Annotated in this window: 63 protein-coding genes and 2 pseudogenes (1 of these 65 cut by a window edge); 57 read left to right on the forward strand and 8 right to left on the reverse strand. The window is 38.9% G+C overall.

Annotation, left to right across the window (positions count from 1 at the left end; all coding sequences use genetic code 11):
- The 7 genes from thrC to QM923_RS07020 all read left to right on the forward strand — a co-directional run.
- A protein-coding gene (gene thrC, locus QM923_RS06990; RefSeq protein WP_414291358.1) for a threonine synthase crosses the window boundary here: on the forward strand, positions 1 to 104 show its 3' end. Its footprint begins 1381 nt before the window's first position; only the last 104 of its 1485 coding nucleotides appear in the window; its start codon lies beyond the left edge, outside the window; its stop codon occupies positions 102 to 104.
- Between the two features lie 60 nt (positions 105 to 164).
- Positions 165 to 1445: an MATE family efflux transporter gene (locus QM923_RS06995; protein WP_414291359.1), complete on the forward strand. Its 1281-nt coding sequence runs from the start codon at positions 165 to 167 to the stop codon at positions 1443 to 1445.
- Between the two features lie 3 nt (positions 1446 to 1448).
- Positions 1449 to 2063, forward strand: coding sequence for an HAD family hydrolase (locus QM923_RS07000; RefSeq protein WP_414291360.1), 615 nt, complete (start codon positions 1449 to 1451; stop codon positions 2061 to 2063).
- A gap of 166 nt (positions 2064 to 2229) precedes the next feature.
- Positions 2230 to 3363, forward strand: a complete 1134-nt coding sequence (locus QM923_RS07005) for a LysM peptidoglycan-binding domain-containing protein (RefSeq protein ID WP_414291361.1) — start codon at positions 2230 to 2232, stop codon at positions 3361 to 3363.
- A gap of 149 nt (positions 3364 to 3512) precedes the next feature.
- On the forward strand, positions 3513 to 4376 hold the full coding sequence (locus tag QM923_RS07010) for a DUF2262 domain-containing protein (RefSeq protein ID WP_414291362.1): 864 nt from the start codon (positions 3513 to 3515) through the stop codon (positions 4374 to 4376).
- Positions 4377 to 4533: 157 nt separating this feature from the next.
- A complete protein-coding gene (locus QM923_RS07015; protein WP_414291363.1) occupies positions 4534 to 4959 on the forward strand; it encodes a MarR family winged helix-turn-helix transcriptional regulator in 426 nt (141 codons plus the stop codon).
- 10 nt (positions 4960 to 4969) lie between these two features.
- Positions 4970 to 5332: a DUF1304 domain-containing protein gene (locus QM923_RS07020; protein WP_414291364.1), complete on the forward strand. Its 363-nt coding sequence runs from the start codon at positions 4970 to 4972 to the stop codon at positions 5330 to 5332.
- 47 nt (positions 5333 to 5379) lie between these two features.
- Here QM923_RS07020 and QM923_RS07025 read toward each other — a convergent pair whose 3' ends face one another.
- Positions 5380 to 6237, reverse strand: coding sequence for a DUF975 family protein (locus QM923_RS07025; protein ID WP_414291365.1), 858 nt, complete (start codon positions 6235 to 6237; stop codon positions 5380 to 5382).
- 116 nt (positions 6238 to 6353) lie between these two features.
- Between QM923_RS07025 and tgt the strand changes: the two genes are divergently transcribed.
- From tgt to QM923_RS07040, 3 genes are all read left to right on the forward strand, one after another.
- Positions 6354 to 7496, forward strand: a complete 1143-nt coding sequence (gene tgt, locus QM923_RS07030) for a tRNA guanosine(34) transglycosylase Tgt (RefSeq protein ID WP_004250663.1) — start codon at positions 6354 to 6356, stop codon at positions 7494 to 7496.
- A gap of 134 nt (positions 7497 to 7630) precedes the next feature.
- Complete coding sequence (locus QM923_RS07035; protein ID WP_414291366.1) at positions 7631 to 9448, forward strand: acyltransferase family protein; 1818 nt, start codon at positions 7631 to 7633, stop codon at positions 9446 to 9448.
- Positions 9449 to 9564: 116 nt separating this feature from the next.
- Entirely contained in the window at positions 9565 to 9906 is a 342-nt protein-coding gene (locus QM923_RS07040) for a metal-sulfur cluster assembly factor (RefSeq protein ID WP_006155627.1), read from the forward strand.
- A 58-nt stretch (positions 9907 to 9964) separates the two neighbouring features.
- Here the strand turns inward: QM923_RS07040 and ilvD are convergent, their stop codons facing one another.
- Positions 9965 to 11668: a dihydroxy-acid dehydratase gene (ilvD, locus tag QM923_RS07045; protein WP_414291367.1), complete on the reverse strand. Its 1704-nt coding sequence runs from the start codon at positions 11666 to 11668 to the stop codon at positions 9965 to 9967.
- 216 nt (positions 11669 to 11884) lie between these two features.
- Here ilvD and rpmF point away from each other — a divergent pair, with 216 nt between their 5' ends.
- Both rpmF and rpmG read left to right on the forward strand, forming a co-directional pair.
- Positions 11885 to 12067 (forward strand): 50S ribosomal protein L32, encoded by a 183-nt coding sequence (gene rpmF, locus QM923_RS07050; protein ID WP_000290417.1) that lies wholly within the window; start codon positions 11885 to 11887, stop codon positions 12065 to 12067.
- Positions 12068 to 12082: 15 nt separating this feature from the next.
- A complete protein-coding gene (gene rpmG, locus QM923_RS07055; protein ID WP_001265622.1) occupies positions 12083 to 12232 on the forward strand; it encodes a 50S ribosomal protein L33 in 150 nt (49 codons plus the stop codon).
- A 90-nt stretch (positions 12233 to 12322) separates the two neighbouring features.
- Here rpmG and QM923_RS07060 read toward each other — a convergent pair whose 3' ends face one another.
- On the reverse strand, positions 12323 to 12496 hold the full coding sequence (locus tag QM923_RS07060) for a FanG protein (RefSeq protein WP_414291368.1): 174 nt from the start codon (positions 12494 to 12496) through the stop codon (positions 12323 to 12325).
- A 28-nt stretch (positions 12497 to 12524) separates the two neighbouring features.
- Here QM923_RS07060 and QM923_RS07065 point away from each other — a divergent pair, with 28 nt between their 5' ends.
- The 13 genes and pseudogenes from QM923_RS07065 (at position 12525) to QM923_RS07125 (ending at position 21403) form a co-directional block, all read left to right on the forward strand.
- Positions 12525 to 13139, forward strand: a complete 615-nt coding sequence (locus tag QM923_RS07065) for a CadD family cadmium resistance transporter (protein WP_414291369.1) — start codon at positions 12525 to 12527, stop codon at positions 13137 to 13139.
- An 11-nt stretch (positions 13140 to 13150) separates the two neighbouring features.
- The gene (cadX, locus tag QM923_RS07070) at positions 13151 to 13489 is read left to right on the forward strand and encodes a Cd(II)/Zn(II)-sensing metalloregulatory transcriptional regulator CadX (protein ID WP_017285454.1); all 339 of its coding nucleotides are present in this window, start codon (positions 13151 to 13153) and stop codon (positions 13487 to 13489) included.
- Between the two features lie 452 nt (positions 13490 to 13941).
- Positions 13942 to 14180, forward strand: a pseudogene (locus tag QM923_RS07075) (GlsB/YeaQ/YmgE family stress response membrane protein).
- Between the two features lie 86 nt (positions 14181 to 14266).
- Positions 14267 to 14830: an alkaline shock response membrane anchor protein AmaP gene (amaP, locus tag QM923_RS07080; protein ID WP_414291370.1), complete on the forward strand. Its 564-nt coding sequence runs from the start codon at positions 14267 to 14269 to the stop codon at positions 14828 to 14830.
- 11 nt (positions 14831 to 14841) lie between these two features.
- Entirely contained in the window at positions 14842 to 15012 is a 171-nt protein-coding gene (locus tag QM923_RS07085) for a DUF2273 domain-containing protein (protein WP_004250679.1), read from the forward strand.
- Between the two features lie 11 nt (positions 15013 to 15023).
- On the forward strand, positions 15024 to 15653 hold the full coding sequence (locus tag QM923_RS07090) for an Asp23/Gls24 family envelope stress response protein (protein ID WP_414291371.1): 630 nt from the start codon (positions 15024 to 15026) through the stop codon (positions 15651 to 15653).
- 36 nt (positions 15654 to 15689) lie between these two features.
- Positions 15690 to 15896 (forward strand): CsbD family protein, encoded by a 207-nt coding sequence (locus QM923_RS07095; RefSeq protein ID WP_004250682.1) that lies wholly within the window; start codon positions 15690 to 15692, stop codon positions 15894 to 15896.
- Between the two features lie 521 nt (positions 15897 to 16417).
- On the forward strand, positions 16418 to 17050 hold the full coding sequence (locus tag QM923_RS07100) for a YesL family protein (RefSeq protein WP_414291372.1): 633 nt from the start codon (positions 16418 to 16420) through the stop codon (positions 17048 to 17050).
- The gene (locus QM923_RS07105; RefSeq protein ID WP_414291373.1) at positions 17028 to 18701 is read left to right on the forward strand and encodes a sensor histidine kinase; all 1674 of its coding nucleotides are present in this window, start codon (positions 17028 to 17030) and stop codon (positions 18699 to 18701) included. The genes QM923_RS07100 and QM923_RS07105 overlap by 23 nt, the downstream gene beginning before the upstream one ends.
- Before the next feature lie 2 nt (positions 18702 to 18703).
- Positions 18704 to 19990: a response regulator transcription factor gene (locus QM923_RS07110; protein WP_414291374.1), complete on the forward strand. Its 1287-nt coding sequence runs from the start codon at positions 18704 to 18706 to the stop codon at positions 19988 to 19990.
- A 61-nt stretch (positions 19991 to 20051) separates the two neighbouring features.
- On the forward strand, positions 20052 to 20582 hold the full coding sequence (locus QM923_RS07115; RefSeq protein WP_414291375.1) for an ABC transporter permease: 531 nt from the start codon (positions 20052 to 20054) through the stop codon (positions 20580 to 20582).
- A 75-nt stretch (positions 20583 to 20657) separates the two neighbouring features.
- The gene (gene nrdI / locus QM923_RS07120) at positions 20658 to 21125 is read left to right on the forward strand and encodes a class Ib ribonucleoside-diphosphate reductase assembly flavoprotein NrdI (RefSeq protein ID WP_006149350.1); all 468 of its coding nucleotides are present in this window, start codon (positions 20658 to 20660) and stop codon (positions 21123 to 21125) included.
- 68 nt (positions 21126 to 21193) lie between these two features.
- The gene (locus tag QM923_RS07125; protein WP_004250709.1) at positions 21194 to 21403 is read left to right on the forward strand and encodes a hypothetical protein; all 210 of its coding nucleotides are present in this window, start codon (positions 21194 to 21196) and stop codon (positions 21401 to 21403) included.
- A 34-nt stretch (positions 21404 to 21437) separates the two neighbouring features.
- Here the strand turns inward: QM923_RS07125 and QM923_RS07130 are convergent, their stop codons facing one another.
- Both QM923_RS07130 and argS read right to left on the reverse strand, forming a co-directional pair.
- Complete coding sequence (locus QM923_RS07130) at positions 21438 to 21686, reverse strand: hypothetical protein (protein ID WP_024054288.1); 249 nt, start codon at positions 21684 to 21686, stop codon at positions 21438 to 21440.
- Between the two features lie 154 nt (positions 21687 to 21840).
- Complete coding sequence (argS, locus tag QM923_RS07135; protein WP_414291376.1) at positions 21841 to 23532, reverse strand: arginine--tRNA ligase; 1692 nt, start codon at positions 23530 to 23532, stop codon at positions 21841 to 21843.
- 153 nt (positions 23533 to 23685) lie between these two features.
- Here argS and argR point away from each other — a divergent pair, with 153 nt between their 5' ends.
- Positions 23686 to 24132, forward strand: coding sequence for an arginine repressor (gene argR, locus QM923_RS07140; RefSeq protein ID WP_004250715.1), 447 nt, complete (start codon positions 23686 to 23688; stop codon positions 24130 to 24132).
- A 46-nt stretch (positions 24133 to 24178) separates the two neighbouring features.
- Positions 24179 to 26713, forward strand: a complete 2535-nt coding sequence (gene mutS, locus QM923_RS07145; RefSeq protein WP_414291377.1) for a DNA mismatch repair protein MutS — start codon at positions 24179 to 24181, stop codon at positions 26711 to 26713.
- Between the two features lie 39 nt (positions 26714 to 26752).
- Here the strand turns inward: mutS and QM923_RS07150 are convergent, their stop codons facing one another.
- Together QM923_RS07150 and QM923_RS07155 are read right to left on the reverse strand one after the other, a co-directional pair.
- Positions 26753 to 27211: a DUF3021 domain-containing protein gene (locus tag QM923_RS07150; RefSeq protein ID WP_049495281.1), complete on the reverse strand. Its 459-nt coding sequence runs from the start codon at positions 27209 to 27211 to the stop codon at positions 26753 to 26755.
- Entirely contained in the window at positions 27208 to 27648 is a 441-nt protein-coding gene (locus tag QM923_RS07155; RefSeq protein WP_414291378.1) for a LytTR family DNA-binding domain-containing protein, read from the reverse strand. The genes QM923_RS07150 and QM923_RS07155 overlap by 4 nt, the downstream gene beginning before the upstream one ends.
- A 342-nt stretch (positions 27649 to 27990) precedes the next feature.
- Between QM923_RS07155 and rpsL the strand changes: the two genes are divergently transcribed.
- The 20 genes and pseudogenes from rpsL (at position 27991) to QM923_RS07255 (ending at position 50083) form a co-directional block, all read left to right on the forward strand.
- Entirely contained in the window at positions 27991 to 28404 is a 414-nt protein-coding gene (rpsL, locus tag QM923_RS07160) for a 30S ribosomal protein S12 (protein WP_001142332.1), read from the forward strand.
- A gap of 19 nt (positions 28405 to 28423) precedes the next feature.
- On the forward strand, positions 28424 to 28894 hold the full coding sequence (rpsG, locus tag QM923_RS07165) for a 30S ribosomal protein S7 (RefSeq protein WP_004250722.1): 471 nt from the start codon (positions 28424 to 28426) through the stop codon (positions 28892 to 28894).
- 320 nt (positions 28895 to 29214) lie between these two features.
- The gene (fusA, locus tag QM923_RS07170) at positions 29215 to 31296 is read left to right on the forward strand and encodes an elongation factor G (protein ID WP_049495285.1); all 2082 of its coding nucleotides are present in this window, start codon (positions 29215 to 29217) and stop codon (positions 31294 to 31296) included.
- Between the two features lie 113 nt (positions 31297 to 31409).
- Entirely contained in the window at positions 31410 to 35804 is a 4395-nt protein-coding gene (locus tag QM923_RS07175) for a PolC-type DNA polymerase III (RefSeq protein WP_414291379.1), read from the forward strand.
- A 259-nt stretch (positions 35805 to 36063) separates the two neighbouring features.
- Positions 36064 to 37344, forward strand: coding sequence for an ABC-three component system protein (locus QM923_RS07180; protein WP_414291380.1), 1281 nt, complete (start codon positions 36064 to 36066; stop codon positions 37342 to 37344).
- Positions 37337 to 38050, forward strand: a complete 714-nt coding sequence (locus QM923_RS07185) for an ABC-three component system middle component 1 (protein WP_414291381.1) — start codon at positions 37337 to 37339, stop codon at positions 38048 to 38050. Before QM923_RS07180 ends, QM923_RS07185 begins: the two co-directional genes overlap by 8 nt.
- A gap of 4 nt (positions 38051 to 38054) precedes the next feature.
- On the forward strand, positions 38055 to 40706 hold the full coding sequence (locus QM923_RS07190; protein ID WP_414291382.1) for an AAA family ATPase: 2652 nt from the start codon (positions 38055 to 38057) through the stop codon (positions 40704 to 40706).
- Positions 40707 to 40869: 163 nt separating this feature from the next.
- Positions 40870 to 42111, forward strand: coding sequence for an aminopeptidase (locus QM923_RS07195; protein ID WP_036756665.1), 1242 nt, complete (start codon positions 40870 to 40872; stop codon positions 42109 to 42111).
- Positions 42112 to 42120: 9 nt separating this feature from the next.
- A complete protein-coding gene (locus QM923_RS07200; protein WP_061863446.1) occupies positions 42121 to 42351 on the forward strand; it encodes a GlsB/YeaQ/YmgE family stress response membrane protein in 231 nt (76 codons plus the stop codon).
- Positions 42352 to 42492: 141 nt separating this feature from the next.
- Positions 42493 to 43401 (forward strand): LysR family transcriptional regulator, encoded by a 909-nt coding sequence (locus tag QM923_RS07205; protein WP_045613425.1) that lies wholly within the window; start codon positions 42493 to 42495, stop codon positions 43399 to 43401.
- A 28-nt stretch (positions 43402 to 43429) separates the two neighbouring features.
- Positions 43430 to 44467, forward strand: coding sequence for a tRNA preQ1(34) S-adenosylmethionine ribosyltransferase-isomerase QueA (queA, locus tag QM923_RS07210; RefSeq protein ID WP_414291383.1), 1038 nt, complete (start codon positions 43430 to 43432; stop codon positions 44465 to 44467).
- A gap of 186 nt (positions 44468 to 44653) precedes the next feature.
- The gene (locus QM923_RS07215; protein ID WP_414291384.1) at positions 44654 to 45217 is read left to right on the forward strand and encodes an ABC transporter substrate-binding protein; all 564 of its coding nucleotides are present in this window, start codon (positions 44654 to 44656) and stop codon (positions 45215 to 45217) included.
- A gap of 74 nt (positions 45218 to 45291) precedes the next feature.
- Positions 45292 to 45846 carry a fimbrial protein gene (locus QM923_RS07220; RefSeq protein WP_414291385.1) on the forward strand — a complete coding sequence of 185 codons (555 nt, stop codon included), beginning with the start codon at positions 45292 to 45294 and terminating at the stop codon, positions 45844 to 45846.
- 239 nt (positions 45847 to 46085) lie between these two features.
- Positions 46086 to 46634, forward strand: coding sequence for a hypothetical protein (locus tag QM923_RS07225; RefSeq protein ID WP_414291386.1), 549 nt, complete (start codon positions 46086 to 46088; stop codon positions 46632 to 46634).
- 54 nt (positions 46635 to 46688) lie between these two features.
- Positions 46689 to 46784, forward strand: a pseudogene (locus tag QM923_RS07230) (beta-carotene 15,15'-monooxygenase); the annotation flags it as partial.
- 6 nt (positions 46785 to 46790) lie between these two features.
- A complete protein-coding gene (locus tag QM923_RS07235) occupies positions 46791 to 47744 on the forward strand; it encodes a hypothetical protein (RefSeq protein ID WP_414291387.1) in 954 nt (317 codons plus the stop codon).
- Between the two features lie 57 nt (positions 47745 to 47801).
- The gene (locus QM923_RS07240) at positions 47802 to 48335 is read left to right on the forward strand and encodes a thiol-disulfide isomerase (protein ID WP_414291388.1); all 534 of its coding nucleotides are present in this window, start codon (positions 47802 to 47804) and stop codon (positions 48333 to 48335) included.
- 126 nt (positions 48336 to 48461) lie between these two features.
- Complete coding sequence (locus QM923_RS07245; protein ID WP_414291389.1) at positions 48462 to 48917, forward strand: DUF4274 domain-containing protein; 456 nt, start codon at positions 48462 to 48464, stop codon at positions 48915 to 48917.
- A 31-nt stretch (positions 48918 to 48948) separates the two neighbouring features.
- A complete protein-coding gene (locus QM923_RS07250; protein ID WP_414291390.1) occupies positions 48949 to 49572 on the forward strand; it encodes a hypothetical protein in 624 nt (207 codons plus the stop codon).
- Between the two features lie 34 nt (positions 49573 to 49606).
- Positions 49607 to 50083 carry a hypothetical protein gene (locus QM923_RS07255; RefSeq protein ID WP_414291391.1) on the forward strand — a complete coding sequence of 159 codons (477 nt, stop codon included), beginning with the start codon at positions 49607 to 49609 and terminating at the stop codon, positions 50081 to 50083.
- Between the two features lie 36 nt (positions 50084 to 50119).
- On the opposite strand, the gene QM923_RS07260 is transcribed toward QM923_RS07255, so the two are convergent.
- Positions 50120 to 50653, reverse strand: a complete 534-nt coding sequence (locus tag QM923_RS07260; protein WP_414291392.1) for a hypothetical protein — start codon at positions 50651 to 50653, stop codon at positions 50120 to 50122.
- Between the two features lie 219 nt (positions 50654 to 50872).
- Here QM923_RS07260 and QM923_RS07265 point away from each other — a divergent pair, with 219 nt between their 5' ends.
- From QM923_RS07265 to QM923_RS07310, 10 genes are all read left to right on the forward strand, one after another.
- Complete coding sequence (locus QM923_RS07265; protein WP_414291393.1) at positions 50873 to 51571, forward strand: hypothetical protein; 699 nt, start codon at positions 50873 to 50875, stop codon at positions 51569 to 51571.
- Positions 51572 to 51647: 76 nt separating this feature from the next.
- Positions 51648 to 52307, forward strand: a complete 660-nt coding sequence (locus tag QM923_RS07270; protein WP_414291394.1) for a hypothetical protein — start codon at positions 51648 to 51650, stop codon at positions 52305 to 52307.
- 13 nt (positions 52308 to 52320) lie between these two features.
- Complete coding sequence (locus QM923_RS07275) at positions 52321 to 52884, forward strand: hypothetical protein (RefSeq protein WP_414291395.1); 564 nt, start codon at positions 52321 to 52323, stop codon at positions 52882 to 52884.
- Between the two features lie 297 nt (positions 52885 to 53181).
- On the forward strand, positions 53182 to 53472 hold the full coding sequence (locus tag QM923_RS07280; protein WP_414291396.1) for a WXG100 family type VII secretion target: 291 nt from the start codon (positions 53182 to 53184) through the stop codon (positions 53470 to 53472).
- An 82-nt stretch (positions 53473 to 53554) separates the two neighbouring features.
- Positions 53555 to 53974 (forward strand): DUF5082 domain-containing protein, encoded by a 420-nt coding sequence (locus QM923_RS07285; RefSeq protein WP_414291397.1) that lies wholly within the window; start codon positions 53555 to 53557, stop codon positions 53972 to 53974.
- Between the two features lie 15 nt (positions 53975 to 53989).
- Positions 53990 to 54253, forward strand: a complete 264-nt coding sequence (locus QM923_RS07290) for a hypothetical protein (RefSeq protein ID WP_414291398.1) — start codon at positions 53990 to 53992, stop codon at positions 54251 to 54253.
- A 22-nt stretch (positions 54254 to 54275) separates the two neighbouring features.
- Positions 54276 to 54920: a hypothetical protein gene (locus QM923_RS07295; RefSeq protein ID WP_414291399.1), complete on the forward strand. Its 645-nt coding sequence runs from the start codon at positions 54276 to 54278 to the stop codon at positions 54918 to 54920.
- Between the two features lie 12 nt (positions 54921 to 54932).
- Complete coding sequence (locus tag QM923_RS07300) at positions 54933 to 56552, forward strand: T7SS effector LXG polymorphic toxin (protein ID WP_414291400.1); 1620 nt, start codon at positions 54933 to 54935, stop codon at positions 56550 to 56552.
- 118 nt (positions 56553 to 56670) lie between these two features.
- Positions 56671 to 57147: a hypothetical protein gene (locus tag QM923_RS07305; protein WP_414291401.1), complete on the forward strand. Its 477-nt coding sequence runs from the start codon at positions 56671 to 56673 to the stop codon at positions 57145 to 57147.
- Entirely contained in the window at positions 57140 to 57547 is a 408-nt protein-coding gene (locus QM923_RS07310; protein ID WP_414291402.1) for a glycosyltransferase, read from the forward strand. Before QM923_RS07305 ends, QM923_RS07310 begins: the two co-directional genes overlap by 8 nt.
- The last annotated feature ends 124 nt before the right edge of the window (positions 57548 to 57671 follow it).

Genomic DNA, 57671 nt, shown 5'->3' on the forward strand with positions numbered 1-57671 from the left:
TGCCACCAGCAGTTGATGGCCTCGAAACAGCTCCAGTTCGTCACAAGACAACTGTTGCAGCAGCAGATATGCAGGCAGCAGTAGAATCTTATTTAGGACTTTAAAAGAGAGGAAGTAAACTCGGTTGGGAAACTAACTGAGTTTCTTTTCATCAGGAGGAAGGATTGTTTAAGAAAAATAAGGATATTCTCAACATAGCTTTACCTGCCATGGGTGAAAATTTCTTGCAAATGCTCATGGGGATGGTAGATAGCTACTTGGTAGCTAATCTGGGGTTGATCGCCATTTCGGGTGTGTCTGTAGCTGGAAATATTATCACCATTTATCAGGCTATTTTTATTGCCTTAGGAGCAGCAATTTCTAGTGTGATATCAAAAAGTTTGGGACAGAAAGATCAGTCTAGACTAGCCTATCATGTGACAGAAGCTCTCAAGATTACCTTGCTATTGAGTTTAATTTTAGGTGGCTTGTCCATCTTTGCAGGTCAAGAGATGATTAGTCTTTTGGGTACTGAACAGGCTGTGGCTGAAAGTGGTGGCTTATACCTATCATTGGTGGGTGGATCAATTGTTCTCCTGGGCTTAATGACTAGTTTAGGGGCCTTGATTCGCGCTACCCACAATCCTCGACTGCCGCTTTATGTTAGTTTTTTATCCAATGCTTTAAATATTGTTTTTTCAAGTGTCGCCATTTTTATCCTTGATATGGGGATAGCTGGTGTAGCTTGGGGGACCATTCTATCTCGTTTGATCGGGGTTGTAATTTTGTGGTCACAATTAAAACTTCCATATATGAGACCGAAGTTTGGACTAGATAAAGACCTGCTGACTTTGGCTTTACCTGCAGCGGGAGAACGTCTCATGATGAGGGCAGGTGATGTAGTCATAATTGCCTTGGTTGTTTCCTTTGGGACGGAGGCAGTCGCGGGAAATGCTATCGGTGAAGTCTTGACTCAGTTCAACTACATGCCTGCTTTTGGTGTTGCAACAGCAACAGTCATGCAGGTAGCTCGAGCAGTAGGGGAGAATGATTGGGCAAGGGTGGACAGACTAAGTAAGCAAACTTTTTGGTTGTCTTTCTTTCTCATGTTGCCTTTAACACTTAGTATCTATGCTCTCGGGACACCACTAAGCTATCTCTACACCAGCGATCCTGTGGCTATCAAAGCCAGTGTTTTAGTGACTCTTTTTTCACTTTTAGGGACTCCTATGACAACGGGAACGGTCATTTATACAGCTGTCTGGCAAGGTTTGGGAAATGCCCGACTTCCCTTTTATGCGACAAGTATTGGAATGTGGTGCATCCGTATTGGGACTGGTTACCTGATGGGAATTGTTCTTGGATGGGGTTTGCCTGGTATTTGGGCAGGAACGCTTTTGGATAATGGTTTCCGTTGGATTTTCCTACGCTATCGTTACAAATCTTATATGACATTGAAAGGATAAAAAATGCAAGAAACGGCTTTTATTTGGGATTTAGACGGGACCTTATTGGACTCCTATGAAGCTATTTTGTCAGGAATTGAGGAGACCTATGCACAGTTTTCCATTCCTTTTGACAAGGAAAAAGTTCGAGCTTTTATCTTGAAATACTCTGTCCAGGATTTACTAGTGCAAGTGGTAGAAGAAAGAGGCTTGGATGTTGATAAGCTCAATCAAGTCCGTGCTCAGAGCTTGGCTGAAAAGAATGCCCAGGTCATCTTGATGCCGGGGGGGCGCGAGGTTTTAGCCTGGGCAAATCAGCAAGGAATTCAGCAATTTGTCTACACTCACAAAGGCGATAATGCCTTGACTATTTTACGAGATTTGGGCTTGGATGTTTATTTCACAGAAATTTTGACAAGCCAGAGCGGTTTTGCTCGTAAACCAAGTCCAGAAGCAGCGACCTACCTTATCAGCAAATACCATTTAAAACCAGAGCGCACCTTTTATATAGGGGACCGGACCTTAGATATTGATTTTGCTCAAAACAGTGGCATTCAGAGTATCAATTTCCTTGGAACTCCGGTGGATTGCAATCATCAGATTTCTTGTTTAGCGGATATTCCTTCTCTCTCTTTATGAAAGAGAATATGTCAACTTTGTGACAAAATTCATACGAACTATTTCAATTAATGTGCTTTGTTACAGAGACTAGACAGTTTTATTAAATAGCCCCCAAAGGGCTTTTTTTCTTTTTTCTTTATGTTATGATAGAAAGGTACTACATTTGAAAAGGAGTTTGAATAGTATGAAGAAACGAATTATTTTAGCATCAACAGTAGCTCTATCACTTGCCCCTACCTTGGCAACTCAAGCAGAAGAAATTGTATGGTCACCACGTACAGTTGAGCAAATTCAAAACGATGTTGCTAAAAGCGAAAATAAAACAAGTTACACAATTAAGTACGGAGATACCCTAAGCACGATTGCAGAGGCTTTGGGAGTAGACTTAAATGTCCTTGCAAATTTGAACAAAATCACAAATATTGATTTGATTTTCCCAGAAACTGTACTGACTACAACTGTGAACGAAAATGAAGAAGTAACAGAGGTTGAGGTTTATACACCTCAAGAAGTTGGTCCTGATGTAGCAAGTGCAACAGCAGATTTAACAACAAATCGAGTAACAGTAGATGAACAAACTGTTCAAGTCGAAGATTTGACACAACCAGTTGAAGAAACAACGACTACTGTTGAGGAGACAACTACAACAGAAGCAACAACTGAAGCTGTGGCACCTGTCGTTGAAGAAACAACTACGGTCGCTGAACCAACAACTACAGTTGAGGAAACAACTACGGTTGCTGAACCAACAACTACAGTTGAGGAAACAACTACGGTCGCAGAACCAACTACAACAGTTGAAGAAACAACGACTACTGTTGAGGAGACAACTACAACAGAAGCAACAACTGAGGCTGTAACAGAAGCTCAATCAGCTCCAGCAACTTACCAAGCTGAACCAAGTCAAGGTGCATCAGCAACTTATACAGCGCCAGCGGCTCCTGATTATGCAACTATTGCAGCTACAAAATCTGAAAATGCAGGTCTACAACCACAAACAGCTGCCTTCAAAGAGGAAGTTGCCAAGTTATACGGTATCACATCATTTAGTGGTTATCGTCCAGGAGATCCAGGTGACCACGGAAAAGGTCTAGCAATTGACTTCATGGTTCCAGTTAGCTCAGCTCTTGGCGACCAGGTTGCTGAGTATGCTATTCAGAATATGGCTAGCCGTGGAATCAACTACATCATCTGGAAACAACGTTTCTACGCACCATACGATAGCAAATACGGACCAGCCTACACTTGGAATCCAATGCCAGATCGTGGTAGCGTAACAGAAAACCACTATGACCACGTTCACGTATCAATGAATTAAGAATAATAAGAAGCTATACATTTAAAAGTGTAGCTTCTTTTTGTGTAAAATAGTATTGATAAGTGAAATAAAATATAAAGTATGTTAAAATGTAAGCGAATACAAAACCATACTAACGCTTTTAAGCATAGAGAGAAAGGATGAAGTGAATGACAAATCGATTAAAAACTCCATTTGAGAAAACAAGAGATGATTTTGAACAGGAATTTACTGGAGAAATTGTGGAACTCTTGATTTTTACCCTCCAAAATGTAACTGGGGCTGCTTCTTTAAAAGATGGTTGTAAAATACCGTCCGTTCATTTTAAAGCTAGTGTCAATGTTGAAACTCAGGACTTCTCTGAACGTGAGGGACGTTTGGAATGGGTTTTGACTCCTGAGGAATTTGAAGAAAAGAGATGGGGCTTTAGTTTTGAACCCTACAAAATTCAACATATCAAATGCCAAAAACGCCCCTTCATGGAGCTAGAGCCATATATGTCAGAAGTAGCTAATAACTGCTACCACTTGCTGGAATACCTAGATGACCAATCCTCAGACTCTAGGTTAGAGACCTTGATTGAAACCTATCAAAAACCGGTCATCATTCGAGACGATATTGGTGAATTCACCTTAAACAGAGCTTATTCTTGGTTTGAAGGCTTCATCACTTACGAGGGTGGTAAGATTCATACTATCTTTGCTGCGAGTGCAGATGAAAGTCTCCCTCCAAGTTCTTTTGATGATCTAAAGAAATTTATGAGAACTTTCCAAGTTCAAGATACTCGGATTAAAGACTATATTGTCAAAGAACTGTGGGAAACAGCTCAAGACTGGATAGATTCAGATGAAAATGATGTGGAGTTAACAGAAGAGTATTTTACCAACTCACTTTCCTTGAGTGAACTATCGATCAACGAAGATGGAGAATTGACCCTCTACTATGATGATCGTGAAGAAATTTTTGCAGGCCATGCCATCGAAGTTGTCATAGACAAAGATGGAGAAATCCTTCGAGCAGATTTGGTAGGTTAGTGCTGGATTTTATCTAGAATATAAAAAACATAGCCTTTTGGGATTGAAACCAAGAGGCTATGTTTTTGATTGAGCAAAATAGTTGCGTTTTTAATCTGCCTGTACTATACTTGACAAGTCAATAGTTGACAAATCAAATGTTAACAAGGGAATAGAAATGTCAGAAATCAATGAATTACTCTACCAGCTCCATTTAGTAGATCAGACGATTACTCAACTTTTTGAGAAACAATTGGGAATTAGTTTGACCCGCTATCAAATTCTGCAGTTTTTATTGCAAAAGTCACCCTGTAACCAAACTGCCGTTCAAGAGAAGTTACAGATTGACCAGGCAGCCTTGACCCGCCATTTTAAGGTTTTAGAGTCAGAGGGCTATGTCAGTCGTAAGCGTAATCCAATCAATCAGCGAGAAGTCTTAGTTGAATTAACCCAAGAAGCCAAGCAACAACTCTTGGTCAGTCCACCTAAACATCACTTGAATGTGAAGGAACAGATGGAGAGTATCCTGTCGCCTACTGAGCAGAAAGAACTGACAACCTTACTGGCAAAACTAGTCTCAGGTTTAGAAAAAATAGAATTTTAAGGAGAAAACGATGTCAATTATTACTACTGTTTTAGCAACACTTGTTGCCCTCGAACATTTTTATATCTTTTATTTGGAGAGTATGGCAACCCAATCGGACGCAACCAGCCGAGTCTTTAATATGGACAAAGAAGAGCTAGTACGACCATCTGTCACTTCACTGTTTAAAAACCAAGGGATTTATAATGCTTTGATTGGGGTGTTTCTTATCTATGGGATTTATTTCTCACATAGCTTAGAAATCGTAACAATCTTTGTTTTATTTGTCATAGGAGCAGCGACTTATGGTGCTTTAACAGCAGATAAAAAAAACATTCTAAAGCAAGGTGGTCCAGCGATCATAACTCTTTTGAGTATCCTCTTATTAAAATAAAAACAACCAGCACTTTCTATGAAGGTGCTGGTTTTTAATAACTGATCTTAAACTTTTCTCCGCTTGATTTCAAGCAGTCTTTGATAGAAGAAGATTTGGCTACTATAGATATAAGGGAAGATAGAGATACTTGCGATTCCAAAGCTAATCCAGATAAGGATATACCAAGGAAGTAGCTGTAAATCAAGGACAAAGCGTTGGAACTTATAGCCTTTCATGAGAAAGCGGCTGGTATGTAGCACACGGCTCGGTTTGGCAATTCCGATTGCAAGGGTGTCACATAAAAGTAGTTCAACTTGGGAATAGGCATAATATTGTGGCAGATAGATAATGGTTCCCAAAATCATTACTAGGACGCTACCAAAGAAATAGAGAGCGAAAGTCAGTAGGAAGTGTTCGATATCTGGATTTGTCACGTCGACAGATGGAAATTCGGGATGAAGTTCCACAAATTTACGAGCCATGGCACTGCTATAAAAGAGCAAGTAGACTCCAAAAAGATTAGGGATGCTCCATAAAAAGAGGTAGAAACGCTTGAGTAAGAGCGTTAGAAAAGTTTGGGTAAAGAAGCGGTTGTCAAGCAAGGACAGACTATCTTTAAAGGAAAGCTCTATCTCAGAAATTCTGTAAAGATTAATCGTGGTAAAGAGAGCACCAGCTAAGATGATGGAACTTGTAAATCCAACGGCTATCGGAAAGAGAGTAGACTGGATTGTAATCCCTAGAAAACTCAAGAAGGACTGTTCAAGAATGCCTTCATCAAGTAGGGATAAAGGTCTGATAAAGCTCGATAGAATCAAGAGAATACTTGGTAATAAAAAGACAAGCAGCAAGCGAGGGTGCTCGGCTTGAAATTGTCTAGCCTGCTCGCGAACTTCTTTTAAATTAATTTTTGGGTACTTCATTCTTTCATTATACCATAGTTCGTGACAGTTCCTGTTTTTTTTGATAGAATCATACAGTATGCCACTGGGCACAAAGTAAGAACTGGGACTGTCTTTCCCAGCTTCGGAGGTAAAAAATGTCAGATTCGCCAATCAAATATCGATTGATTAAAAAAGAAAAACACACAGGAGCTCGTTTGGGTGAGATAATCACACCCCATGGAACCTTCCCGACGCCTATGTTTATGCCAGTAGGGACTCAGGCAACGGTCAAGACTCAGTCGCCAGAAGAATTGAAAGAGATGGGTTCAGGGATTATCCTATCCAACACCTATCACTTGTGGCTTCGCCCTGGGGACGAACTCATTGCCCGTGCTGGAGGTCTTCACAAGTTCATGAATTGGGACCAACCAATCTTAACGGATAGCGGTGGCTTCCAAGTGTACTCTCTAGCGGATAGCCGTAATATTACAGAAGAAGGGGTAACCTTCAAGAACCACCTCAACGGTTCTAAGATGTTCCTTTCGCCTGAAAAGGCTATTTCTATCCAGAACAATCTAGGCTCAGACATCATGATGTCCTTTGACGAATGTCCCCAATTTTATCAACCTTATGATTATGTGAAAAAATCGATTGAACGTACCAGCCGTTGGGCAGAGCGTGGTTTAAAGGCTCACCGTCGTCCACATGATCAAGGTCTATTTGGGATTGTACAGGGGGCAGGATTTGAAGATCTTCGCCGTCAATCAGCTCATGACCTTGTTAGCATGGACTTCCCAGGCTACTCTATCGGAGGACTAGCAGTTGGAGAAACCCACGAAGAGATGAATGCAGTTTTGGACTTTACGACCCAACTGCTTCCTGAGAACAAACCTCGTTACTTGATGGGAGTAGGAGCGCCAGATAGCTTGATTGATGGTGTTATCCGTGGTGTCGATATGTTTGACTGTGTCTTGCCGACTCGTATCGCTCGTAACGGGACTTGTATGACCAGTCAAGGTCGCTTGGTTGTCAAGAACGCTCAGTTTGCGGAGGACTTTACACCACTTGATCCAGAGTGCGATTGCTACACATGTAAGAATTATACCCGTGCTTATCTACGCCATTTGCTTAAGGCAGATGAAACCTTTGGTATCCGCTTGACAAGTTACCATAATCTGTATTTCTTGCTCAATCTCATGAAGCAGGTTCGCCAGGCTATCATGGATGATAATCTTCTGGAATTTCGTGAACATTTTGTTGAAAAATATGGTTATAACAAGTCAGGGCGAAATTTCTAAATTTAGCTTGAAATCCACTAAAAATCCTAAGTTTTATCTTAGGATTTTTCTGTATTTTTTGATAAAATAAAGGTACTATGGAATGAAAGTTAGATGGCTTTTTTGTCAATCTAACGAATGGAGAATTAACTCGTATGCGTATTAAATGGTTTTCCTTGATTAGGATTACAGGTTTGCTTTTGGTACTCTTGTATCATTTCTTTCAGACGGCTTTTCCAGGAGGTTTCTTCGGGGTTGACGTCTTCTTTACTTTCTCAGGTTTTCTAATCACTTCACTTTTATTAGAAGAATTTGGACAAAAAGGGAAGATTGATATCTTAGGATTTTTTAGAAGACGTTTCTATCGAATTTTTCCACCGGTTGTTTTAATGATTCTTGTCATCATGCCATTCACCTTCTTGGTTCGTCAAGATTATGTGGCAGGAATTGGTGGGCAGATTGCCGGTGTTCTAGGATTTATGACTAACTTCTATGAAATGCTGACAGGAGGAAGTTATGAATCTCAGTTTATCCCTCACCTCTTTGTTCACAACTGGAGCTTAGCTGTTGAAGTTCATTATTATATCTTGTGGGGTTTGGCAGTCTGGTTCCTATCTAAGCGAGCGAAATCAAGCGAACAACTACGAGAGACAATCTTTCTACTTTCATCAGCTGCCTTTATCATCAGTTTCCTTTCTATGTTTATCGGTAGCTTTATTGTAATTTCTTACTCAACAGTATACTTTTCAAGTTTGACTCATGTTTATCCATTCTTCTTAGGTAGTGTGCTTGCTACCGTGATAGGAGTTCGTCATACGACGCCACTTCTTAAACGTTTGAATAAAACCTTGGATTTGAAGCAGACCTTACTAGTCTTTGGAGCTGGGCTCGGAGTCTTGCTTTTACTGACTTTCTTTGTGAAATTTACCTATCTCTTTGCCTATTTATTCGGCTTCTTGTTTGCAAGTTTAGCTGCGCTTCTGATGATTGTTGCAGCACGCGTCTTGCATGAGAAAACACCGACGATCAAAGAGCCAAAGATTATCAGCTTTTTAGCGGATACAAGCTATGCTGTCTATCTTTTCCACTGGCCGTTTTATATTATCTTTTCTCAATTGATGGGCAACCTGCTAGCAGTGATTTTAACCACCATCTTCTCTTATATCTTCGCAACCCTTTCTTTCTATGTCATCGAGCCTTTGATTGCAGGAAAGTCCAGCAAATTGTTGCGAATGGCAAAAGAAATTCCTCACATCAAACCAATCTTTGCTGGTAGTGTTGGAGTTCTTAGTTTGATTACCTTGGTTGTGATTCTGATAGCTCCACAAGTAGGGGCTTTTGAAACAGATTTGATGGTCAATGGTCTCCATCAAGCCCAAACCAATATCACTCGAACAAAAACAATGGCGGATCAAGCAGAAGCTAGTCGCTATAATTTATCTGATGGCGTATCGATCATTGGAGATTCGGTAACCTTGCGTGCTTCAGATGGACTGAAAGCAATCTTGCCAGATGCACAGATTGATGGTCAGGTCAGTCGAAATACTAAACAGGCAAATGAATTGATGCTGAATTACAGTCAGAATAAAGCCTTGCCTAAAATTGTAGTCATTGCGACGGGCGTTAATAATCCTGAAAATTATAAGGCTGATTTGGATTTACTGATAACAAATCTACCGAAGGGGCATCAGCTTGTCTTAGTTACTCCATATGAGGGAGACACAACGCAGGAAACACAACCTTATGTTGAGCAGTATGCAAGCTATGCGCGTGAACTGGCACAAAAATATCCATATATAGCACTAGCAGATTGGAACCAAGTGGCTAAAGATCATCCAGATATTTGGAAGGGAACAGACCAGGTTCACTTCGGTAGCGATACGACCAAGCAGGATGAAGGAGCAAAACTTTACGCAGAAACCATTAATGCTGCCGTTAAAGCTCTCGCAGACAAACCTGTCAAATCAAAATAATCACTAAAAAGTAGAGATTCTATCTCTACTTTTTGCTTTAAAGAGAATTGGAAAAAACTTGCCAAATTGTCAGAATTATGAGAAAATAGGAACAATCAAAAAATGGAGGGAATGCAATGAGAGAAGACATCAAGATTAATGACCGTGCTCTAGCATTGGAAGATCAAATCATTGAAGTACTCGAAAAAGTTTATGATACAGATGTAGAGCTAGATGTATACAATCTTGGATTGATTTATGAGATTCATTTAGATGAGGCTGGCCTTTGTACAGTTGTTATGACCTTCACTGATACTGCCTGTGACTGTGCAGAAAGTCTGCCAATCGAGATTGTGGCAGGTTTAAAACAAATTACTGGGATTGAGGATGTCAAGGTTGAGGTTACCTGGTCTCCAGCATGGAAGATTACACGCATCAGTCGTTATGGGCGTATAGCTCTAGGGCTACCTCCAAGATAGTCCTCTATTTTGAAACACAGAAAAAAAGCAAGCCAATTTGGCTTGCTTTTTGATTTGTTTATTTTTTACCTGACTTGTCCATATTCCAGAAATCTGTAACGGCACCACGTGATGCAGAAGATACGGTATGGGCATATTTACCGAGGACACCACGGCTATAAAGTGGTGGCAAGGTTGTTTCTGCCTTGCGTTTTTCAAGTTCTTCATCGGAAACGTCCATGGAAATTTCTTTTGTATCTTGGTCGACCGTAACGATATCTCCTGTACGGAGGTAGGCAATTGGTCCACCATCCTGAGCTTCAGGAGCAATATGTCCGACAACGAGACCATAAGTACCACCAGAGAAGCGTCCGTCTGTCAAGAGGGCAACCTTGTCTCCTTGGCCTTTACCAACAATCATTGATGAAAGTGACAGCATTTCAGGCATACCAGGACCACCCTTAGGTCCAACGAAACGAACAACGACTGCATCGCCATCAACAATTTCATCTGACAAGACAGCTTGGATAGCATCTTCTTCTGAGTCAAAGACCTTAGCTGGACCAACGTGACGACGAACCTTAACACCTGATACCTTGGCAACTGCACCGTCAGGAGCAAGATTACCGTTCAAGATGATAAGCGGACCGTCCGCACGTTTAGGATTTTCAAGTGGCATGATGACTTTTTGACCCGGTGTGAGGTCTGCAAAGTCAGCCAAGTTTTCAGCGACAGTCTTACCAGTACATGTGATGCGGTCTCCGTGAAGGAATCCATTTGCCAGCAAGTACTTCATAACCGCAGGCACACCACCAACTTCGTAAAGGTCTTGGAAGACATACTGACCAGAAGGTTTCAAGTCGGCCAAGTGAGGCACACGTTCTTGGATGGTATTAAAGTCCTCAAGTGACAAGTCAACATTAGCTGCGTGGGCAATGGCGAGCAAGTGAAGAGTAGCATTTGTAGAACCACCTAGAGCCATTGTCACTGTAATGGCATCTTCAAAAGCTTCACGAGTCAAGATATCAGAAGGTTTGAGACCAAGTTCAAGCATTTTGACAACTGCACGACCGGCTGCTTCGATGTCATCTTTCTTATCAGCTGATTCAGCTGGGTGAGATGAAGATCCTGGCAAACTCATACCTAAAACTTCGATAGCAGTAGCCATAGTATTGGCAGTATACATACCACCACAACCACCAGGGCCAGGGCAGGCATTACATTCCAGACGTTTGACGTCCTCAGCAGTCATATCGCCGTGATTCCATTTTCCGATTCCTTCAAATACAGAAACCAAGTCAATGTCTTTGCCATCCAGTTTTCCAGGGGCGATAGTACCACCGTAAGCGAAAATAGCTGGGATATCCATGTTGGCAATGGCAATCATGGAACCAGGCATGTTCTTGTCACAACCCCCGATAGCCACAAAGGCATCGACGTTATGACCACCCATAGCTGCTTCGATAGAGTCCGCGATGATATCACGAGACGTTAGGGAGAAGCGCATACCCGGTGTTCCCATGGCAATACCGTCGGCTACCGTAATGGTTCCAAACTGCACAGGCCAAGCACCAGCAGATTTAACACCTTCTTTAGCTAATTTCCCAAAGTCATGCAAGTGAATATTACACGGTGTGTTTTCCGCCCAAGTCGAAATGACCCCAACAATCGGTGTTTCAAAGTCCTTATCTGTCATACCAGTCGCACGAAGCATGGCACGGTTAGGTGATTTTACCATGCTGTCATAGATGCTGCTGCGGTGACGTTTATCTAATTCTGTCATTTGTTCCCTCCCATTTCAGTTTGTTCCATTATAGCACAATTTTCATATGAATAACAGAAGAAAATTTTTAAATTTTCAGACAATTCAGCAGTGTACGATAAAAAATACAACTTTTTTTGTCAAGTAACTTTACTTTACAAAAAAGTTTTGATATACTATTAAAGTTGATGAAAATCAAACCTAATTGAATTTATATCTTAAAAGGAGAAAAACGAAATGGCAGTACCTGCACGTCGCACTTCAAAAGCGAAGAAAAACAAACGTCGTACACACTACAAAGTAACAGCTCCATCTGTAAACTTTGACGAAACTACTGGAGATTACTCACGTTCACACCGTGTATCACTTAAAGGATACTACAAAGGACGTAAGATCGCTAAAGCTGCATCAGCTGAATAATAGAAGGGAGATACCATGCGCGTAAATATTACACTTGAACACAAAGAATCTGGTGAACGCTTGTACCTTACTTCTAAAAACAAACGTAACACTCCAGACCGTCTTCAATTGAAGAAATACTCACCAAAACTTCGCAAACACGTTGTGTTTACAGAAGTGAAGTAAGCATTCAATACGAATCAATACAGAAGAAAAACGCTTATTTTAAGCGTTTTTTCTTTTTTCCAATTTCAATACATTTCACTATATTTCAGTTCAATCTCTACCTTTTTCTCTACCTTTTTTAGATAAATATATCATCTGGATATTGAAGTTAAGCCCCGCTATCATTTCGATGGCAGGGCTTTTTAATGTTTGGTACACTACCTTCTTATCTATATTTTGATGGAGCTGAAGTTGACATCTACAAAGTTTAATGTTATAATACATTCAAAAATATATTTGAATGAGGTGCTTTATGGTTCAAAATGTTGTTACTTCAATAATCCTGTATTCTGGGACAGCCGTAGACTTACTTATTATCCTAATGTTATTTTTTGCCAAAAGAAAAAGCAGAAAAGACATTATTAACATCTATTTAGGACAATTTCTAGGCTCTGTTAGTCTAATATTGCTAAGTTTACTTTTTGCATTTGTCTTAAATTATATTCCTAGTAAAGAGATTTTAGGTTTGCTCGGTTTGATTCCAATTTTCCTAGGACTCAAAGTTTTGCTTTTAGGAGATTCTGATGGAGAAGCTATTGCAAAAGATGGTTTGCGCAAAGATGATAAAAACCTGATTTTTCTAGTCGCTATGATTACTTTTGCAAGTTGTGGTGCTGACAATATTGGTATTTTTGTCCCATATTTTATTACCTTAAATTTAGCGAATTTGATAGTGGCTTTACTTACTTTTCTAGTCATGATTTATCTCTTGGTTTTTTCTGCCCAAAAATTGGCACAAGTCCCTTCTGTTGGAGAAACTTTGGAAAAATATAGCAGATGGTTTATTGCCGTTGTTTATTTAGGATTGGGGATGTATATCCTGATTGAAAACAACAGCTTTGACATGCTAAGGAATGTGTTCGGCTAGGAGAAAAAATTATGAAAAAAGATAGTATCTGTCAAGTGGATGTTATAAATCAACAAAATGTTACAACCGCAACGAACTACCTTGAAAAGGAAAAAGTCCAAAAATCACTTCGCATTTTATCAAAATTTACCGATAATAAACAGATAAATATCATCTTTTATCTCCTTGCCGTCGAAGAACTCTGTGTCTGTGATATAGCCTGTTTACTAAATCTCAGTATGGCATCTACCTCCCACCATCTTCGTAAACTAGCCAATCAAAACATCTTGGATACTAGAAGAGAGGGGAAAATTATATATTATTTTATAAAAGATGAGGAAATCAGAGATTTTTTTAATCAACTAGGATAACAACTATTTTTACTACTCTACCATTCACTCTACCTTTTATTATGTAGCATTCTAAAAACATTGATGTACCAACGTTTCTAACAGCTAAAATAGAAATTATTTAATCTTTTCACAGAGGTTAAATAGTGGGTCATTACGTTTCAGTAGAAACGAAAAAACCTTGATTTAAGGCGATTCTTGAATTTTTAAATTTCAATGTATTGCAATAAAAATCAACCGAATGACTACATTTTTGACTACATTTTTTGTGAAATAAATTAGATGTTCGGATATATAGAAAACGCTCTAGTCATATTGTCTAGAGCGTTTTTGTGTTGTTTTAAAAAATAGACATTTTATTAAAGCATACAATTTGTGTGCTCTCTCATATTATGATATACTGAATGCAACCAAAAGATATTTTGTGAATACAAAAGACAGTTTTTTGGTTAAAAGAAGAAAGGAGGCTCGTTATGTTGTGGTCCATTATTGTTGGAGGCTTTATCGGTCTCGCTGCAGGAGCAATTACTAAAAAAGGTGGTTCAATGGGATCATAGCAAATATTTTTGCTGGTTTAATTGGTTCATCCGTCGGTCAATCGCTTTTTGGGACATGGGGACCTTCTCTAGCGGGAATGTCACTTATTCCATCGATTGCTGGTGCGGTGATTGTTGTCGCTGTAGTATCATTCTTTTTGGGTAAAAAAGGTTAACTTTTTACTCAATCATAAACTATAGATTTAAATTTTGTATTGACGGGTAAACCTATAGTTTAGTGCTTTAATTGAAAGGATTTTATATGTCAAAATCAAAGAAAATATTATTACTTATTTTCTGTATTCTAATCTTGACAATTTTCCTTCCTATTTTGATAGATTACCACCAGGTTAGTGATTTAGGGATTCAATTGACTAGCTGGCGACAGACATCATTTGAATATTATCTTGCTAGATATATCTTTTGGGGGCTTCTAGGCCTGTCTATCTTAGTTTTATTATGGATGTTAGTAATCCTGTTTTATCCTAGACAATATCTGGAAATAAAACTTGGAACTAAAGACGATAAATTAAAACTAAAAAATTCAGCTATTGAAGGGTTTGTTCGATGTTTATTGGATGAACACAAGATAGTCAAAAATCCCAAAATTCAGGTACATACTCGGAAAAAGAAATGTTTCGTTTATGTAGAAGGTACAGCTGTTCTTTCAGATAACATTGCTAACAAATTTGAAGTAGTTCAAAACGAAATCACTCAAGGATTGAAAGAATTCTTTGGTATTGATCGAGAGGTTAAACTGGAAGTTTCAGTGAAAGAATATGACCCTCAAAAAGCAGCTAAGAAAATTGTTAGTCGTGTAAAGTAAGGAAGTAAAAAATGGAATGGTTTAAAAAATATCAATACCCAATTCTATGTGGTGTAGTAGGTATTATTCTAGCCTGCTTCATCCTATCCTTCGGTTTCTTTAAAACATTGTTCGTTTTAATCTGTGGAGCCTTAGGAATTTGGTTGGGATACTATGTACAGAAGAATTATTTAAATAAATAAAGGAGTTTCATATGTCAAACGTAGAAAAAAATGTAAATGTAAATACTGAAAAAAAAGATGTTGTTGTTTCTAAAGATGTTCGCGGAGAATTAACTTACGAAAATAAAGTTATTCAAAAAATTATCGGTCTTTCACTAGAAAGAGTCCCAGGACTATTACATGTTGACGGCGGATTCTTCTCAAATCTTACAGAAAAACTTGTTAACACTAACGATGTAACACACGGTGTTAACGTTGAAGTTGGTAAAGAACAAGTAGCAGTTGACTTGAACGTTATCGTAGAGTACAGAAAAAACGTTCCAACTCTATACAAGGAAATCAAAGACGTTATCGTATCAGAAGTTGCGAAAATGACTGATCTAGAAGTAGTTGAAGTTAACGTTAATGTTGTTGATATTAAAACTAAAGAACAATATGAAGCAGACTCAGTTAGCCTTCAAGATCGTGTCACTGACGTGGCAGAATCAACAGGCGAGTTCGCGTCAGAACAATTTTCTAGAGTGAAATCTGGTATCGGTTCAGGTGTCGCAGCAGCACAAGAAAAACTTAGTGAAGGCGCTGAATTCGTTCAAGAAAAAGTTGGCCAAGGCGTTGACAATGTTAAAGACGCTGCAGCCAAAGCAGAACCACGTGTTCACTAATTACTAATTTAGAAAAAATAAAAGGAGGATATACTTATGTCTACAGAAGAAAAATTCAACCAAGCAGCAGGAGCTGTTAAAGAAGGCGTTGGTAAATTGGTAGGTGACAAAGGACTTGAAAGCGAAGGAGCTGCTGAAAAAGTTGCTTCTAAAGTGAAAGAAGTCGCTGAAGATGCAAAAGACGCAATTGAAGGCGCTGTTGAAGGTGTTAAAAACATCTTTAAAAAAGACGACGCTAAATAGTAAAATTTAGGTAATCTTGCTATTTTCCTTGAAAACACTCCCTAACTGGGGGTGTTTTTGTTATTCGTTTTTATCAATGCACGTTTTATAGAGAAAAAAGAATACAGGACAAACAAATTCCTGTATTCTTAAAATAACTTAGAGCAGCATTAACAAAACAGCGACTAATATGATTATAGTGCAAATTATTTTTCCGATTTTTTCATGTTGCTTGAACAATTTTTCAGAGAAAAGAGTCAATATAAGCGCAACACACATCAACACAGTGCTTAAAGTTTGAGTAGTCATGGTCCATACTCCTTTCGTTATTTTGTTGAACCAGTAAATAAGTTGAATAGTAATTATCTAATTTTCAAACATATCCATCTGCCTTGGGAAAGCCTTTGTTCTTTGATTATTAATCGGTATCTCTATCTATCTTTATTATAGTACAAACGTCATTATTAAACCAATAAATGTATTTATTTTTATTGCTCCTATTTTTGAGAGCGCTTGAAATATGTTATAATAAAACTAGATTAATGTATAGGAGGCAAACCGTGGGAAATTTCATTGAGCTAGTCTTTCATCGTTTCTTTTTGGGGATGATTGCGACGGCTTATTTTTGGTTATTGACACTAGCAGGAGGAGTGGTTTTTGGTATAGCACCCGCTAGTGCAACTCTCATGAGTTTATTTGCTGAAAACGGCTATTCTTACCGTGCTTATCGTTTCAAGGAAGCATGGGCTTTATTTAAGAGCAATTTTGTCAAAAGTAATCTCAGTTTCTACACCTTGATAGGGATTGACTTCATCTTGATTTATGGCTTGTATCTGATGATTCAGTTGCCAAACCAGACCATTATCCACTTGGCAGCAACATTTCTAAATATCTTTTTAGTAGCCTTGGTATTTTTGGCCTATACGGTATCTTTAAAGTTACAGGTTTACTTTGAATTGTCCTATAAAAACACCTTAAAACTTGCCTTTATCGGAATTTTTATGAGTTTATCAGCAGTGGCCAAGGTTCTCCTTGGTAGCGTCTTGTTAGCCATTATTGGCTTCTATATGCCAGCCCTCATTGCTTTTGTAGGTATTGGGATGTGGCACTTCTTTATTAGTGATTTATTGGAGCCTGTTTATGAAAGTATTCATGAAAAATTGGCAACCAAATAAGACCAAACAATTCCGCCTCCACTCACTCCTAAGGATCTATAGTCTGGTGATGATTATCATCATTTCCTGCTTTGCTCTCTTGATTTCTTATGCAGACTGGGATATGCGTGAAAGGGAAGCCGATCGTGTCGGTCAGCGTGTTCTCGCTCGAACAGTTGATGAAGTTGAATACTACTATCGGGAGTCAACTCGCCTAGCCCAGAGTTTAGTGGATAATCAAGCTCGGATTGAAGGAATTTACAAGTATTTTAGCCTCAGTACGCCGGATTATTTTTACTGGCAGTTAGAACGCAAGGCATCACCCTATATTTCCGTTTCTATTTATGAAAATATCGATGATATTTACGTGCGAAACGATTTTGTGACAGGTGTTTCGATTGTTCTACAGGATTCAACGGATGTATTTGTTTCCAAAAGAGGAAACAGAGGTGGACAGAAAATTCCAGCTGAGAACTTTAAACCAGACGCTAATAGTTTCGCTGTTCCAGTGTCAGATCCCATCTCGGACCAGGCTCTTGGAGTCATTTATATTTCTGTAGAACCAGAAGTCCTCTATAAAGCGATTGACAACACTAGGGGAACAATTCCTGTAGCAGTAACTGTCATTGCACCATATGAAACAGATATGTTCTATATTGGAGCGAAGGGAACGAATGAGTCTTGGTTGGTAGGAACAACTGCCCATGGTTATCAAGTTCGAGTAGCTGTACCAAAGGATTATGTTTGGAGTGGGACTTTAGCGAGTTCGGCACTTATTTTAGGTTTGAGCGCCCTCTTTATCATCATTTTATATATGACCTTAAGAAGGACTTTTTCTGACTATCAAAGTCAGGTTGTGGACTTGGTGGACTCTATCCAAGCCATTACTAAGGGAGAGCAGACCAAGAGAATCAACACAGATAAAAAGGACCAGGAACTGCTACTAATTGCTGAGTCGACAAATGATATGTTGGATCGACTAGAAAGTAATATTCACGATATTTATCAACTGGAACTCAATCAAAAAGATGCCAACATGCGAGCCTTACAAGCTCAAATTAATCCGCATTTCATGTACAATACTCTGGAATTTTTGCGGATGTATGCAGTGATGGAGAACCAAAATGAGCTAGCGGATATCATCTATGAGTTCAGTAGTCTCCTGCGCAATAATATCTCTGACGAGCGAGAAACGACCCTCAAACAAGAAGTGGAGTTTTGTCGGAAGTACAGTTTTCTCTGTATGGTTCGCTATCCGAAATCCATTGCCTACGGATTTAAGATTGACCCTGAATTGGAAGAAATGCGTATTCCAAAGTTCACCCTCCAACCGTTAGTGGAAAATTATTTTGCCCATGGAGTTGATCACAGAAGAACAGATAATGTTATCAGTATCAAGGCTTTGAAAAAAGATGGCTATGTCGAAATCTTAGTAACCGATAATGGCCGTGGGATGTCTGCTGACAAACTAGCAGAAATTCAAGCTAAACTGGCTCAAAGAACCTTTGAACACACAGCAGATTATAAGGGGCAACGACAGTCTATTGGGATTGTTAATACCCACGAACGCTTTGTGCTCTACTTTGGAGACCGCTATAACATCAATGTAGAATCAGCTGAACAAAAAGGTGTTCAATATAGAATCACCATTCAGGATGAAGAGAAAGGATAAACATGTATAAAGTACTATTAGTTGACGATGAGTACATGATTACAGAAGGACTTAAGCGTTTGATCCCTTTTGAAAAATGGGATATGGAAGTCGTCGCAACAGCCAATCATGCTGACGACGCTTTGGACTATGTTCGAGAACATCCCGTAGATATCGTCATTTCTGATGTCAACATGCCTGGCAAGACAGGACTTGAAATGATTGGGGAAATGAAGGAACTCTTGCCAGAGGCTTACTATATCCTTCTTTCCGGCTATCAAGAATTTGACTATGTCAAGAAAGCTATGAACCTCAATGTTGTAGATTATCTTGTCAAACCAGTTGATAAGGTTGAACTGGAGCATTTACTTGAGAAAATCCTTGGTCAGCTTCGTGAGAAAGTGAATGAACCAGAAATGTTGAGCCAAAAGATAGACGACGAAGCATTTAAAGCGCACCTGTCTCAAAAAGAAAACTGGTGGATTGGACTCTCCCAAGAGAAACAAGGGGATTTTGTCATTCCTTACTATGTTTTAGGTCAGGACTGGCAGATTGTGATTGCAGCCCAGAAATTCGATGGTTTACTCGTCATGCCTTTTGAGTTACCTTATCAGGCTAACTTTGAAAAATGGAAATTTGATGTTGAAAAAGCACTCTTCTATGGAACTGTAAACCTCGATCAATCTGAAAGTCTCTTTTCTTATTATGAACCCATCTATCGAGTTATTATCCAAGGAAATCTTCAGCAGATTATCGAGGAGTTGAACCTGCTTGAGAATATTGTGTTGGAAAACACACCGAGAGTGTCCATTACCAAGCAACTCTTTACTCAGTTTGTGATGGATGTCTTCCACCTCTTTGAGCATCTGAAAGCAGATGATATGACAGATATTGTCAAAAGAATACATGCCATTACAAACTTTGAAGATTTAGTAGCTTATACCAAGGAAACCTTGACGTCCTTCTTTGGTCAATATCGTATGAATGAAAATGTCGTCAGTGTACTTGAAGTTATTGGTAGAGACTATAAAAAAGAACTTTCTCTCAAGGATATCAGCAAGGATCTCTTTATCAATCCTGTGTATTTAGGTCAGTTAATCAAGAAGGAAACCAATTCAACCTTTGCTGAGCTTCTCAATAAGCAACGCATCAAGGCAGCCCAGCAACTCTTGCTATCAACCAATGATAGTATTGAGGACATTTGCTATACGGTTGGTTATAGTAATGTAGGGTATTTCTACAAGGTCTTTCGAAAACTATGTGGAAAGTCTCCGAAGGCCTACCGCAAGCAGATTGAAGTCACCCTCTAACTTTTGTTATCCATCTTAAAATATGCTATAATAAATTCAAAAATATGAGGAGGTTACTTTTATGAAAAAGAAACCAATCTATCTATGGGTTTTATTGGTCTTATCAGCGATTAATTCAGCCTTGGCAATAGTCGGAATATTCACTCCAGTACCTAGCAAGGACGCCCTTCGTGCTAGCCAAGGAAATGTTGGGACACTTAGTGCTCAACAAATAGAAGATGCTGTTAACTATGCCCACCAAGTGTCAGAGTCATCTCACTCTATTTTTAACATGATACTCATTATTCTATCTGCTATCCTAGTTGTAGTAGCCTTTGTTTTCTTAATTCGTAAGAACCTGCAGTTGGCGAACTACACTTATGTTGGATATGCCTTGCTAGCTATTGTTGGACTAGTCCATGACAATATGAATTTACAAGATGCTATGCAATTGATTAAAGATGACACCCTACGTTTAGGAATGGAAGTCATGTCAAAAGTAACCACTATCATATTCATCGTCATCAATGTTATCTTTTTGGGAATCGTCTTCTATAAAATATGGCGTCAGCAAAAAGAATTAACAGAATCTCAAGAGGAAGAACTCGCCTAAGAGTTGACAAAGGATAACTATCAAGATACAATCTTGGTAGTTATTTTTTTGGACTCGAGAAAGAGGGAGGAAAAGATGAAAAAAATTTCCTTAGTTTATATCAGTCTAAGCGGCAACACGGAGAGTTTTGTAACACGTTTGAAAGCTTATTTGTTGGAGCAGTATGAGAACATTGAAGTAGAAAAAATTCATATTAAAGACTTGGTCAAGGAAGGAGAAGACTTCTTTGAGATGACCAACCCGTATGTGGCTTTTCTACCGACTTACCTCGAAGGTGGCAATGGGGTTGACAATGGAGATGTGGAAATCTTGACCACTCCAGTAGGTGACTTTATCGCATATGGTGATAATGCTAGCAAGTGTTTTGGTGTCGTAGGATCGGGTAACCGTAATTTCAATAACCAATACTGTTTGACCGCCAAGCAATACAGCCAGCGCTTTGGCTTTCCAGTCCTAGCCGACTTTGAGATGCGTGGTATGCTAGGAGATATCAAAAAGGTTGCTGGGATTATTGCAGAGCTTTATGAACTTGAATCCTTGTAAGAGGATAGAGTTGCTGGCTAGATTTTATCCCATGGATCATAGAATTATTTCAAAAGAGAACAGTTCAAATGAGTAAATTACAGAGATCATTTTTAAAGTATATAAAACGCAAACCAAGCTTCAAGGATATTATGCTATGCAGTGCCTTGCTACTATTAGCGATTGCTCTGCTATTGTTCTCTGAGAAAATTTTTGATGAAAATGTAGCACCAGTTGGAACCATGGTATCCTTAGGGATTGTTATCCTTGTAGGAATCTTAGCTGTCAGAAATAAATAAAAAGACTCGAGAAATGTCATCTCGAGTCTTTTTGTTAGTTGCGAATTTCGTCAACGATTTCTTTTGCAATTGGAATTCCTAAACGGTAACCTTTATTCACGTAATCAATGACATCATTGATATTTTCTATCGTTTGGATTTTTTCTTTGATAGTTGCACGAAAATCTTGATCTTTCAATAGTTGGTCCTGAAGCAGTCTTTGAAGTTTCTCTTTTTCATATTTGTTGACAAGAAAGAGAAAAAGAAGACTGATAACAACTAAGATATAAGCATATTGGCTCATAAAAATTCTCCCTAGGTGATAAAGAAGTAAGTGGTAAGATAAAAGTAAATTTTTTTATTTTTCGAGTGATAATACTGTAAGCGCCTAGCCAAAGTCCGAATAGGATTTGGCGTTAGTTACTTAGATTGCTTTGCAATCAAGTAACTTTGGCGAGTCACATCTTCTCTGGTGCCTCTACACCCAACAGACGAAGCGCTTCTTTGAGAACGACTGCAGTTGCATAGCTAAGGGCTAGACGACTGTCACGTTCTGGACTTTCATCCAAGATACGAGTGTGGGCATAGTATTTGTTAAAGGCTTGAGCCAAGCTGATTGCAAATTTAGCGATGATCGAAGGTTCATAATTATCAGCTGCACGTTTAATAATACGTGGAAAATCTTGGATTAGCTTGATGATTTCCCAACTTTCAGCATCGTTCAAGCTATAGTTGGCACCTGCTTCAGGTTTGAAATCGGCTTTACGCAAGATTGATTGGATACGAGCGTAAGCGTATTGAACATAAGGGCCAGTCTCCCCTTCGAAGGATACCATAGCTTCAAGGTCGAAGTCATATCCATTTGTACGGTCAGTTTTAAGGTCATAGAATTTAATGGCCCCAACTCCAACAGCATGAGCGACCTGGTCTTTGTTTTCAAGTTCAGGATTTTTGGCTTCGATCTGCGCTTTAGCACGGCTGATGGCTTCTGCTACAGTTGGTTCTAGCAAGATAACATTCCCTTTACGAGTAGAAAGTTTTTTCCCTTCTTTTGTAACCAAGCCAAACGGAACATGGACAATATCTTGGCTCCAATCGTAACCCATCTCTTGCAAGACAGCCTTGAGTTGCTTAAAGTGAGCAGATTGTTCTTGACCAACGACATAGATAGATTTGGCAAATTGATACTCGTTTTTACGGTAGAGGGCCGCAGCCAAGTCACGTGTGATGTATAGAGTTGCACCGTCAGATTTCTTGATAAGAGCTGGGTGTTCAATTCCATATTTTTCAAGATTAACAACTTGAGCACCTTCTGATTCGACTAATAGTCCCTTTTCAGAAAGGATGTCTACAACTGCATCCATTTTATCATTGTAGAAAGCTTCTCCGTTGTAGCTGTCGAATTCAACTTGTAGCTCATTGTAGAGACGGTTAAATTCTACCAAGCTTTCATCGCGGAACCATTGCCAAAGAGCGAGAGCTTCCTCATCGCCGTTTTCAAGTTTGCGGAACCATTCGCGTGCTTCTTCATCCAAACTTGGATCGTTCTCTGCTTCAGCATTGATGCGGACATAGAGCTTGAGGAGTTCATCGATTGGATGAGCTTTGACAGCTTCTTCGTTACCCCATTTCTTGTAGGCAACAATCAACATCCCAAACTGTTTACCCCAGTCTCCCAAATGGTTGACCTTGACAGTTTTATAGCCGATTTTTTGGAAGATATGTGACAAGCTATCTCCGATAACTGTTGAACGAAGGTGACCGATTGAAAATGGTTTAGCAATATTAGGGCTAGACATGTCAATGACAACATTTTCTTGATTGCCAATCTTTTGGTCAGCGTAGTGCTCTTTTTCAGTGATAACGTTTTGTAGAACTTGACCAGAAATGGCAGCCTTATCAAGGAAGAAGTTTACGTAAGGACCTGTTGCTACAACCTTTTCAAAAGCTTGGCTATTGATCTTTTCAGCGATGTCAGTAGCAATCATTTGAGGAGCTTTACGTTCGACCTTTGCCAATGAGAAGGCAGGGAAGGCGATATCTCCCATATCTGAGTTTTTAGGTGTTTCTAGTAAATTTAAAATAGCCTCTTGGTCCAGGCTATCAATGACGCTAGCCAACTCGCTAGCAATCAATTCTTTTGTATTCATTTAAGGCTCCTTTAGGGCTTTTTTACTATTTTATCACAATTTACTACATTTTTTTTGAAAGAAGAGATATTTTTTGAAATATCCAGTTTTTTTGATATAATGTTCTTACTAAAAAAATGTAAAATGTTATAAATATGCACTTGAAAGGATCTTATGAGAAAAAGAGAACGTCATCAGCTCATCAAGCGAATGATTACAGAAGAAAAATTAGGAACTCAAAAGGAAATTCAAGATCGATTGGAAGCCTGTGATGTCTTTGTGACACAAACGACCTTATCCCGTGATTTGCGAGAGCTTGGCTTAACCAAAGTTAAGAAAAACGATGTTGTTTACTATGTGCTAGCAAATGAGACAGAGAAGATTGATCTGGTCGAATTCCTTTCACATCACTTAGAGGGTGTTGCAAGAGCCGAATTCACCCTGGTTCTCCACACTAAACTTGGAGAAGCATCCGTTTTAGCCAATGTAGTAGATTCAAATAAAGATGGGTGGATCTTAGGTACTGTTGCCGGAGCGAATACCTTATTGGTTATCTGTAAGGATCAACATGCAGCTAAAGTCATGGAAGAACGCTTGCTAGAGTTAATGGAAGATAGATAAGGTCTTGAGAGCTTCTCTCAGGACTGTTTTTACAAGGAGAGAGTAAATGACTACTGAAAAATTATCACCTGGTATGCAACAGTATGTGGATATCAAAAAACAATATCCAGATGCTTTTTTGCTTTTTCGTATGGGTGATTTTTATGAGTTGTTTTATGAAGATGCAGTCAATGCTGCACAGATACTAGAAATCTCACTGACCAGTCGCAATAAAAATGCTGAAAATCCGATTCCCATGGCTGGAGTTCCTTATCATTCTGCCCAACAGTACATAGATGTCCTCGTTGAACGTGGCTACAAGGTTGCCATCGCCGAGCAGATGGAAGATCCTAAGCAGGCTGTTGGTGTTGTTAAGCGCGAGGTTGTTCAGGTCATTACACCAGGAACAGTGGTTGATAGTAGTAAGCCAGATAGTCACAATAACTTTTTAGTGGCTATTGATCGTGAAGGTTCCCAGTATGGACTAGCCTATATGGACCTAGTGACAGGTGATTTCTATGTAACGGGATTATCAAATTTCTCTCTAGTCTGTGGTGAAATCCGTAATCTCAAGGCCAGAGAAGTGGTGATTGGTTACGACTTGTCTGAAGCGGAAGAACAGATTCTCAGTCGTCAAATGAATCTAGTGCTTTCCTATGAACAAGAAACATATGAAGACGTCCATCTGTTGGATTCAAGATTGGCAACTGTTGAAGGAGCAGCTAGTGGGAAACTTCTTCAGTATGTCCATCGGACGCAGATGAGAGAGTTGAATCACTTAAAACCTGTTATTCGTTATGAAATCAAAGATTTCTTGCAGATGGATTTTGCGACCAAGGCTAGTCTTGATTTGGTTGAAAATGCTCGCTCAGCTAAGAAACAAGGGAGCTTGTTCTGGTTGCTAGATGAGACTAAAACTGCAATGGGTATGCGACTCTTGCGTTCTTGGATTCAACGTCCCTTAATTGATAAGGACAGAATTTCAGAACGTCAGGAGGTTGTGCAAGTCTTTCTGGATTATTTCTTTGAGCGCAGTGATTTAACGGAAAGCCTCAAGGGAGTCTACGATATCGAACGTCTGGCTAGTCGTGTTTCTTTTGGGAAGAGTAATCCTAAAGACCTTTTGCAATTAGCGACTACCTTGGGAAGTGTTCCACGAATTCGCGCCATTTTAGAAGGAATGGAGCAACCAGCTCTCGCTTATCTGATTGAACAACTGGATGCTATCCCAGAGTTGGAAAGCCTCATTAGTGCAGCCATTGCTCCTGAGGCTCCCCACGTGATTACCGAAGGTGGTATTATCCGAACGGGCTTTGATGAGACCTTGGATAAATACCGTCGTGTGCTAAGAGAAGGGACCAGCTGGATTGCTGAGATTGAAGCCAAGGAAAGAGAAAACTCTGGCATCAATACTCTCAAAATTGACTACAATAAAAAAGACGGCTACTATTTCCATGTAACCAACTCGCAGCTAGGTAATGTACCAGCCCATTTTTTCCGCAAGGCAACGCTGAAAAACTCTGAGCGATTTGGGACAGAGGAATTGGCGCGTATCGAGGGAGAAATGTTAGAGGCGCGTGAGAAATCAGCAAACCTAGAGTACGAAATCTTTATGCGTATTCGTGAGGAGGTTGGCAAGTATATCCAACGTCTACAGTCTCTGGCTCAAGGAATCGCTACTGTCGATGTCTTGCAAGGCTTGGCAGTAGTTGCAGAAAAACAGCACCTGATTCGACCAGAGTTTGGGCAAGAGTCGCGGATTGATATCCAGAATGGTCGTCACGCAGTTGTTGAAAAGGTCATGGGAGCTCAGACCTATATTCCCAATAGTATCCAGATGGATGAAGATACTAGCATTCAACTAATTACAGGTCCGAACATGAGCGGGAAGTCAACCTACATGCGTCAACTAGCCATTACAGCGGTTATGGCTCAGATGGGTTCTTATGTCCCTGCAGAAAGTGCTCGACTGCCAATTTTTGATGCAATTTTTACCCGTATCGGTGCGGCAGATGACTTGGTTTCAGGTCAATCTACCTTTATGGTAGAGATGATGGAAGCTAATAATGCCATTAGTCATGCGACAAAGGATTCATTGATTCTTTTTGATGAGCTTGGTCGAGGAACCGCAACTTATGATGGTATGGCTCTAGCCCAGTCTATTATCGAGTATATCCATGAGCATATTGGTGCCAAGACTCTCTTTGCCACGCACTACCATGAATTAACCAGTCTGGAAGCTAGTCTTGAACATCTAGTAAATGTACACGTGGCTACGCTTGAGCAAAATGGTCAGGTCACTTTCCTTCATAAGATTGAACCAGGTCCAGCAGACAAATCGTACGGTATTCACGTTGCTAAGATTGCAGGATTGCCAGCAGACTTGCTAAAAAGAGCGGATGCGATTCTAACTCAACTAGAGAGCCAAGGTCAGGAAAATCCAATTTCTATCAACCAAAGGAATGTTGTCAATGAGCAAATGTCTCTCTTTGATGAAAAAGAAGAAAATCCTATCCTAGCAGAGTTGGCTGAAGTAGATGTGTACAATATGACACCGATGCAAGCCATGAATCTCTTATTAGAGCTGAAACAAAAATTATAAGCAAAAACCCACTCCGTTTTGTGAGTGGGTTTTTAGGTCTTATTTTTTCTGAGCTAATAGTTGGTTGATATGGGCAACCTTCTTTGATTCTCTCTTGTAGAGAACGACCCAGATGATGAGGTAGACGATTGCAAACTCTGGGATGAGTTGAAGGATGAAAGTCCAGTGAAGAGGAAACCAGCCTGCTAGGATTGCTAGAGGTACAAAACCTAGTAGCATGAGGAAGAAGTGAGTGACAGTCGCACGAAGAAGGCTCCAATCTTGAGCGAATAGACGGCTACCAAAACTAAAGAGGACTCCAATAGCTGACCAGATAAGTGTACAGTAGAGCAAAACTAGAGCACCGTGAACCTGATGACTGCTCATGAATTGACCAACAGGAGATTCAGGGCTGAGAGGTGCGTAGTTGCTTGGTGAATAGATAAAAGAAAAGATAATAGATAGGGTGAGGCCGATGAGGATACCAGTTGTGGCATCGTGGAATACTTGTTTTTTCATAGTTCTAATTTCTCCTTAATAGTTTTGAGGTAACGGCGAGATGAGTAGGTGAAACTTTCGTTTTTAAGATAAATTTCAATCAAGCCGTTAGAGGTTAGTTTTAGATGACTAATTGCATCAATGTTGACAATTTCGGATTGGGAAATTTGGATAAAGGAAGCAGGTAGAATTTCACTTGCTTGGTAGAGACGAATGTCAAGTGCATAGGTTTGGCTATCCGTTTCGGCCAGAACCTTACGATTTTCAATGTATACACGCTGAATCTTGCTAATCTGAATCAAGTAGACCTGGTCTTGGTATTTTCCTTTAAGAGTTTCTTTTTGATCCAGGGATTGTACAAAGTCCTGAACCTTTTGAATTTTTGAAGACAAGGCAGGTGCCTCTATGATGATTTGCTCTTCGGTGTATTGCTGATCAATATCAAGTCTGAGTTTCATAATTTCTCCTTTATAAAGTTGTAATAGAGATCTCTTACTTACAAATCTATTAAACACCATTTTGTCGACAAATACAAGAAGGTCTGTCTATGTGGTCGGTTGAAGAGTCTATCTGGTAGGTGACCGTTTTCAAAGAGATTTTAGAGCAAAGAAGTCAAAAAATAAGAAGAAATATATTGACAAAAATAGAAAAAAAGTGGTACAATGTTAGACGGTACTTTTTACTTTTGGTCTCTCAAGAGTGTACAGGGACGTGCTGACAAATGTTGCAAAAGTACACACAGATGATAGCTGTCACCAAGTGTATCATCACCAAAAATAAAAAAACACAGGAGAATGTAGATGCCTACAATTAACCAATTGGTTCGCAAACCGCGTAAATCAAAAGTAGAAAAATCTAAATCACCAGCTTTGAACGTTGGTTACAACAGTCATAAAAAAGTTCAAACAAACGTTTCTTCACCACAAAAACGTGGTGTAGCAACTCGTGTTGGAACTATGACACCTAAAAAACCTAACTCTGCCCTTCGTAAATTTGCTCGTGTACGTTTGAGCAACCTTATCGAAGTTACTGCCTACATCCCAGGTATCGGACACAACTTGCAAGAGCACAGCGTGGTGCTTCTTCGTGGTGGACGTGTAAAAGACCTTCCAGGGGTACGTTACCATATCGTCCGTGGTGCACTTGATACTGCAGGTGTTAACGATCGTAAACAAGGCCGTTCTAAATACGGTACTAAACGTCCAAAAGCATAAGGAAAGGGGATAAAGAGAAATGAGTCGTAAAAATAGAGCTCCAAAACGTGAAGTATTGCCAGATCCGCTTTACAATTCACAATTAGTTACTCGTCTTATCAACCGCGTTATGCTTGATGGTAAACGTGGTACAGCTGCTTCAATCGTTTACGGTGCTTTTGAGCAAATCAAAGAAGCTACTGGTAACGATGCACTTGAAGTATTTGAAACAGCTATGGAAAACATCATGCCTGTACTTGAAGTACGTGCACGTCGTGTTGGTGGATCTAACTACCAAGTCCCAGTTGAAGTTCGTCCAGAACGTCGTACAACACTTGGACTTCGTTGGTTGGTAACAATTGCTCGCCTTCGTGGTGAACACACAATGCAAGACCGTCTTGCAAAAGAAATCTTGGATGCTGCTAACAACACTGGTGCAGCAGTTAAGAAACGTGAAGACACTCACCGTATGGCTGAAGCTAACCGTGCCTTCGCACACTTCCGTTGGTAATAAAATGATACCAAGAGCGGCAAAGGCCCAAGGCAAAAATAGGAAACTGATGCAGTGTTCCGTGAACACAAAGCAGTTTATCTTTTTTGCACCGGGCCTCGCTCGGGTTCAAATCAGTTAACTTGAGCTTTTAGCCCGGGTTCAATTGAGCTAATATCGGCTAACTAACTTTAGCCCGAGTTCAATTCAACTTCCCATCTCACAAGTTGAAACCAACTAAACAAGATAAACATTGAGAACGGGTGGGTCCTGCCTATCCGTTTTTATTGAAATCGTGTTATAATAGAATAGAAATAAAAAATATAGGAGAAACAAACCTCATGGCACGCGAATTTTCACTTGAAAAAACTCGTAATATCGGTATCATGGCCCACGTCGATGCTGGTAAAACAACTACAACTGAGCGTATTCTTTACTACACTGGTAAAATCCACAAAATCGGTGAAACTCACGAAGGTGCGTCTCAAATGGACTGGATGGAGCAAGAGCAAGAACGTGGTATCACTATCACATCTGCTGCGACAACAGCTCAATGGAACAACCACCGCGTAAACATCATCGACACACCAGGACACGTGGACTTCACAATCGAAGTACAACGTTCTCTTCGTGTATTGGACGGTGCGGTTACAGTTCTTGACTCACAATCAGGTGTTGAGCCTCAAACTGAAACAGTTTGGCGTCAAGCAACTGAGTACGGAGTTCCACGTATCGTATTTGCCAACAAAATGGACAAAATCGGTGCTGACTTCCTTTACTCAGTAAGCACACTTCACGATCGTCTTCAAGCAAATGCACACCCAATTCAATTGCCAATCGGTGCTGAAGATGACTTCCGTGGAATCATCGACTTGATCAAGATGAAAGCTGAAATCTATACTAACGACCTTGGTACAGATATCCTTGAAGAAGATATTCCAGCTGAATACCTTGAACAAGCTCAAGAATACCGTGAAAAATTGGTTGAAGCAGTTGCTGAAACTGACGAAGAATTGATGATGAAATACCTCGAAGGTGAAGAAATCACTAACGAGGAATTGAAAGCTGGTATCCGTAAAGCGACTATCAACGTTGAATTCTACCCAGTACTTTGTGGTTCTGCCTTCAAGAACAAGGGTGTTCAATTGATGCTTGATGCGGTTATCGACTACCTTCCAAGCCCACTTGATATCCCTGCGATCAAAGGTATCAACCCAGATACAGATGAAGAAGAAACTCGTCCAGCATCTGATGAAGAGCCATTTGCAGCTCTTGCCTTCAAGATCATGACTGACCCATTCGTAGGTCGTTTGACATTCTTCCGTGTTTACTCAGGTGTTCTTCAATCAGGTTCTTACGTATTGAATACTTCTAAAGGTAAACGTGAACGTATCGGACGTATCCTTCAAATGCACGCTAACAGCCGTCAAGAAATCGACACTGTTTACTCAGGTGATATCGCTGCTGCCGTTGGTTTGAAAGACACTACAACTGGTGACTCATTGACAGATGAAAAAGCTAAAATCATCCTTGAGTCAATCAACGTTCCAGAACCAGTTATCCAATTGATGGTTGAACCAAAATCTAAAGCAGACCAAGACAAGATGGGTATCGCCCTTCAAAAATTGGCTGAAGAAGATCCAACATTCCGCGTTGAAACTAACGTTGAAACTGGTGAAACAGTTATCTCTGGTATGGGTGAGCTTCACCTTGACGTCCTTGTTGACCGTATGCGTCGTGAGTTCAAAGTTGAAGCGAACGTAGGTGCTCCTCAAGTATCTTACCGTGAAACATTCCGCGCTTCTACTCAAGCACGTGGATTCTTCAAACGTCAGTCTGGTGGTAAAGGTCAATTCGGTGATGTATGGATTGAATTTACTCCAAACGAAGAAGGAAAAGGATTCGAATTCGAAAACGCAATCGTCGGTGGTGTGGTTCCTCGTGAATTTATCCCAGCGGTTGAAAAAGGTTTGGTAGAATCTATGGCTAACGGTGTTCTTGCTGGTTACCCAATGGTTGACGTTAAAGCTAAGCTTTACGATGGTTCATACCACGATGTCGACTCATCTGAAACTGCCTTCAAGATCGCTGCATCTCTTGCACTTAAAGAAGCTGCTAAGACTGCACAACCAGCTATCCTTGAGCCAATGATGCTTGTAACAATCACTGTTCCAGAAGAAAACCTTGGTGATGTTATGGGACACGTTACTGCTCGTCGTGGACGTGTAGATGGTATGGAAGCACACGGTAACAGCCAAATCGTTCGTGCTTATGTTCCACTTGCTGAAATGTTCGGTTATGCAACAGTTCTTCGTTCTGCATCACAAGGACGTGGTACATTCATGATGGTATTCGACCACTACGAAGATGTACCTAAGTCAGTACAAGAAGAAATCATTAAGAAAAACAAAGGTGAAGAATAATTCACCGTCACTTTAAAAGAAGTCACTTTGTGGCTTCTTTTTCTGTTTGGTAGAAATAGCTAAAATTGACTCAAATATGGTAAAATAGAAGGAGTATATTGTGAGGAAAATGGATGTCAACCACTTTTGAAATTTTAATGAATCAGTTGGGTATCCCCGCTGAGATCAGAAATCATGAGGCCTTCTCCCAGGCTGAAATTGAACAAGTTATTGTACACAAGCAAAGTAACATTTGGGAGTTTCGTTTTGTATTTGAGAATATTCTACCCTTTGAACTCTTTTTAGCATTGAAGAAGGGATTGAAAGAAGAATTTTCAAAAACAGGAAATCAAGCGACTTTCGAAATTAAAACGAAAGATCAAGATTTTTCAAGGGAGCTTTTACAGGCCTACTATCGGGAGGCTTTTTCAGATGGCCCTTGTTCTAGTCAAGGCTTTCGGACTATGTATCAGGATTTTCAGGTTCGATTTGAAAATGATCAATTGATTATTGAGGCCTCTGAAGCAGCAGATACAGAGCATTTCAGAAAAAACCATTTGCCAAATCTTAGCAAACAACTTGAACTCTTTGGTTTTCCTAAGTTTACATGCCATTTAGAGAAAAATGAAGATTTGACAAAGGAAGAGCAGGAAGCTTTCCATTCTGAAAATCAAATGATTGTTCAGGCTGCCAATGATGAGACCCTTCGAGCTATGGAACAGTTAGAACAGATGGCACCGCATCCTCCAGTTGAGGACAAGCCTGTCTTTGATTTCCAAGCCAAGAAGGCAGCTGCTAAGCCTAAACTCGATAAGGCAGAGGTAACTCCAATGATTGAGGTCAATACCGAAGAAAATCGACTGGTTTTTGAAGGGGTTGTCTTTGATGTGGAGCATAAAGTGACTAGAACGGGTCGTGTCTTGATTAGTTTCAAGATGACGGACTATACGTCTAGTTTCTCCATGCAAAAATGGGTCCGAAACGAAGAAGAAGCTCAGAAGTTTGACATCATTAAGAAAAATTCCTGGCTCCGTGTTCGTGGAAATGTCGAGGTCAATAATTTCACACGAGATTTGACCATGAATGTACAAGATGTGCAGGAAGTAGTTCACTATGAACGTAAGGACTTGATGCCAGAAGGCGAGCGTCGTGTTGAGTTTCATGCCCATACCAATATGTCGACTATGGATGCTCTTCCTGAGGTCGAAGAAATCGTTGGAACAGCAGCAAAATGGGGCCACAAAGCAGTGGCAATCACAGACCACGGCAATGTTCAGTCTTTCCCTCACGGTTATAAGGCAGCCAAGAAAGCTGGTATTCAGCTCATTTATGGAATGGAAGCCAATATCGTAGAAGACCGTGTTCCTATCGTCTACAACGAAGTGGAGATGGATCTTTCTGAAGCTACCTATGTAGTCTTTGACGTGGAAACGACAGGTCTATCAGCTATCTATAATGATTTGATTCAGGTGGCAGCTTCCAAGATGTATAAGGGCAATATCATTGCTGAGTTTGATGAATTTATCAATCCTGGGCACCCCCTGTCAGCCTTTACAACCGAATTGACAGGGATTACTGATGATCATGTAAAAAATGCTAAACCCTTGATTCAAGTCCTGAAAGAATTCCAAGAATTCTGTAAAGATACCGTTCTTGTAGCCCATAATGCAAGCTTTGACGTTGGTTTTATGAATGCCAACTATGAGCGTCACGATCTTCCAAAAATTACTCAACCTGTTATTGATACGTTAGAGTTCGCTAGAAATCTCTATCCAGAGTACAAACGACATGGTTTGGGACCCTTGACCAAACGTTTTGGTGTAGCTCTAGAACACCACCATATGGCCAACTATGATGCGGAAGCAACTGGCCGTCTGCTCTTTATCTTTATCAAAGAAGTAGCAGAAAAACACGGTGTGACGGACTTAGCACGATTAAACCTTGATTTAATCAGTCCGGATTCTTATAAGAAAGCTCGTGTCAAGCATGCGACCATCTATGTGAAAAATCAAGTGGGCTTGAAAAATATCTTTAAGCTGGTTTCCCTCTCTAATACCCAGTATTTTGAAGGAGTTCCACGGATTCCACGTACGGTACTAGATGCCCATCGAGAAGGTTTGATCTTAGGTTCAGCCTGTACGGAAGGGGAAGTCTTTGATGCAGTCGTATCACAAGGTGTAGATGCGGCAGTCGAAGTAGCTAAATACTATGATTTTATCGAGGTCATGCCACCAGCTATCTATGCACCTCTGATTGCCAAAGAGCAAGTTAAGGACATGGAGGAGCTTCAGACCATTATCAAGAGCTTGATTGAGGTCGGAGACCGTCTCGGTAAGCCAGTTCTTGCGACAGGAAACGTCCACTATATCGAACCTGAGGATGAGATTTATCGAGAAATCATCGTCCGCAGTCTAGGTCAGGGGGCTATGATTAACCGAACGATCGGCCATGGAGAAGCTGCCCAACCAGCTCCGCTACCAAAGGCACATTTTAGAACGACCAATGAAATGTTGGATGAATTTGCCTTTCTAGGGGAAGACTTGGCCCGCAAAATTGTCATTGAAAATACCAATGCCTTGGCAGAAATCTTTGAGCCTGTTGAGGTTGTTAAAGGCGACTTATATACACCTTTCATTGACCAAGCCGAAGAAACAGTTGCCGAATTAACCTATAAAAAAGCCTTTGAAATCTATGGAAACCCACTGCCAGATATCGTTGATTTGCGGATTGAAAAGGAACTAACCTCTATCTTGGGGAATGGATTTGCCGTGATTTATCTAGCTTCACAGATGCTAGTGCAGCGTTCAAACGAACGAGGCTACTTGGTTGGTTCCCGTGGGTCTGTCGGATCCAGCTTCGTTGCGACCATGATTGGGATTACCGAGGTTAATCCTCTCTCTCCTCACTATGTCTGTGGTCAGTGTCAGTACAGTGAGTTTATTACGGATGGTTCCTATGGTTCAGGCTTTGATATGCCAGATAAAGACTGTCCAAACTGTGGCCACAAACTCAGCAAGAATGGCCAGGATATTCCTTTCGAGACCTTCCTTGGTTTTGATGGGGATAAGGTACCTGATATCGATTTGAACTTCTCAGGTGAAGACCAACCTAGCGCCCACTTGGATGTGCGTGATATCTTTGGTGAAGAGTACGCCTTCCGTGCTGGAACGGTTGGTACGGTGGCTGCTAAAACAGCCTATGGATTTGTCAAGGGTTACGAGCGTGACTATGGCAAATTCTACCGAGAAGCCGAAGTTGAGCGTCTAGCTCAAGGAGCTGCTGGTGTTAAACGGACGACCGGTCAGCACCCAGGAGGAATCGTTGTTATCCCCAATTATATGGATGTCTATGACTTTACTCCAGTGCAGTATCCTGCAGATGATGTAACTGCTGAATGGCAAACGACTCACTTTAACTTCCACGATATCGATGAGAACGTCCTCAAACTTGATGTGCTGGGTCATGATGATCCGACCATGATTCGGAAATTGCAGGATTTGTCTGGGATTGACCCTAATGAAATTCCTATGGATGATGAAGGCGTGATGGCCCTCTTTTCTGGGACGGATGTGCTTGGCGTGACTCCGGAGCAAATCGGGACTTCAACTGGCATGCTTGGTATTCCAGAGTTTGGAACTAACTTTGTTCGAGGCATGGTGGATGAAACTCATCCGACGACCTTTGCGGAGTTGCTTCAGCTTTCTGGTTTGTCTCACGGGACAGACGTTTGGTTAGGAAATGCTCAGGACTTGATTAAGGCAGGGATTGCGGACCTTTCAACCGTTATCGGATGTCGGGATGACATCATGGTTTACCTCATGCACGCTGGTCTAGATCCAAAGATGGCCTTTACCATCATGGAGCGCGTACGTAAGGGCTTGTGGCTCAAAATCTCTGAAGAAGAGCGCAATGGTTATATCGAAGCCATGAAGGCCAATAATGTGCCTGAGTGGTATATCGAATCTTGTGGAAAAATCAAGTACATGTTCCCTAAAGCCCATGCGGCAGCCTACGTTATGATGGCCCTTCGCGTGGCCTACTTCAAGGTTCACCATCCGATTTATTATTACTGTGCATACTTCTCAATCCGTGCTAAGGCCTTTGATATCAAGACCATGGGTGCAGGCTTGGATGCTATTAAACGCAAGATGCAAGAAATTGCTGAAAAACGCAAGAACAATGAAGCATCTAATGTAGAAATTGACCTTTACACAACACTTGAAATCGTCAATGAGATGTGGGAACGTGGCTTTAAGTTCGGCAAATTGGACCTCTATCGCAGTGATGCGACTGAATTCATCATCGATGGAGATACCCTTATCCCACCATTTGTAGCGATGGATGGTCTGGGAGAGAATGTTGCCAAGCAATTGGTTCGTGCCCGTCAAGAGGGAGAATTCCTCTCTAAAACTGAACTCCGCAAACGTGGAGGACTTTCCTCAACCTTGGTTGAAAAGATGGATGAAATGGGCATTCTCGGCAATATGCCAGAGGATAATCAGTTGAGTTTGTTTGATGAGTTGTTTTAAATGAATCTAGAAATAGTAGAACTTTTAATAAAGTTAAGGTTAGCAAGATTAACCATCTTGATTAGTATCAGGACTCTTCATTGTTAGAAAAATACTCTATCTAAGTTATTGATAGTACATTTGAGAATTTATAATTATTGGAACATTTTCTATCTATAGACAGTGTCAGAAACTAGCAACAAGATGTAAAGCATTAGAGATTGAAAATGGATGATAACTCAATTGATTAAAGAAGTAGAAGTCTGAAGGAGGGAATAGATTGGCTGGGGAAAAGAATAATGCAACATCTAGCTGGAGTGGGTATAACCATCAAGGCCAGGTCGGGATATTTTTGTCTTTACGTGAGTTAAACAAATTAATTGGGAACAGTATGTCTTATCAAGATTATTCTGTTCAATTTGAAAAAGAAGATGGGGAAGATATAGATATAATATGCAACAGCATAGTTATGTCAAGACATCAGGTGAAGGCAAAGATAAACAGTAAATATCCTAATGCTTATAAGGATGTATTGACGGCCTTTAACGTTGATAGTGTTGATGAAGAATCTAGATATTTGCATACAATTTGTAAAATTGACGGATTCGGCTTGTATATGTATAGATCTCTATTTAATTTCTTATTTCAAAATAAAATCGGTAGGAAACCTGAATTTGTACCAAATACTTGTCATGTAAAATTGTACCAATATCCAGATGGCAATAAGTATTGTGGATTAAGTAATCTTAGTGAATCTAAAATAGATAATTTTTGTAAGGCAGAAATAAAAAGTTTACTTACGTTACATTGTCCTAGCCTAAAAGATGATGATGATCATATTAAAGAAACTTTATTTGAACTAAAAGATTTACTATGCACAAAAATAAGAGAGGCGCATGAAGCTGGAGGAGGTGCAAATCCAGTAATTTTATTTCCAGATATTTATGATATTGTTACTTCTACCGAAAAACGCGAAAGGCAGTCAATTCGAAGAGCAAAAGGATTATTTGCACTTTATTGGAATGAAAATTTTGATAATGATGTTGATGATACAATAATAAATGAGATTCTAAACCTAGCCGATGATGATTTTAAAAATCTATTAATTGACATGAATCCCGATAATAGAATTTCGCAACTACAAGATTTGAATAATCTAGATAATTTGATTGATAGAAATAGTATTAAATATATTTTGTATAATTTTTTTAAATGGTATAAAAAAGATAAATTTATTTTAGATAACTTGTATTACCAAACTAATCAGGATTCGTTTAGGTTAAGTATGATTCACCAGCCAAAAGCTGCTGCTGGCGAAGTTAAAAATGACATTATGAAAAATATCGGATTTATAAGAGCTAGCTTTAATACAGATTATTTGATTAATATGAATATTAATGGACAAAGTTTTTTTGAAGAGAAACCGATCCATGAAGATGGAAGGGAAAAGCTACATACAGGAGTAATCGGCAAGGAAAAAAATAGAATATTTTCAAATAGTTTAGAATATATTGATTATATGAGTACTGTTGAAAAATTGAAAGAGGATTCAAATGATTAGTTTTTTGCAACAGATTTTAGAACAACACAAATTTCATAAATGTGATGAGTGTATAGAATTGTGGGGAGGGGAGAGAAATGAATTTTTCCTTATTCAAGAATATGATAGGGAGGATTTTAAATCTAGTAGTGCAGTGGGATTGGATTTTTTTACTTGTGAACAAACAAATAAGCTGATATCTTATTTTGAAACATTCGAAGACGCTAAAATTAAAAAAAATACATCTTTATTTATAGTTATAAAAGTTGATGAGATGGAGCAATCATATAAAAGTCTTAGGAATATGATTATGAAAGTTGAGGAAGATGAATATTATTTTAGGAAATATGTCATATTGTATACTGAGGAAGGATTAAGTTGTTTGAACTCAGATACGAAATATTTGCTAGATTATATCCAATCGGCATCTCTGGAAGGAGAAAATTTGTTTGATAAATTTGAGAGTAACATGTTTTTTGATGCCTCTTATTTTATTGCTATGCAGTTAATTATTAAATTACCATTTGTTTCTATTCCTCATTCAGATAATCATTTTGAAATAATTGAAAATAAAATTCAATCTCGAATTGAAATGGAAGGATTAAATAATCATAAAAAGCAGGTGGATGATATTTTAGAAATTCTCAGTGGAGTTGATACTAGTCAACAATTTGAAGATGATGCTAGTGGTTTGTTTGATAACTTAAATCAAATTTTAGGAGACTGAACTTGTGAAGATTAGGAAAATTTTACTTTATAATTTCAAGAACTTTAGAAATGAAACGGTTATTGATTTTAGTAATGGAATAACATTTTTAGTAGGACCAAATGGATATGGTAAAACAACAATTTTTGATGCAATTGAGTTAGGGTTAACTGGTAATCTTTCTCGCGTTAATAAAGTTACTGCTGAAAATATTGTATATAATAAGCCGTTTTTTCAGAATGAGATTGGTCAGCCGGTAGTTATAAAATTATGGCTAGAAAAAACGAATGGTGACCAACTTGTAATTGTAAGAAAATTAGAAAATAGTTCTACTGATCGTAAAAAAAAATTTGCACCTTTGAAGTCTGCCAATCAGTTTAAGCTATTTAGACAAGTGGAAGTGAGCGAGACAAATTTTAGATTTATAGAAAATACTAGTCTCGAAGAAATTACTCAAAGTTATATTGATGTATTTTTAGGTTTTAATGGGAATTATGAGATAGAAAAAATCTTAAATCTATTTAACTATATTCAACAGGAAGAAACAACTTTCTTTCTAAAGCAAACGGAACAAGAAAGAGGTGATAGTTTATCTTTTTTAGTAAAAACGGATAAAGTAGAGAAGAAAATAGACAAGATTAATACAGTAACAAAAATAATTAGAAGAAAGATTAATGATTTACAGAAGCAATTCAAAGAATTAAGCAAGCAAGAACTATCAGATGTCCCTTATCATAGATTATTTAATCATAGGGAATTTGTATTTGATAGTGAAAACCCTTTTTCTATTGATAATCTTGACCAATCATTAACTTATCAAAATACTTTACAAAATATTATCGATTTTAAAAATAAATTCTCAATAGAGGAGTATAATAGAAGGACAGAGAGAGATAAAAGAAAAAAAACCATTTCCGGTGATATATCTCTCAAACAAACATTATATTTTTCAATGTTATCTCCCAATATTCTCAGATCAAATTATCAATGGCAGTGGGAAAAATATACATTAGAGAATCCGATATTATTTGAATATGTACTTTTAGAAAATTATCTTCAAACATTTGACTCTATAAGTCGTGAATATAAGCGGAGACAACAGTTAAATCAATACCTGGCTGCTCTATCTAATGATATCAATCAAATAACAGCGCAGTCTTTTTCGTATTTTCAAGATGATAGGTTATCAAATTATTTTGAATCACTTAAATCTCAAATTATAGGATATCAGACACTAAGGGAAAGTGTTGGACAAGTAGATAAAAACTTAAGTGATTTACGACAGTTACGGAGAGAATTAGATGAAAAATTTGAAAAGCTAAGACAACATAATCATGTTGATGGAAATAAATGTCCATTTTGTAGCACACAGTTTGATTCTTTTGATAATTTAACGAAGGCTTATCATCAATATAACGCTTATCTGTCTGAAATTTCATCTAGAGATAGTCAGCGATTACAAGATGCTCGATTATTGCTTGATGAATCAATCCAGCAATTGAAGCAGGTAATCACTGATGAAATAAATAGCCTTTCTACGGATGTAGATAAAAATCTATTAGACAAATTACAAGAATTGAGAAATTTGTATCAAAGTTATTCTCAAAATGTCGAAGGTTTTAAAACTTTTATTCAGTCGTACACAAATATGATGCCATATAATTTGGGAAGGTTAGAATTTAAAGACTATAACCAGCAGTACCAGTTAAATTTGCAGGAATTTCAATCTAAATTAGTAGTTGATGATGATGTTTACAGTGTGCTAGATATTAATAGTTTGGGAAATATAAAGGAAGAACTTGACGGCTTAAGGGAAGAATTTCCTGAATTACAGTTTGAAACATACCAATTAGAATCAAGTTCATATTCGAAGATAAATAAGGCGATGATTGATAGTCGATTGAATGAATTAAAAAAGGCTATCCATTTAGCAATTGACGAAAAGTATGCCATTGATGAAAATTTGATAGCCGATGATAAAAATATTTTTCCTACATATTTTCAAAGTACAGTGAAAGTATTAGAGGATATTCATATTGGAGATATAGAAGAGAAGAAACTCTATCTAGATAAACAGTATAAACTGATTCAAAATCAGCGGTTCCAAGATTTATCAAGCCAGATAGAAACATTGAGAATAACTGTAGAACGATTAGAAGAAATTAATACTATATATAAAAAAGAAGTGAAACAGTTCAAAATAGATATTGTTAAAAAGCTACGTATCCCATTCTTTATATATTCAGCAAAAATGTTACAAAATTATCAACAAGGTATGGGAATTTTCTTAACGCACAAGAAATCAGCGAATGACGATAATGAAAAGGTTGCAATTATTAGATTTAAATCCGACACCAATAATGACCATGATGTAATGAATCAGCTTAGTACAGGGCAGTTAGCAGTTGTGTCTCTAGCATTTACTTTATCTCTGAATACAATGTTTAAGCTATCTGATAATTTGAATTTCTTAATGATAGATGATCCGGTTCAAGACATGGATGCTATGAATGTATTATCTTTTATTGAAATTTTACGTCATGGAATTATAGATAAGTATCAAATTATTTTATCAACTTATAGCGATTTTAACGCTTTATTCATGGGTTATAAATTTGCAAATTCAAATTCGGAAGTAAATATAAAATATGAAAATGTTAGTGACTTGCAAGAATAATAAGTAAATTTCTTATTTTTACTTGCATCTCCATGATTATTCCGTATTATTCAAGAATTGACAGAATTTAAGTATTTCTACGGAGTACGCAAAACTCCTACATTATGACTAATAGTCAAAGTAATCTATTTAAAAACTAAAAAACATAGAAAAGAGAAACAAGATGGTTTTACCAAATTTTAAAGAAAATCTAGAAAAATACGCTAAGCTTTTGGTTGCAAACGGAGTGAACGTGCAACCTGGTCATACTTTGGCTCTCTCTATTGATGTGGAGCAACGTGAGTTGGCCCACTTAATCGTCAAAGAAGCCTATGCACTTGGAGCGCACGAAGTTATCGTTCAATGGGCAGATGATTTTGTAAACCGTGAAAAATTCCTTCACGCGCCAATGGAGCGTTTGGACAATGTACCAGAATACAAGATTGCTGAGATGAACTACCTTCTTGAAAACAAAGCAAGTCGTCTCGGTGTTCGTTCTTCTGACCCAGGTGCCTTGAACGGAGTGGATGCTGAAAAGCTCTCAGCTTCTGCCAAAGCTATGGGAATTGCGATGAAGCCAATGCGTATCGCAACTCAATCTAACAAGGTTAGCTGGACTGTAGCAGCTGCTGCTGGACTCGAGTGGGCTAAGAAAGTCTTTCCAAATGCTACGAGTGACGAAGAAGCAGTAGACCTCCTTTGGGACCAAATCTTTAAGACTTGCCGTATCTACGAAGAAGATCCAGTTAAGGCTTGGGAAGAACATGCAGCTATCTTGAAGAGCAAGGCGGAAATGCTCAACAAGGAGCAATTCTCAGCTCTTCACTACACTGCTCCTGGAACAGATTTGACACTTGGCTTACCTAAGAACCACGTTTGGGAATCTGCCGGAGCGATCAATGCTCAAGGCGAAGGTTTCTTGCCAAATATGCCAACAGAAGAGGTCTTTACAGCTCCTGACTTTCGTCGTGCAGATGGTTATGTAACGTCTACAAAACCTCTTAGCTACAATGGAAATATTATCGAAGGCATCAAAGTGACCTTTGAAAATGGTCAAATCGTTGATATCACAGCTGAGAAGGGTGACCAGGTTATGAAGGACCTTGTCTTTAAGAATGCTGGTGCGCGTGCCTTGGGTGAATGTGCCTTGGTCCCAGATCCAAGTCCAATTTCTCAGTCAGGTATTACCTTCTTTAACACCCTTTTCGATGAAAATGCTTCAAATCATTTGGCTATCGGTGCGGCCTATGCAACTAGCGTTGTTGGTGGAGCAGAGATGAGCGAAGAAGAGCTGGAAGCTGCAGGACTTAACCGTTCAGATGTTCACGTTGACTTTATGATTGGTTCTAACCAAATGGATATCGATGGTATCCGTGAGGATGGGACACGCGTACCACTCTTCCGCAATGGAGATTGGGCAATTTAAGGAGAAACTATGATTGGAAGTATGTTTGTCGGTCTTTTGATCGGACTATTAGCAGGAGCTATCACCAATCGTGGCGAACGCATGGGCTGCTTCGGGAAAATGTTCCTGGGTTGGATTGGTGCCTTTTTAGGTCAATTACTCTTTGGTGCATGGGGGCCAAGCCTAAACGGTACAGCCATTATCCCATCAGTTCTCGGGGCCATGATTTTATTAGCCATCTTCTGGGAAAGAGGAAGCTAAGTTTCGATTTGAAAGCTTATTTAACTATAAAGATAAAAAGAGGTTGGAACACTTCCAACCTCTTTTAAGATTCACAGCGGATAATATGACTTGCAGTGACTGGTTCTTTTTATATTGCGTCAAGTATGGTACAATAAAAGCATGAGAATTCAACAATTACACTATATTATCAAAATTGTAGAGACTGGTTCGATGAATGAGGCTGCCAAGCAACTCTTCATTACACAGCCCAGTCTATCAAATGCAGTTCGTGACCTAGAAAATGAGATGGGGATTGAGATTTTTATACGAAATCCTAAGGGAATTACCCTCACACGTGATGGGATGGAGTTTTTATCCTATGCCCGTCAGGTTGTCGAACAAACCCAACTACTAGAAGAACGTTATAAGAATCCAATCGCTCATCGCGAGCTTTTTAGTGTGTCTTCGCAGCACTATGCCTTCGTAGTCAATGCTTTTGTTTCCTTGCTCAAGAAAAGCGATATGGAAAAGTACGAGCTTTTTTTACGTGAAACCAGAACCTGGGAAATCATTGACGACGTCAAGAACTTCCGAAGTGAAGTCGGAGTCCTCTTTTTAAATAGCTATAACCGGGATGTCCTTTCGAAGATGTTGGATGACAACCATCTCGTTGCCCACCATCTCTTTACAGCCCAACCCCATATCTTTGTCAGCAAGTCCAACCCTCTTGCTAAAAGAGACAAGGTGCAGTTATCAGATCTAGAAGACTTCCCATATTTGAGCTATGACCAAGGTACTCATAATTCCTTCTACTTCTCAGAAGAGATTTTGTCTCAGGAACACCACAAGAAATCCATCGTTGTTAGTGACCGTGCGACCTTGTTCAATCTCTTGATTGGTTTGGACGGCTATACCATCGCGACTGGTATCCTCAATAGTAACCTTAATGGGGACAATATCGTTTCGATTCCACTTGATATTGATGATCCCATTGAACTGGTTTATATCCAGCATGAGAAAACTAGCTTGTCTAAGATGGGTGAACGCTTCATCGAATACCTACTTGAAGAAGTTCGCTTTGATAAGTAATTTGAATAAATGAGAAGAGAAAAGAAGAATGACGACATTAAATACCAATGATTTTGATTTCCACTTGCCGGAGGAATTGATTGCTCAGACTCCTTTGGAAAAGCGCGATGCCTCTAAACTCTTGATGGTCAATCGCAAAACAGGTGAATTTCAAGATCGCCACTTTCACTCTATTATCGAAATGCTAGAGCCAGGTGATGCCCTGGTTATGAATGACACCCGCGTTTTGCCAGCTCGACTTCATGGTCAAAAAGAAGAAACAGGGGGCCATGTTGAACTCTTGCTTTTGAAAAATACAGCAGGAGACGAATGGGAGGTCTTGGCAAAGCCAGCTAAGCGTCTCAAGGTCGGTGCCCGTGTTGTCTTTGGGGATGGTCGCCTGAGCGCAGTCGTGACTGAGGAATTAACCCATGGCGGTCGTATTGTCCGTTTTGAGTATGAAGGAATTTTCCTAGAAGTACTTGAAAGTCTTGGAGAAATGCCTTTGCCTCCTTATATCCACGAAAAATTGGATGACCGCGAACGTTACCAGACAGTCTATGCCAAGGAGAGTGGCTCAGCTGCTGCTCCAACTGCAGGCCTGCATTTTACCAAGGAATTACTGGAGGAAATCCAGCAAAAAGGGGTTCACCTAGTCTACCTGACCTTGCACGTTGGACTTGGGACCTTTAGACCTGTTTCAGTAGATAATCTGGATGAGCACGAGATGCACTCAGAGTTCTACCAATTGTCTGAGGAAGCTGCAGCGACCTTGCGACAGGTCAAAGAAAATGGTGGCCGTGTCATTGCTGTGGGGACTACCTCTATCCGTACGCTAGAGACTATCGGAAGCAAGTTTGACGGCCAAATCCAGGCCGACTCTGGCTGGACCAATATCTTTATCAAGCCAGGCTATGACTGGAAGGTGGTGGATGCTTTTTCTACTAATTTCCATTTGCCGAAGTCTACCTTGGTCATGCTAGTTTCTGCCTTTGCAGGCCGTGAATTGGTCCTCAAAGCCTACCAACATGCTATCGATGAAAAATACCGTTTCTTTAGCTTTGGCGATGCCATGTTTATCTACTAAAAAACGAGCAAATCAAAACTAGAAATAAAAGGGCTAATTCCTACTTGGATTAGTCTTTTTTCGATATATGATAGCTATTGAATTAAAAGCAAATAAATGATACACTGAAGACTACGACACACCCGTCAAATATATGCAAAATCTGACGAGCTACTTTTATCTGTGTCTATTTCAAAGGAGATTTTTATGAAAAACAAAACATTGCGCTATACGAGCCTATCAGTCCTGACCTTGTTGGCTGCCTTGACCTTGGCTGCCTGTGGTGGAAAAACTGACAAGAATACGTCATCTTCAAGCCAAAAGGGGACAACAAGCAAGGTGACTACAGAGTCCGCAAGTAAAACTGAAGCAAGCCAAAAAGAGGAGCAGAAGTCAGAAACAAATAGTGCGACAGAAGCTACAACCACTCAAGCAGAACAAACGGAAGATAAGCAAAAATCACAAGAAGCTTACGCTAAATTTGTGGGAACTTGGGGAAATTATGCAGGAACAACTGCAACAGTTACATCTGATGGAATCGTGACCATCCAAAGTTCAAATGGAACCTTTAAATACGAGATGGGGCAAGTAGAGGAAAAAGATGGCTACTACTCAACAGGTATTCATCTTGTCGGTGGTGGACAAGGGGCACGACTGATCTTTACCCCAGCTGGAGTCCCAAATCAAGTGACAGGTACAGACGGTAGCCAAGATGTCTTGTCTATCGGTCAATCTGTAAGCGACAAAGATAACCAGTTTTACCGTAACTAAGAACATCAATCAGAAGTAAGGGTGGAGAAGTGTCCTTGCTTCCTAACCAATTTAAAAAGGAGTATAAAATGAGTATGGCTTTTGTTATTTTCTTTATCATCTTTATGTTACTAATCTTTGTTTTTGTAGCAGGGATTGTTTATTGGGCTATTAGCCACGCCAATAAAAAAAACAAAGAATACCAAGCATTTGCAACTGCTCACGGCTACCAATTTGAGAAAGCTCAAGGTAGTGACTATTATAGAGAGTATTCTTCTAAGAAAACGAGTAGCGGACTAGTCATAACTATTTCCCAAAATCCATATGTAGAAAAGTATGCCAATTTTAGCCATTATCCTTTCGGCAGAGGATATAAGAAAATGGTTGCCTATGTCATTTCAGGTGATTATCAAGGGACATCTTTTCAAGCATACACCTATCTTTTTACAGGCAATGAATTTGAGAAGCCGGGTTCAGGTGGTGTCTTTAGTATTGTTATGATTGAGTGTCCAAATGCACCAAAAGGTCAATTGTCAGATAAGATGTTCTACGAAAATGGATTTCTTTGCGAATACCAACGTGGAAATTTAAATGTAGAAACCATTCATGATCGAGTGAACCAACTAGAAAATATTGCTCAAGGTTTATAATTCTTTCATTCTTTATCTCTCCTAGGGAAAAATTCTATTAATTGTGTCATAAAATTGGAGGAATAAATGAAGAAAAACTCTCTTTTTCAGGCAAGTTTTGAAGAAGATCAGTTGGTTAGAGGAGAAAGACAAGCATGTTTTTTAGGAAAGTTATTTATATAGGGGAAAGTGATGGTCAGCCTATTTATGTAAATGTAGAATAACCAAGAGATCCCTTAGCAGCTCCTAAAAGTAAACTATTGAATACAGAGGCATCCCGTGGAAATCGAAAACACATTGTCTGGTTGATTTGTGGCCTTTTAGGATTCAGTAGCATCTTGCAACTTTTTCCAGCAACACGCTTTTTTACGGGTGTCTATAGCTATGGGACTCTGATTTATTTTCTACTAACTTGGTTGCTGGAAGCCATTTTACTATTGGTGGTCGTGAAGCGAGCACTCTACAAAAATGTTGCCTTAGTGCAACCTACCAGCAAGGAGAACTTCAGAAGAGCCGTCAATAGCAATCTCTTTTGGAATAATTTTTCAGATAAGAAGGTTACCCTTGGCAAGAAGCTATTTGCTTGGATTTTCACAGTCTTTATGGCTGTCATGGGCTTAGCTGGTCCGATTTCTATCCTCTCCATGCTCGTTTTAAAGATGATGGAAACACCAATCGGCAGTGAGATATTTCCTTTTAGCCTGATGGGGATTTTGCCAGCTGTCGCAGCTCTATTGCTGTGGCAAAATAATATGATTCGATGGCTGAAGGCAGTTGAACGCTACAGAAATAGTCGAGTTAAGAAGTAAATATAAAAAAGGAAATAGAAAGAGGTAGAGATGTTTTTTCTGAGACGACGTCTGGAATACAAAGAATATCTGGGAATTAGCGACCGCGAATGGTACAGCAAACGCTATTATAAGAAGTTAATCAAAAGCGGTCAGCTAGAAGAGGAGTAGTGGGATATGAACCGTCAGTCAGAAGCATTAAATAAGGAATATTTTCAAGCGCTGGGTTCCACGCGAGCTTCTGTTAGAATGTTGAGTTTGGCCTGGGCTGGTTTGTTTGTATTGAGCATCGACCTGACTCACGTATACTTTTTTATCAAGGAGCAATTCACAGTAGATCCCTTTTCTAATGTCCCTTTTCTTTTTCTATGTCTCCTTCTATTGCTCATGCTGGGCTGTCAGATTATGTCATTCAGCAAGACATTCATCTATAAACATCAACTCTTTAGTACTGCGATGCTCTTTGTACTAATCAATGGGATTCATCTTTCATTGGTTTTAATGGATTATATCCTCACTATTTTAACGAATGAGGTTCTAAAAAATTCACTGATCTACTCGCTGATTTATTGGTTAAGTTCCATTGGTTTATTCATGGGGTTAATTGTTTATAATGCCAGTTGGTTAAAAAAGCAACTAAGAAAAGGATTTTCAGAAAAACGAACAACTGCTAACTATATAGCCTTTTCAAGTGTTTACAGTAAACCATCCCTTTGGATTATTCTAGGAGTTACTTTGTTAGGCGGAGGGTTGGCTAGTTTATCCGGGTATTATGTGCAAACATTTGGGATTGTGAGCAATATAGTGTTTATTTCAGCTTTCTCAAGATTAATCGTCGAAGTTGGTTATCTACTTTATCTAAGAAGTAAGGATAAGACCTATTGGGAAGAAGTACCTAAGGAAGCCAAGAGTCAGTCCTTTTTGAAAACCATAGACCTTAAAAAGGCCAAGTATCGCTTGGTAATAGAAATTGTCTTATTTTTGACTCTTGCAGTGTGTTTGAAGATACTTAAGATAAATGTTGAAAATAGCCCGATTTGGCTTATATGGACAATAAGAATTTTTGGTTATTCAATTCTTTTGGATACCACGATTAGTTTTATTTATTATCAGATTAAAAAGAAGAGATAGAGAGAAAGAAGAATCAGAAAGCCTTCTTTGACTATTTAGAAAGAGGTGGTAAGAGTAATGTTAGATAAAATGAAACAGTTTAAGTGGTTGATAATAGTATCTTTTATCTTATTAGTCATTCCTTTGTATCTCACTTTTAAAAATTCTCAAGAATCTAGTACTCTAAAAACAGCTTTTGAAAAACAGGATAAAGTCGAAGTTCTTCATTATTTAATGGCCTCGGAAAAGTATGCATCTCAAATACGTAAAGCGGGTTATCTCATTCCATCTGATGGTGCTATTCGTCTAGATGGAGTTATTTATCCACTTGAAATAGAAGGCGAAGTACATTTGAAAATCAGCCCTCTTCAGAAAGATGCAAAAGATTTTCAGTTATTTTTCATTACACAAGTTAATGATAAACAAACATATGTGGCTTTCGTGTTAGATAAAGATCTTAATTTAATTTATTCTAACTATTCTCAGGATAACGACAGTGGTGAAAGAGAGGGAGTCTCTATCTCGCAATCCGAAGAAGAGCGTCTGTTGAAAATTGTTCGAGGAGAGATTGACGGTTTCATGGAAAATATGTATCGGATCTTATATGCTTAAATAGATAGATATAGGTGATGCTACAGACATTTGTGATTATTCGAGCCAGTTCTTTACTTTTTGTTTTATTTAAAAAGGAATCGTAAAGTGTGAGTCCCCATTCAAGTTGCAAGAAAGGAAGACAAAATGGATGCCGAGCAATTAAAGAAACTATCTGATATTTTATATTTTGAAAGCAAGGCTGAAGCTGTAAAACTAATTCAGTCTATTAACAGCGAAGATGAACTCTTTGTCTTGCTTGATAATTATAACTGGGATAATGGTTTTGAAGTGCCAGAGGCAATTATCACTCATTCGAAATGTACTCTTTCTGTTGCCTTATTAGCTTTTTATAGGGCAGATGGATTACGATATTTATTTGAAGGAGAGGATGCTTTTGCAAATTCTTTATCGAAATCCTGGGAAACTTTTATCAAGGAAATTTATGATAAAATCCTGAAAGAGCACTATCCGATTGGAAATATCTCTTATGAGCCTGAAATAACAAATATTCAAAAATTCAAATTGAAGAAGCTACATCCTAACATTAGTTCCTTTATTTTAGATGGCGTTTTTGGAAAAGATTTACATATTTTGCTTTAAATGAGTTGGCAATTCTTATCGGAGAGTGCACATGTTAAAAAAGTATGTTAAAACAAAACCTATTCAAGCAATCTTGATGCTTATAGTTTTGGCTTGGTCAGTCTATGAGATTGGGGCGACTAGTACCGCTAGCAACGCGTCCTTGACCAAGGAATTTATGCATAGTCGCTATGTGATGGTCTGGCCTATGGTAGATGGTCAGGTCAAGCTCTATCATTATGCAGAAGAATGGACTACGCCTGCCTTGAACGGACTCATGCATTTAGACTTTAAAACTACTAAGATAAGTGCCTACCCTTCAAAATCTGGCGATCAGGTCTTCGCTACATACAGTCCGGCTTCTGATACAAACAATTACGAGATTTCATTTCCCTTAGATGGAGCATTAACGGATGCTTATTTTTCAACGGTAGACACCAAATATTACCTAACAGCTGACAATTCTAACGTGGTAGAAGAAAAGACAGGAAAGATTGTTGAGGAGTTAACTCAGGAAATCGACCAAGCACGCAAAGATTTCCTGCATGTTCTTGGCAAGATGAAGACTGTCCGTCTGGTTTATCTAGTCCTTCGTTTGCTAGTCTTATTATTCTGTATCAAGTGGTCAGGTGAAACTCGGAAATTTACAGAAGCTGAGACAATACCTAACAGATAAGACCAGCTATAAGTAAGCAAATAAGGAGGAGAAGATGTCTTCAGCAAAACAAGCAAATTGGAATCTGGGCTGTAGTCTATTGCTTACTGTGGTCCTGGTAGGAGGTGTCTTCTTCTATTTTAGGGTCAAAAATACCTACAATCACACTCTCCAACCCGGGCAAAGTGTTGAAATACGAGTACGTCCTCGTGCAGACCAACTAGAGTATAGTTCAGAATTGATTTTAGAAAAAAAGGACAGTCAAAAAATCAAATTATCTGGAAGGGATGTTTGGTCTGAACAATTCAGTGGCCTGTATTTTGAAGTAACAGAAAATAAAATCATCCAGTTAGGTAATGATACTAAGCTTCCCAACAATCAAAAGGATATTCAGTTGGTAGAAGATGGGATTGTTGTCAGTTATCTAGGTAAAAAAGTTTTTGATGTAACCAAAAGCAAGCCCTACACCATCACCGTAACAAATGTAGATGACAAGCCAGCCCATTTTGAAGCGCAAGTAGTGAATCGCTAACAACACAAAAAGCCCTGATGTAGGGCTTTTTTATTGCTAATATAAGAAATCAATTCCGTAATTTTCTTTTAGATAGGTCGCCAACTCGGCTTTTTCTTCCTCTCTAAATCGACAGAGACTAAGGGCGAGACGCAATATCAGGACACTTGTATCGATGATGACGTTTGACTTAGAAATATCTTCTAGCTGGGTGACCTCTCTCAGATCGAAATCTAAATAGCAAGCCTTGCTGTTGACATGGTTAGGGTCGCTGACATCCACTTCAACATACGATGCACGGAACAATTCTTCTTTTGGGATAAAGATTTCCTTGGAAAAGAAGAGCCCCGGATAGACATAAATACCTTCAAAGGTGAATTCAAAGGAAAGCCTGCGACTAGTCAGTCTTTTGATGCCTGCAATCGTTGAATAGATAGCAGCGAAAAAGAGGATGGTTGGAACCACAGTAAGAAGACTAAGCTGGGAAAAGTCGATTAATCCATGCGCGAGGAAAAAGAAAAATTGAAAGAATACACCCACCGCAAAGACTAGATAGCCGACACCGACAAATTTTGAATGATAGATTTTCATAGAAACCTCCAGATATAGAATTGAACTCGCCAACGCTTTTTCAGTAGAAGTCGTATAGGTCGTGGAGAGTTAAATTTCTAGGTATTCCCATCATATCCTATGGAGCGAAGTTCCGTCAACCTTTTAGCAAGCTACGAGTTGTAGCCAGCCTATGACTTAGCAGTCAGTTTGTGCTATACTAGGGTTAAAATTATTCAGACCAGATAAGTAGGTGTATTTATGTCAAAAGCTTCAAAGAAAAAGAAAGCAGTGATTGAAGAACGCTACCACGGTCCTTTGATTACAAATGGGGTTAGTCTAGGTTATATCAAGCTTCTATCTTGGATTAGCTTAGTAGTCTCTTTTATGGCGTATTTTGGGACGACCTATATCGATTATATTGGCATTTATAAAATCTTGTTCATTATTTTCATGTTCATTAGTGGTGTAGCAATCCCACTCTCTTTCTTCGATCGTTTTATTTTGAGATTTAAGAGTTTTATCTATCTTTTTGTTTCTGTACTCGTTTTGATTTTAAACGTTGACATGACTTTTACAGGCTTGATTATGCTAGTTGGCAACGACGGAATCTATTCAGTCTGGGCACTTATTTACAATCTCGTAGCTCTCTGTATCCTGCTTTTTTCTATTGGTCTCTATTCCTGGTATTATCTTCCTAAAAATCAGGGGAAAATCTGGGCTTTCAACCGATGGGAGACTTATGGTGGTAAAGACAATAACAAGAAGCAAGAGCGATTGTTTAATTTTGGAGTTGCTTTTGTAACTGCCATGTTAGCCCCAGCAATTCTTACTGGATACATTGAGAATGTCTTTGGTGTTTTCTTAGGAATCTTGATGAACCTCTTTTTACCAGCTCTCATAGTGGATGGAGTTCAGGCGGCACGCTATGTACGCAAACACCCAGAATATGAAGAGTAGATTTTTCATTTTGAAACTTGTTCCTAATGGTTAGGAGATTTTAAGAACTTATTTTCATGATTAGAAAGAGGTCAATATGTTTTTTCTGAGACGGCGTCGTGTCTTTATCGGCGAATGTGATGGTCAGGCGGTCTATTATGACCAGCAGACTAGAGAGGCTCTAGCTGCTCCAAAGAGTAGGTTGCTCAATACTGAAAAAGCTGGTGATACGAATTCCTTTATTCCTGACTTGGTAATTCTCTTACTAGCAGGTGGACCCGCAGTTTCGGGCTTCTTTTCACTCAAGTTTGTTGGTGTCTACAACTGGTTCAGTTTAGCCTGTATTCTTCTCTTTTGGTTGATGCAGTTTTTCTCGTTAGTTGCTTTACTCGAACGAGCGCTCTATAAAAATGTTCGTAAGGCCCAGCCAACGACAGAGAAAGTTTTTTACTATGCAGCATCTCATAATTTGTTTGTAAAAAACCAGTTTGATCCTAGACAACTGTCTGCTTTACCTTTTCGATTTGCTCGCTTTGCAGTAAATATAGTGTCCATCTATTATTTTTTGTATTTCTTGACTCTTCCTCTAAAATTTGGTCAACCGATTGGTGATGAAAGCTATGGTTTGTGGTTAGCGGGCTTGTTATTCTTTTCAGTATTTCTTTTGTATAACCAAAACAATCCAGTTCGCTTTGTGAAAATTATGGGATTATATAGTCAAGGAAAAGTGCTTTTTAAAGAAGAAGCAGAGAGTTGATGAGAGGGAGTTCATGTCAAAAGCTTCAAAGAAAAAGAAAGTAGTGACCGAAGAACGTTACCACGGCCCTTTGATTACAAATGGGGTTAGTTTAGGCTATATCAAGCTTCTACCTTCGATTACACTAGCAGTCTCTTTTATAGGAATTTTTATTACGACCTATATCGATTATATTGGCATTTATAAAATCTTGTTCATTCTTTGCATGTTTATTAGTGGTGTGGCAATCCCACTCTCTTTCTTCGATCGTTTTATTTTGAGATTTAAGAGTTTTATCTATCTTTATGTTTCTATACTTGTTTTGATTTTAAACGTTGACATGACTTTTATAGGCTTGCTTATGCTAGTTGGTAATGACGGGATCTATTCAGTCTGGGCACTTATTTACAATCTCGTAGCTCTCTGTATCCTGCTTTTTTCTACAGGTCTCTATTCCTGGTATTATCTTCCTAAAAATCAGGGGAAAATCTGGACTTTCAACCGATGGGAGACTTATGACAGTGAAGAAAAGGTAAGAAGCAAGAATGATTGTTTAACTTTGGGAGGGTGGCTTTTGTGGCTGTTATATTCGCACTAGCTATTCTTGCTGGATTTGGTGAGAATATTTTTGGTGATTTCTTGGGAATCTTGAGGAACTTCATCTTCCCAGCTCTCATAATGGTTAGAGTTCAGCCAGTGCGATATGTACTCGAAAACCCAGAATTTGAAGAGAAATCTCAGATGGGAAAAAACTCGTATTGAAAAGTTTTTTGTTAATTTGAATTTCTAGAAAAAAATTTATTAAATGTCTTGACATTGTTTATGATAAGGTTTACAATAAAGAAGTGAATAGTTCTACAATAAGAACAAGTAAAAGAACACAAGGAGGCCAATTATGGCAGCAATTTCACTATCACCAGAACAACTTACCTCACAAGCATCAGTCTATTCAAATGCTCGCGATCAAATTGAAACTGCTATCCAAGCGGTAAACTCTGCAAATGAAGAAATGAAAGAGCACTGGCAAGGTAGTGCCTTCAATTCATATCTTGAACAGTACGAACAGTTACGTGTAAATGTAGTTAAATTCCAAGATTTGTTGACTGAGATTAATCAACAATTGGTTAACTATGCTAATACTGTTGCTGAACGTGATGCTGCGGATGCTGGCGGTTTTGGACTCTAATAAGAGAACTCTGAAATGGAGGGATAGGGAATACTTCCTATCTCTCTTTGTTTTAGTCAGAATTTGATGGAGGAAAACGAAAATGTCGAAAGCATCTGAATACCAGAAACTAGCAAGGCAAGAATATAAGAATTACACTAATGCAATACATCAAAAGAAAGCAGTAAATGAAAAGATTTCTCGCTTAGAGACAGCAAAAACGAATCTGACCTCCCAGATTGAGAATTTTCAGACACAGATTGTAGATATGTTCTCCAAGATTGAAGGGGAAGATAATTCTCGTTTTAAAGGTGATTGCAAGAATAAATACAGCGAAAAGTATGATTCTGCTAAATCTGCAGCTATGAGTAATAAAACAAGCCATGATACGAATTTGACAAGTATCACTAATAAGATTGAGGAACTTCAAGCAGAGGTGACAAGTTTACAAACTCAAGCAGATACAGCGATGAGCAATAGGAACCGCTATCTATCGCTGGCGAGCTCAGCCAGTTCAACCTAGAGAATGGAAAAGCAAATGAAAAATATAGTAGGAACAAATTATGATAAATGGGCTAGGCTGACTAGTATAGTCAGCATCAATACCTCTAATATATCAGAACTATCGGAGTTGACTTTTTCTTCGACAACAGTGACTCCTTTTACATCTTTTAATGAATCTACATCGTCCTTTAATACTGCAATTGGGAATCTTAAAGCTTTTACAACTACGGATGTGACTAATATGAATACTGCTGCTTCCAATAAGGTTGAGGATGATAAGAAACAGGCAGATGCATAACATTTGAAAGGAATTAGTAGGAATGGATGAAGTAGCTTCACTTTATGAGACATCTCTAAAACGCCTCTTCCCTATAGAAGCAGACCGTGAATTGATGAAACAAGTCGCTTACTCTATTACTCAACAAGGGGGGGTTTTTGGGGAACTCCAGTTCGCTTTTATCAATAGGGAACCTTTTTACACCTATAAAAGCATGATAGGTGATTCTATCGAATTTCAATTTGATTGGGATACTCAGAAACTAACAATTGAATATTTGGGAACAGTATTAACAATAACCATAGCTCAATTTAGGTCATGGATGTCCTACACGGATTTGCTCCTATCTCCTATTTTACCTTTAGGAACTATGGTAGAATTGAATCAAGATAAGTTGCCTCGTCGGGTGATTGAATTAATGGAAGAGGCAAATGTTTCCTTTAAGGCGATTATCTTAGGCAGAAGAGTGATTTTTGGAAGTGGGAGTCACGGCTATATTGATTATCTTGTGAGTCTGTATCCATATGGTTTAAGACCAGATGTGGAGCCTATCTTGATACCAGCTTATTACATCAAAACAGTGCTTCAAGAGGGCCAAACTGATGAGTTGGATAAAAACTATATTCGACAGCAGTATCGAATCGACTACTTTAAACAGAATATAGTTTCTGAAGTATATCACAAATAAAGGAGAATGAGTATGAAAATTGATATGACGGAGGTTAATAATCAAAAAGTAACACTCGATAATTCTATCACAAGTATCAATAATGAGCTTGATGATTCTAAGAGTTCTTTAGAGAATCTCGTATCTACTGATAGTTTGAAGGGAATGGTTAAATCGGTTATTAATGACAAGATAAATAACTACCAAGTTCCTTTGTTGACAAACTTTTCGAATGCTTTAACGGTACTCTCTGCCCAGTATGATAAAACGATTGAACAATTTCAATCCACTGTTTCAGAAACTGCTTCAGACGCAATTATCGATACGGATTATCTTCAGGAGTTGATAGATAACTATTCGGATTTGGAGTCTAGTATTAGTTCAGTGGATACTGCAACATCAGGTATCTATAGTAGTATTTCTGACATTATCAGTTTAACAAATCCAACTGCTAGCTCGATTACTGATCCTTTGTCAGAAGGGAAGACTGTCCTAACTGATACAAAGACAAATATGGAATCCTTTGATGGCTGGAAAAGAGGAACTGAATACGATGATTTGCTCTTGGCTCAAACCAAGATGCTTGAAACTCTTACGACAAATTCAACAAGTAATTTTACTTCTCCAGAGGCTAAGAATTTCTATAACAATATTGAGTTCTCAAATGGAGTAAAGATAATCACCGAAAATATATCAGGAAAAACTCCTGTAGAAGTTTTAAACAGTGTTTCGGAAACATTAAATGCATTGACTAAAATTCCGACTGGAGGTTGGTGGAAGAATTTCGTTGTACAGCAAACAGGACAAAGAGCCATAGCTGCTGGTGATATATGGGTTGATGATGAAGGGGCTCTCCATTGTAATGGTACTGCTGAAGCTGTAGCAGCTCTTTACGAATTAGAACATGGAGAATTTGAAGTCTTTGGAGTCAAATTTAAAGAAGGTAAGGCATTTATTGGAACTAAAGCTGCAGCTGAGATAAAAAGCACTATTTCCAGGGACAAAGTTGAGTTGTCGGCGTCTGCAGAAGTTATGATAGGAATGTCGGCTTCAGCCAGTGGTGAAATGGAAAAAGAATTTGGAGTCGCAAAATTAAAGGCTGAATATGAAGCAGAAGTCAAGGCTGGAGCTTGGGCAAGTGCGAATTACGGAATTACTCTTGATGGGAATGGATTTACTGGAAAAGCAGAGGCCTCTGCAAAAGCTGGTGTTGAAGCATCGGGGAGCATCGGACTTTCTAGTAGTGTAGGTGATTTAGGATTTACTAAAGTTGGGGTCAATGCTTCTGGTGAAGCCTTTGCAGGAGCTAAGGCTGAAGCTAGTGCTGAACTTAAAGCAGGCCCTGAGGGGGTATCGGGCTCTGTAAAACTTGGTGCATTCGCAGGAGCTGAGGCGAGTGGTGAAGTTAAAGGTACAGTTGGTTACTTCTCGGCTTCAGCAAAAGGATCAGTCAAGGCCGGAATTGGCGTCCCCTCAGAAGCAAAATTCAGTATGGATAACGAACATATGAAGGTTAAACTAGATGTGGGAGCTGCTCTTGGTGTCGGAGCAGGTGTGGGTATTGATGTTGATGTTGACTATGGTGCTATGAAGAAAGACTTTAATAAGTTTATTGATTGGGTAAACCCTTTCAATTCGAAAGTAGTTGTATAAAATTAACTTGCTACTCGATTTATCACTCTAAAATTGCCAATTAACAACACGAAAATTTAACTGTAGAATCTATCTCCAATTAAATAGATAGATTAAAAAATTATAGAAGGAGTTTGATATGACTTTAAGAGAATTTCCTAGCGAGGTTTTTCCTGCTTTTCCGAGTATAAAAGTAGAAGCTGGGGAAGCATGGAAAAATTGGAATTTTCCAGGAACAATAATAGCTTTAAAGAAACCTAAAGGTGAAAGTTTTACCTCCAATATTTTAATTAATGTAAGACATGTTGGCCTAGATTACCGTCTAGATGACTACAAATCAGAAATCAAAGGGTATGCGAATAATCTGTTAGATATTAAATATATTTCTGAAGGACTTCATGATGTCAATGGAGTTGAGTGGGAAGTAATAGAATATGCTTATATTGATGAAACTTCAGGCCCCTTGGCTCAATTATTGGCTGCATGCCTTGTAAAAAATGGTTCTACACAATCGTTGTTTACTTTTACTGGTACAGTATCACTCTCAAATCAGAAAGATAATCAAGATTACCAAGAGATTCAAGATGTTTTAAGGAGCGCAAAAATAGATGAATAAATTTAAAACAGCAGTAATTTCAAGCTTATTAGCCTTATTTCTAATCCTTTTATCGGCTTGTGGATCTTCTTCTACTCCAAAACTTGAGGGAGAATGGAAAGCACAAACAGGTGCAAATGAGAACGTTTCTCTTGTATTTGATAAAGATACTGTTTCGGTTAATGGGGAAAAATTTGACTACAAGCAAAAATCAGTCAAACAAAAAGGTGAGATTACCTATTATGAGATTGAACAAAATGGAGGCTCTTATACGGTGATTTTCCCTGATAAAGACAAAAATATTGCAGTTATGATTCAACCAAGTTCCAAAGATGATGTTCTAAGTGGCAAACTGCTTTATGCAATGAACAAAAAAGAGCAACCAAGCTACTCGGAATATGCTAAAAAATATATTCAATAAGTTTTGAAGTAACATAGGAAACTTTTGGAATGACATATATAAAAACGAATGATAGAGAAGATCAAGTTGATCTTCTCTTCTTCTGTATATAAGCATGGATTAGACAAGTCCAATTTATGCAAGA

It is taken from the genome of Streptococcus infantis (assembly GCF_047463275.1).
In the GTDB taxonomy this organism is placed as follows: domain Bacteria; phylum Bacillota; class Bacilli; order Lactobacillales; family Streptococcaceae; genus Streptococcus; species Streptococcus infantis_AF.

Coding starts and splice junctions, on each gene's coding strand:
- QM923_RS07295 (WP_414291399.1), top strand. CDS start 54,276: ATGGATGAAGTAGCTTCACTTTATGAGACATCTCTAAAACGCCTCTTC.
- QM923_RS07005 (WP_414291361.1), top strand. CDS start 2,230: ATGAAGAAACGAATTATTTTAGCATCAACAGTAGCTCTATCACTTGCC.
- QM923_RS07105 (WP_414291373.1), top strand. CDS start 17,028: ATGAAAAATTGGCAACCAAATAAGACCAAACAATTCCGCCTCCACTCA.
- QM923_RS07240 (WP_414291388.1), top strand. CDS start 47,802: ATGTTAGATAAAATGAAACAGTTTAAGTGGTTGATAATAGTATCTTTT.
- QM923_RS07245 (WP_414291389.1), top strand. CDS start 48,462: ATGGATGCCGAGCAATTAAAGAAACTATCTGATATTTTATATTTTGAA.
- cadX (WP_017285454.1), top strand. CDS start 13,151: ATGAAAAAAGATAGTATCTGTCAAGTGGATGTTATAAATCAACAAAAT.
- QM923_RS07265 (WP_414291393.1), top strand. CDS start 50,873: ATGTCAAAAGCTTCAAAGAAAAAGAAAGCAGTGATTGAAGAACGCTAC.
- QM923_RS07110 (WP_414291374.1), top strand. CDS start 18,704: ATGTATAAAGTACTATTAGTTGACGATGAGTACATGATTACAGAAGGA.
- QM923_RS07215 (WP_414291384.1), top strand. CDS start 44,654: ATGAAAAACAAAACATTGCGCTATACGAGCCTATCAGTCCTGACCTTG.
- rpmG (WP_001265622.1), top strand. CDS start 12,083: ATGCGCGTAAATATTACACTTGAACACAAAGAATCTGGTGAACGCTTG.
- amaP (WP_414291370.1), top strand. CDS start 14,267: ATGTCAAAATCAAAGAAAATATTATTACTTATTTTCTGTATTCTAATC.
- QM923_RS07100 (WP_414291372.1), top strand. CDS start 16,418: ATGTATAGGAGGCAAACCGTGGGAAATTTCATTGAGCTAGTCTTTCAT.
- QM923_RS07185 (WP_414291381.1), top strand. CDS start 37,337: ATGATTAGTTTTTTGCAACAGATTTTAGAACAACACAAATTTCATAAA.
- QM923_RS07205 (WP_045613425.1), top strand. CDS start 42,493: ATGAGAATTCAACAATTACACTATATTATCAAAATTGTAGAGACTGGT.
- QM923_RS07095 (WP_004250682.1), top strand. CDS start 15,690: ATGTCTACAGAAGAAAAATTCAACCAAGCAGCAGGAGCTGTTAAAGAA.
- QM923_RS07035 (WP_414291366.1), top strand. CDS start 7,631: ATGCGTATTAAATGGTTTTCCTTGATTAGGATTACAGGTTTGCTTTTG.
- QM923_RS07060 (WP_414291368.1), bottom strand. CDS start 12,496: ATGTATTATAACATTAAACTTTGTAGATGTCAACTTCAGCTCCATCAA.
- argR (WP_004250715.1), top strand. CDS start 23,686: ATGAGAAAAAGAGAACGTCATCAGCTCATCAAGCGAATGATTACAGAA.
- nrdI (WP_006149350.1), top strand. CDS start 20,658: ATGAAAAAAATTTCCTTAGTTTATATCAGTCTAAGCGGCAACACGGAG.
- QM923_RS07175 (WP_414291379.1), top strand. CDS start 31,410: ATGTCAACCACTTTTGAAATTTTAATGAATCAGTTGGGTATCCCCGCT.
- QM923_RS07260 (WP_414291392.1), bottom strand. CDS start 50,653: ATGAAAATCTATCATTCAAAATTTGTCGGTGTCGGCTATCTAGTCTTT.
- QM923_RS07290 (WP_414291398.1), top strand. CDS start 53,990: ATGAAAAATATAGTAGGAACAAATTATGATAAATGGGCTAGGCTGACT.
- QM923_RS07275 (WP_414291395.1), top strand. CDS start 52,321: ATGTCAAAAGCTTCAAAGAAAAAGAAAGTAGTGACCGAAGAACGTTAC.
- rpsL (WP_001142332.1), top strand. CDS start 27,991: ATGCCTACAATTAACCAATTGGTTCGCAAACCGCGTAAATCAAAAGTA.
- QM923_RS07020 (WP_414291364.1), top strand. CDS start 4,970: ATGTCAATTATTACTACTGTTTTAGCAACACTTGTTGCCCTCGAACAT.
- QM923_RS07305 (WP_414291401.1), top strand. CDS start 56,671: ATGACTTTAAGAGAATTTCCTAGCGAGGTTTTTCCTGCTTTTCCGAGT.
- QM923_RS07065 (WP_414291369.1), top strand. CDS start 12,525: ATGGTTCAAAATGTTGTTACTTCAATAATCCTGTATTCTGGGACAGCC.
- QM923_RS07015 (WP_414291363.1), top strand. CDS start 4,534: ATGTCAGAAATCAATGAATTACTCTACCAGCTCCATTTAGTAGATCAG.
- QM923_RS07150 (WP_049495281.1), bottom strand. CDS start 27,211: ATGAAAAAACAAGTATTCCACGATGCCACAACTGGTATCCTCATCGGC.
- QM923_RS07010 (WP_414291362.1), top strand. CDS start 3,513: ATGACAAATCGATTAAAAACTCCATTTGAGAAAACAAGAGATGATTTT.
- QM923_RS07270 (WP_414291394.1), top strand. CDS start 51,648: ATGTTTTTTCTGAGACGGCGTCGTGTCTTTATCGGCGAATGTGATGGT.
- QM923_RS07025 (WP_414291365.1), bottom strand. CDS start 6,237: ATGAAGTACCCAAAAATTAATTTAAAAGAAGTTCGCGAGCAGGCTAGA.
- QM923_RS07040 (WP_006155627.1), top strand. CDS start 9,565: ATGAGAGAAGACATCAAGATTAATGACCGTGCTCTAGCATTGGAAGAT.
- QM923_RS07235 (WP_414291387.1), top strand. CDS start 46,791: ATGAACCGTCAGTCAGAAGCATTAAATAAGGAATATTTTCAAGCGCTG.
- QM923_RS07115 (WP_414291375.1), top strand. CDS start 20,052: ATGAAAAAGAAACCAATCTATCTATGGGTTTTATTGGTCTTATCAGCG.
- QM923_RS07155 (WP_414291378.1), bottom strand. CDS start 27,648: ATGAAACTCAGACTTGATATTGATCAGCAATACACCGAAGAGCAAATC.
- QM923_RS07130 (WP_024054288.1), bottom strand. CDS start 21,686: ATGAGCCAATATGCTTATATCTTAGTTGTTATCAGTCTTCTTTTTCTC.
- QM923_RS07220 (WP_414291385.1), top strand. CDS start 45,292: ATGGCTTTTGTTATTTTCTTTATCATCTTTATGTTACTAATCTTTGTT.
- mutS (WP_414291377.1), top strand. CDS start 24,179: ATGACTACTGAAAAATTATCACCTGGTATGCAACAGTATGTGGATATC.
- tgt (WP_004250663.1), top strand. CDS start 6,354: ATGTCAGATTCGCCAATCAAATATCGATTGATTAAAAAAGAAAAACAC.
- QM923_RS07090 (WP_414291371.1), top strand. CDS start 15,024: ATGTCAAACGTAGAAAAAAATGTAAATGTAAATACTGAAAAAAAAGAT.
- QM923_RS07280 (WP_414291396.1), top strand. CDS start 53,182: ATGGCAGCAATTTCACTATCACCAGAACAACTTACCTCACAAGCATCA.
- QM923_RS07300 (WP_414291400.1), top strand. CDS start 54,933: ATGAAAATTGATATGACGGAGGTTAATAATCAAAAAGTAACACTCGAT.
- argS (WP_414291376.1), bottom strand. CDS start 23,532: ATGAATACAAAAGAATTGATTGCTAGCGAGTTGGCTAGCGTCATTGAT.
- QM923_RS07285 (WP_414291397.1), top strand. CDS start 53,555: ATGTCGAAAGCATCTGAATACCAGAAACTAGCAAGGCAAGAATATAAG.
- QM923_RS07195 (WP_036756665.1), top strand. CDS start 40,870: ATGGTTTTACCAAATTTTAAAGAAAATCTAGAAAAATACGCTAAGCTT.
- ilvD (WP_414291367.1), bottom strand. CDS start 11,668: ATGACAGAATTAGATAAACGTCACCGCAGCAGCATCTATGACAGCATG.
- QM923_RS07085 (WP_004250679.1), top strand. CDS start 14,842: ATGGAATGGTTTAAAAAATATCAATACCCAATTCTATGTGGTGTAGTA.
- QM923_RS07200 (WP_061863446.1), top strand. CDS start 42,121: ATGATTGGAAGTATGTTTGTCGGTCTTTTGATCGGACTATTAGCAGGA.
- QM923_RS07250 (WP_414291390.1), top strand. CDS start 48,949: ATGTTAAAAAAGTATGTTAAAACAAAACCTATTCAAGCAATCTTGATG.
- rpsG (WP_004250722.1), top strand. CDS start 28,424: ATGAGTCGTAAAAATAGAGCTCCAAAACGTGAAGTATTGCCAGATCCG.
- QM923_RS07310 (WP_414291402.1), top strand. CDS start 57,140: ATGAATAAATTTAAAACAGCAGTAATTTCAAGCTTATTAGCCTTATTT.
- rpmF (WP_000290417.1), top strand. CDS start 11,885: ATGGCAGTACCTGCACGTCGCACTTCAAAAGCGAAGAAAAACAAACGT.
- QM923_RS07000 (WP_414291360.1), top strand. CDS start 1,449: ATGCAAGAAACGGCTTTTATTTGGGATTTAGACGGGACCTTATTGGAC.
- QM923_RS07255 (WP_414291391.1), top strand. CDS start 49,607: ATGTCTTCAGCAAAACAAGCAAATTGGAATCTGGGCTGTAGTCTATTG.
- QM923_RS07125 (WP_004250709.1), top strand. CDS start 21,194: ATGAGTAAATTACAGAGATCATTTTTAAAGTATATAAAACGCAAACCA.
- queA (WP_414291383.1), top strand. CDS start 43,430: ATGACGACATTAAATACCAATGATTTTGATTTCCACTTGCCGGAGGAA.
- fusA (WP_049495285.1), top strand. CDS start 29,215: ATGGCACGCGAATTTTCACTTGAAAAAACTCGTAATATCGGTATCATG.